This window comes from Pelagibacterium xiamenense, from assembly GCF_021166475.1.
GTDB classification, from domain to species: domain Bacteria; phylum Pseudomonadota; class Alphaproteobacteria; order Rhizobiales; family Devosiaceae; genus Pelagibacterium; species Pelagibacterium xiamenense.
In genome coordinates this window covers 339,678-397,348 of sequence record NZ_JAJOYS010000003.1, presented here as the reverse complement: position 1 = coordinate 397,348, position 57,671 = coordinate 339,678, and the positions used below count along the sequence as shown (strand labels likewise).

The following is a 57,671-nucleotide window of genomic DNA, read 5'->3' as shown; positions in this document are numbered from 1 at the left end:
TTGGCGAGGCTTTTTGAGACGCGGAATCCGTTGAGGGGAATGACGCCGCGCATTTGCGGGGAGACCCAGAAGATATCCGGGTCGTCCGCGCTTTCGGACATGGGAAAGATGCCGGCCTGGTAAGCGCGCAGAATGAGTTCCGGCGTCAGTTCGATGTCGAAGGGATCATCGCTTTTGCGGGTCATTCCTGCATCGCTTCGGTTGGCGCAGGAGGAAATCCCCTACGCCTTGTTGTGCTCGAGATAGTGTTCCAGCCAGTGGATGTCGTAATTCCCGGCCTGGATGTCCGGTTCCTTGATCAGGCGCCGGAAGAGCGGCAGCGTCGTCTTGACACCGTCGACGATGAACTCGTCGAGCGCGCGGTTCAAGCGCTGGAGGCATTCCTGGCGCGTGCGCCCGTGCACGATCAGCTTGCCAATGAGGCTGTCGTAGTAGGGCGGGATCGCATAGCCTTGATAGACCGCCGCATCCACGCGCACGCCGACACCGCCGGCCGGATGATAATACGTAATCTTGCCGGGCGAGGGCGCAAAGGTCTGCGGGTCCTCCGCGTTGATACGCACTTCGATGGCGTGGCCGAAATACTCGACGTCTTCCTGCTTGAGCGACAGCTTTTCACCCGCGGCGACGCGGATCTGCTCGTAAACGATATCGAAATTGGTGATGCGCTCGGTGACCGGGTGCTCGACCTGGAGGCGCGTGTTCATTTCGATGAAATAGAAATTGCCGTCCTCGTAGAGGAATTCGATCGTGCCGGCGCCCGAGTATTTGAGCTTGCGCATGGCGGCGGCGCAGATTTCGCCAATCTCCTGCTGCTGCTCCATGGGAACCGTCGGCGCTGCGGCTTCTTCCCAGACCTTCTGGTGGCGGCGTTGCAGCGAACAGTCGCGGGTGCCCAAATGCACCGCGTTGCCCTGGCCATCGCCGATCACCTGCACTTCGATGTGGCGCGGCTTGCCGAGGTATTTTTCCATATAGACGGCATCGTCGCCGAAAGCAGCCTTGGCTTCCGAGCGGGCCGTCGAATAGGCGACTGAAAGATCTGCTTCGGACTTGGCGACCTTCATGCCACGCCCACCGCCGCCGGAGGCGGCCTTGATGAGGACAGGGTAGCCGATTTCGGCCGCGACCTTCTTGGCGTCGGCTTCGCTCGTGATCGCGCCGGCCGAGCCGGGGACGCACGGGATGCCGAGTTCGAGCGCGGTATTCTTGGCCTCGATCTTGTCGCCCATGATTTCGATGTGGCGCGCCGAGGGGCCGATGAAGCTGATCTTGTGCTCTTCGAGAATGCGGGCGAAGCGAGCGTTTTCCGAGAGGAAACCGTAACCCGGGTGCACAGCCTCGGCGCCTGTGATCTCGCAGGCGGCAAGGATGGAGGGGATGTTGAGATAGCTGTCCTTGGCCGGGTTGGGACCGACGCAGACACTCTCATCGGCGAGCCGGACATGCATGGCATTGGCATCGGCCTGGGAGTGGATGGCGACGGTCTGGATGCCGAGTTCCTTGCACGCGCGCAGGATCCTGAGGGCGATCTCGCCGCGATTGGCTATGAGAACCTTGGAAAACATGGCGCCGCCTTACTCGATGACGACGAGAGGTTCGCCGTATTCGACCGGCGTCGCATCGTCGACGAGGATACGCGTGATGGTGCCGGATTTGTGCGCCGGGATCTGGTTCATGGTCTTCATCGCTTCGACGATCAGGACTGTCTGGCCCTCGGCGACCTTGGTCCCGACCTCGATAAACGGCTTGGCGCCGGGCTCGGGCGCGAGATAGGCCGTGCCGACCATGGGCGAGGTCAATGTGTTGGGGCTCGCGGCAAGATCCTCGGGCGCGGCGGACGCCGCGGGGGTGGGCGCAGCCGCTGCAGCGGGCTGGGGCGCGGCGGGCGCTGCGGGAGCGGGTGCGTATCCCGGCGCGGAGACCTGAACAACTTCCTTGGCCGGCAGCGTGCGGGTCACGCGGATGCGGAAGTCATCCTGCTCGAGTTCAATCTCGGCGAGATTGGCCTCGTTGACCAGCTCTGCGATGGTGCGGATGAGGTCCTGATCGACCTGTGAAATTTTTGCCATTCTATCGTTCTCCACAGGCCCCCAAACGCGGAGGGCGCTTTTCTCAATGGTTCAGTCGTCAGCCAGGGCGTCGATGGCGAGTGTATAGCCTTTGGGCCCGAGCCCGCAAATGACGCCGGTCGCCACCGCCGATACGTAGGAATGATGGCGGAAGGGTTCGCGCTGGTGAATGTTTGAAAGATGTACCTCGATGACCGGTACCTCGAGCGTCCTGAGCGCATCGTGGATGGCAACCGAGGTGTGCGAATAGGCGGCAGGGTTGATGATCAGTGCATCGGCCGTCTTGCGCGCGGACTGGATCCAGTCGACGAGTTCGCCTTCATGGTTGGACTGCCGGAAATCGCACGAAAACCCGTGTGCCGCGCAGGCGGACTTGCAGTCCGCCTCGATGTCCGCCAGCGTCTTGCTGCCATAGACGGATTTCTCCCGGGTCCCCAGGAGATTGAGGTTCGGGCCGTTCAGGATGAGCACGCGTTTTGCCATAGATTATGCTTGTTCCTTACCGCATCGCCTTACGCAAGTTCGCGTTATAGGAAATGCACGAAAAAGGCAAAGGTGATCGGGGGGATTTGTGCTTTAGAGGCTGGCATTGTCGAGCCTTTCGACGACGGCGACTGCCTCGGGCGGCATCGTATGGGCGACACGGCGGTAGATGCGTCCGTCAGGCGTGCGGCGCAAGAGATCGAGGTCGCATAGCTCGCGCCGCAGGAGCACGAAATCCTCGTAGTCGTGCCAGGTGCGCAGCATAGCATTGATTTCGAGCTCATCGTGTTGTCCGGCACCGGGCAGTTGGGACCAAATGACCCAGAGCGCAAGTTCCTGATCGGTCCGGCGCGCCGGCCACCGCTGCAGGCGGCCCGAAGGGCTGAAACACCGAGCTACACGGTCGAGGCGGCGCGCCGAGATTTTGTCTTCCGCTGGTTCAGCCATCGGTATTGCACACGGTTTCGCCGCATGCGCGCATGTTGGCGATCCGGCGGGTGAGTTCAGCCTTGTCGACCGCCCCGGGGATGATTTCATCGCCGATGATGAAGGTCGGCGTGCCTGAGATGCCGAGGCCCTGTGCGATCTGGTAGCTGCGCTGAAGCGCGGCGGTGACGTCGCCGGAATTCATGCCGGTTTCGATGGCGCTGGCATCGAGGCCGATATTCTCGGCTGCCGCGAGCGCGGCATTGGCGTCGACTGTGCCGCGCCCGGAAAAGAGCGCCGCGTGGAAGGCCTTGTAGTCGCCGCCCTGGCGGTTGACCATGATACCGACGCGCGCCGCTGCGACCGACCCTTCGGAAAGGATCGGAAATTCCTTGAGGATGACGCGCAGGTTGGGGTCTTCCTCGACCAACGCCAGCACGTCGGCGACGACGCGGCGGCAGTAGCCGCAATTGTAGTCGAACATTTCGACCAGCGTTACGTCGCCCTGGGGGTTGCCGAGGACGATGTTGGCGGGGTCGTTGTAGATCTGATCCTCGAACCGGGCGAGGGCGACGCGGGCCTCCTGGGCCTGGGCGGCGCGACGTTCGGTTTCGAGCGCTAGGGACATGTCCTCGAGGATACCGGGATTGCCCAGCAGGTAGGATTCGATCTCGGTGCCGAGGCTCGCGGTGTCCATGGTGTCGCCCTGGTGGCGTTCGAGAGCCGCGATGCGGGTTTCGACGGCCTCGGAAACGAGGGCGCGGATGTCGTCCGGGCTCGGGCCGGGGGCGGGGCGCGTGACGAACAGGCCGACGACGGCGGCCGCGAGAACGGCGACCGCGCCGGTGAGGGCCAGATTGAGGCTTTTCTGCATGGCGAAAGTCCCGAATCGTCCGGTTTCGTCGTCAGTTCATGGCGAGAATATCGCCCGCACGCAACCATTCAGGCGAGCCCTGTGGGAGTTGGCCCTGCGCCTGGCGGGCCAGTCCGCGCGCCGTCGAGGCCTCGCCGCGCCACAAGGCCGCCTCGGCGGCCGCAAGCGAGGCGTGTCCGGCCATGCCGAGCCCGCCGTATGCCTGCGAGAGCAGAAGGTGGATGCGGACGTTGCGCGGTTCAGCGACCGCCGAGCGCTTGAGCTGCAGAATGGCCTCGTTGAGGTTGGACGTTCCACCGGCGCCCACCAGCGCCTGACCGTAGAGAATGCGGATGAGCGTCGCATCGGGCGCAAGTTCCACGGCCCGACGCAGCGGGACGAGGGCTTCGGCGGGGCGGCCGAGCTCGTAGAGCATCTGGCCGTAGAGTTCGCGCAGATAGGCGTTGGAGGGGGCGGCGGAAATCAGCGAGGGCATGATCTGCAGGGCGCTGACGCCACCGCCGGCCTTGTAGGCCGCGATCACGCGGGCATAGCGCGCGGCGAGAGAGCCGTTGGAATTGGGGTAGCGGTTGGCGACCGTTGCGGTGCCTTCGAGGAAGCCGGCAAGCTTGGCTTTGGCCATGTCGAGCGCCTGAATGTCGGCGCTCGAATCGCCGCGCGACCAATAGGGGCTCTGCCGGGCCGTCAATTCGACCTGCTGGAGGCGGTCCTGGGCGAGCGGGTGGGTCGAAAGGTAGCCCGAAGCTCCGGCGCGCTGGACCTGGTTCTGCATGAGGATGGTGAGGGTATCGACGAGCCCCCGCGGGGTCTGTCCGGCCGCCTCGAGGATGCGCAGCGCGGCAGCGTCCGCGGCACTTTCCTCGCCCTGGCGATAGGCCATGAGCGAATTGATGGAGGCGGACTGGGAAGCCATTATCATGGCACTCGCCATTTGCGATACGTCGCTGGAGGCGCCGGAGCCCGACGCCGCGGCGATGGCGCCGATACCCATGAACATGGTCACCGCCTGCACGCGGGCGCGCAGTTCCATCTGCTCGCGCAGGCGCGCGACGTGGCCGCCCGCGAGATGCCCGATTTCGTGGGCGAGTACAGCCTTGAGCGCAGCGGGGTTCGGCGATTCCAGGATCGTGCCGTAGTTGACGTAGATATCGCCTTCCTCGGTGACGAAGGCGTTGAAGCGGCGCTCGTTGACGATCACGATCCGGGGTGTGCGCGGCATGCCGGCGGCGCGCAGGAGGGGTTCGGCGAAATCGGCGACCATGGCTTCGATTTCGGCGTCGCGAATGATCGAGAGCTGCGCCTGTGCCGGGGCGGCGCCAAGGAGGACGGCCCATGCCAGAAGCACCGGAGCAAGCCGCGTTGTGAAAAGGCGGAAGATTGGCGGCATGGCAGTGCGTCCCCTGTTGCCGGTGAAGTCAGTTTCTAAAAATTTGGCAGAAAATAGCATAGCATGCTTTGGAAGGCGTATTTTGTAGCATGTGTTTCGATTTTCTTTTATGTTCGTGGAACGTGACCGGTTCCCTTGCGCCTTCGGGCAGTGTAACGTCACAGTGATGTGGCGCAAGTAGGACGATTTGATGACGCTGGAAATGATCCGCCCTTTCTACGCGATGGAGATTCTCGGCCGGGCACAGGCCCGTGAAGCCGAGGGGCACGCGGTCTGCCATCTCGAGATCGGGGAGCCGGGAGGGATGCCCGCGCCCGCGGTGCGCGCGGCGGTCAAAGACTGCATCGAGGGGCCGATGGGCTATACCTCGGCCAAGGGCATGCGGCCCCTTCGGGAGCGGCTCGCGCGGTACTATGACGAGCGGCACGGCGTTGCGGTCGATCCCGAGCGTGTCGTCGTCACCATGGGATCCTCGAGCGGTTTTATCCTTTCGTTCCTCGGCGCCTTCGCGCCCGGCGCACGGATCGCCGTGACCCGGCCTGGATATCCGGCCTATCGCAACATTCTCGCCAGCCTGAATATGCAGGTCGCCGAAATACCGGTGCGGCCGGAGGCAGGATGGAAATTGACGCCAGCCGATATCGAGGCGGCCCACGCCCGCGCCCCGTTCGAGGGGTTGCTGCTCGCGAGCCCGGCCAATCCCACCGGCGCGGTGCTCGATGCGGACGAGTTGGCGGCGATTATCGCGTGCTGCGAGCGGCTCGGCGTGCGGTTCATTTCCGACGAGATCTATCACGGGCTCAACTATACCGGGCGCGATGTGAGCGCGCTCGAGACAAGCGCATCGCCGATCATCGTCAACAGCTTTTCGAAGTACTACTGCATGACCGGCTGGCGAATCGGCTGGCTCGTGCTGCCCGAAGACCTTGTGCGGCAGGTGGAGATGATGGCGCAGAGCCTTTTCATTTCCGCCTCCAGCGTGTCGCAGGTGGCGGCGCTTGCCGCGCTCGAGGAGCGTGCGTACTACGATGGACGCCGCGATGGATATGCCGAAAACCGGCTCCTGCTCGCGAGGGGGCTCGAACGCCTGGGCTTCCTGGGGGCAGGGCCTTCGAATGGCGCGTTCTATGCCTATGTGGACGCTTCGCCCTTTACCAACGATACGATGGATTTCTGCATCCGCATGCTGGAAGAGGCTGGCGTCGCGGCGACGCCTGGTGCTGATTTCGACAGAACCGACGGGCACAACTACGTCCGGTTTTCCTACGCGGGCACCTGCGAAACCATCAACGAAGCGCTCGGGCGGATGGAGCGGTTCCTAGCCTAGGCGACGGAGACGCGGGCGAAAAAGAAACACCCCGCCGGTTGGCGGGGTGTTTGCGTTCGGTTCCGCTTTGACGGCGTCAGCCCAATCCGAGCCGACGCTGCCACCAGCCCACTTTCTTGGGCTTGTCTTCGCCTTCGTCGGCACCCGATGACGACACCACGATCTCGTCGGCGGGCGTCTTGCGCTCGGGTTCGGCCTCGGGCTCGGAGCTGGTCTCCGGCTTGGGGCTGGCCTCTGGCTCGGGTTCGGGCTGCGGCGCAGGTTCGGATGCCTCGGCTGCGGGCGCGTCTTCGGCCGGTGCCGGGGTGCTATCTGCAAGCTCGGAGGAGGGCGTTTCGTCCTTCTTCTTAGCCCGCGAAGTCCGCTTGCGCGGCTTTTTGGCTGGCTTTTCCTCGGCAACCGATTCCGCCTCCGGGGCGGTTTCTGCAACCGTCTCGGCCTCGCCGGTGTCGGCGGCCTGGGTCTTCTTGCGGCTCCGGCGTCCGCGTTTTGGCTTTTCGGCAACGGCTTCGGTCGCCTCTACGGCTTCCTGGGGTGCCGCGTCGAGATCCTGTGCAGCCTGTGCATCGTCAGGCTCGGGCGTGGCGGTCTTGCCGGACACGGCTTCGCGCTCTTCGACGGCTTCCATTGCGTCGGCGTCGCTTACAGCGTCACCCGCGTCCTCGGATTCCGTCTGAAGCTCTTCGCCCTCCTGCCCGCGGCGGTTGCGGCGGCCGCCACGGCGGCCACGGCGGCGGCGCTTGCGCGGCTGGTCGTCGTCATCGGACGTGGCGGCTTCGGGGCGCGCCTCGTCCTCGGTATCGCCATCCTCGGCGTCGGGTGTGGCATTTTCCGTCGGGCTGACGGCAGCCTGTCCGCCGCCGGTACCGCGCCGGCGCCGGCGCCGGCGCTTGGAGCGCGAAGGCTGCTCCTCGGATACCGCGGCTTCCTCTTCTTTTTCTTCGGCGGCTTCGGCCTCGTCATAGTCGTCCATCGAAGCGGCATCGGCCCGGATGTGCTGGACCTGTGCCGCGTTGGGCAGCGGGCCGCGCGACTCGCCGCGCTCGATGGTGAACTGGTTGCCGACCATCGCGTCGGACGCGGAAATGGTGATCGAAAGGCCGTATTTCTCTTCGAGCAGCGAAAGCGTATGGCGCTTGGTATTGAGGATATAGAGCGCGACTTCGGCCGGCATGTTGACGTTGATCGACTGGCCCGGCTTGCGCAGCACGTGGTCCTCGATAGCGCGCATGATCATCAACGCGAGCGAGGAGACCGAGCGCACGAGACCCGTGCCCGCGCAGGTCGGGCAGCTGTGCGTCGAGCTTTCCAGAACGCCGAAGCGGATGCGCTGGCGGCTCATCTCGAGAAGGCCGAAATGGCTGATATGGCCGACCTGGATGCGGGCGCGGTCGTTCTTCAAACAGTCCTTGAGCTTGCGCTCGACGGCCCGGTTGTTGCGCTTTTCCTCCATGTCGATGAAGTCGATGACGATCAGACCGGCAAGGTCGCGCAGGCGAAGCTGCCGGGAAATCTCCTCGGCGGCCTCGAGATTGGTCTGGAGCGCGGTATCCTCGATATTGTGTTCCTTGGTCGCGCGGCCCGAGTTGACGTCGATCGAAACCAGCGCCTCGGTCGGGTTGATCACGATATAGCCGCCCGAGGGCAGGGTGACCTGCGGGTGGAACATGGAATCGAGCTGGGACTCGATGTTGTACTTGGAGAAGATCGGCGCATCGTCCTTGTAGGCCTGCACATTCTTGGAATGGCTCGGCATGATCATGCGCATGAAGTCCTTGGCTTCGCGGTAAGCCGCGTCGCCGGCGACGAGAACTTCTCCGATGTCCTTGTTGTAGAGGTCGCGGATCGTGCGCTTGATGAGGCTGCCTTCCTCGTAGACGAGGCACGGCGCCGAGGATTCGAGCGTGAGCGTGCGTACGTTCTCCCAGAGCCGCATCAGGTATTCGAAGTCGCGCTTGACCTCGGCCTTGGTGCGCGAGGCGCCGGCGGTCCGAAGGATCACGCCCATACCTTGGGGAACGTCGAGATCGGTTGCGATTTCCTTCAAGCGCTTGCGGTCGGCCGCGCTCGTGATCTTGCGCGAAATGCCGCCGCCGCGGGCGGTGTTCGGCATCAGCACCGAGTAGCGGCCGGCGAGCGAAAGATAGGTGGTCAGCGCCGCGCCCTTATTGCCGCGCTCTTCCTTGACGACCTGGACGAGCAGCACCTGGCGGCGCTTGATCACTTCCTGAATCTTGTACTTGCGCAGATTGCGGCGCGGGCGCTCCTGAAGGTCCTCGAGCGCGTCACCTTCGCCGATCTGCTCGACCTTCTTGCGCGAGCCGCCGTTTTCGGCGTCGGGGATCTCCTCGCCGTCTTCAGCATCCTCGTCCTCGACGGGGTCGGAAACGTCCTCCTCGTCGTCCTCGGACGCTTCAGCCTCCTGCGCTTCCTCTTCGGCGCGCATCAGGGCTTCGCGGTCGGCGACGGGGATCTGGTAGTAATCGGGGTGGATTTCGGAAAAGGCGAGGAAGCCGTGGCGGTTGCCGCCGTATTCGACGAAGGCCGCCTGCAGCGAAGGTTCCACCCGCGTCACCTTGGCAAGGTAGATATTGCCTCTAAGCTGCCGCCGTTCGGCAGATTCAAAGTCGAATTCCTCGAGTCTGTTACCGCTGGTAACGACGATCCGTGTTTCTTCCGGGTGGGTGGCATCCACCAGCATTCTTTTTGTAGCCATATAGAAAAACTCCACGCGCTCGCGCGCCGTGCCGCGTGCCCTTCGAGGGCCGCGTGCAGGCGCCATGCGAGGCGAATGTCATGAGGGTTGTGGCGCTAGCCGCGTTTGGGGCTTTGGAAGCGAGGGGCGTCATTGAACCGGGCAGCATGCTGCGGCACACATCTTCTTTTGCGTTGCCGATAGCCAGCGCTCTACCCATACGACCTCGTTCCAGGGGGGACCCGCGATAGGGCCAAGCCGGTTACCGCGGTCCTCCAACTCTTTGTGCGCGGCATCAAGGGATTCTGCCGCTTCCGGCCCCCGACCGATATGTCATAGGGGGCCGAATGTTCCTTCGGGGTGCCAGTGTTCCGTCGCGCGTCCTGTTCCCGGACCGATCCGAGGGAGATCCCTCGACCGGCGGGGGCCCGCCGCAGACAGGCATGCACCGCACTTACAGTCCTTACGAGTGTTCCCAAAAATTGGCAATAGAGAATGTTTTAGGAGCACTTGGACGCATATGGGGCGCCCGATGCGCGCGTACAAGCAAGAACGCGTCCGAATTTTGCCAGAGAATCGCTTATGGTGCGCGCGAAAATGGAGCTGACATGATGGATTCCGCCAGGCGCGCATTGCGTGTTCTGTGTCTTTTGCTGGTTGCCGGGCTCGCAGCCGCCGGCGTATTCGCCCAGGAGGCAGAGGAAGCAACGCCGGCCGCCGGGCAGGGGGCGCCCGCGCTGCTCGATTCGCGGGTGACCACAACGCCCGAACGCGCGCGGCTCGTGCTCGACCTGACACAACCTACCGAATTCGCCGTCTATACCCTGGCTGCACCGAACCGCGTCATCGTCGAGGTGCGCGCACAAAGCGGCCCGGACGAGGGCGAAGCGCCGGCGGTCGGCGGGGACGGGCTCGTGACGGCCTATTCGGTCCAGAGCACGGGCGCTGAACGCGTGCGGGCCAGCCTCACGCTTGCGGCGCCGGCGCAGGTCCAGCAGTCCTATGTGCTCGAGGCGTTCGAGGACCAGCCGGCGCGGCTGGTTATCGACCTCATCCCCGATACGGAGGCCAATTTCCTCGCGAATGTGCGCACCGGCGTCGAGGGCGATGTCGAAACGGCCGAGACGCCGGAACTCGATGGCGAACAGATGGCGCCGGGGGAAACGGCAACGGCCCCGTCGGCGTCGCGGCCGCTCATTGTCATCGATCCCGGTCACGGCGGTGCCGACAGCGGCGCGCGCTCCGATAGCGGCATCCAGGAAAAGAACATCGTCCTCGCCTTTGCGCTCAAGCTGCAGAGCCTTCTGGCCGCGACGGGGCGGTTCGAGGTGGCGCTCACGCGCGACACGGACGTCTTTCTCGGGCTCGGCGAGCGCGTCGGGCTCGCGCGCTCGAACCAGGCCGATCTCTTCATCTCGCTGCATGCGGATTCGTTCGATCAGGAGGACGTGCGCGGCGCGAGCATTTATGTCCGGGGCGAACTCGCAACGAGCGAACTCGACCGGGTGCTCGCCGAGCAGGAAAACCGCGCGCATCTTGTTGCCGGGTACGGGCCGCCCGACGACCCGGCGGTGATCGATATTCTGGTCGATCTTCTCGGACGCGAAACGCGCCGGGAGTCCTATCTCGCCGGGCAGGCGCTCATTGAGCAGCTCGAACCCTCGATCCAGTTGCGGCGGTTTCCGCTCCGGCGCGCCGATTTCTACGTCCTCCAGGCGCCCGACGTGCCCTCGGTGCTTATCGAGCTGGGGTTTCTTTCCAACAGCGACGATACGCAGAACCTGACCACCGATACTTGGCTCGACCGGGTTGCGGCGGCGCTCGCGCGCGGCGTCGCGATTTATTTCGACGGGCGGGAATAGGACGCGCACGCCTTGGCGATCGGCATCCACAAGGGTATCCAATTCTGATAGTTTGCGGATTCGCGGGGCCATGGGACCGGCGCCGCTGCGCCGTATCGAACGGGAACGCATAAATGTTGCGGTTGTTGAGCTGGCTGTTCGGGTTAGGGGCCTTTTTCGGGCTGATCGCGATCGGCGGCGTTGCGTATTTTATCTGGGTGCTGACCCAGGATTTGCCGGACTATACCGTCCTGCGGGACTACCAGCCCCCGGTCACCACGCGGGTTCACGCCGCCGACGGCACGCTTTTGGCAGAATTCGCGCGCGAGCGGCGGCTGTTCCAGCCGATCGAGACCATCCCTCCGCACGTGATCGAAGCGTTCCTTTCGGCTGAAGACAAGGATTTCTACAGCCATTTCGGCATCGATGTCGGCGGCGTCATCCGCGCGGCGCGGGACAATGTCGAGCAAATCGTTGGCGGCGGCGGCGGGCCGTTGGTCGGGGCCTCGACCATTACCCAGCAGGTGGCCAAGAACTTCCTTTTGACCTCGGATCAGACCTGGGAGCGCAAGATCAAGGAAGCGCTGCTTGCGCTGCGGATCGAGAACACGTTCTCCAAGGACAAGATCCTGGAACTCTATCTCAACGAGATTTATCTGGGCTTCAATTCCTATGGCGTCGCCGCCGCGGCGCTCAACTATTTCGACAAGGCGCTTTACGAACTCACCTATGCCGAGGCTGCCTATCTCGCGGCGCTTCCCAAGGGGCCGGCCAACTATCATCCCTTCCGGCGCCCGCAGGCGGCGATCGAGCGGCGGAACTGGGTGCTCGACCGGATGGCCGAGAATGGCTACATCACGCTCGCCGAGGCGGATGAATACAAAGCGCAGAACCTCGATGTCGTTCCGCGGATCGGCGGTTCCCAGCTTTATTCGGCGGAGTACTTCACCGAGGAGGTCCGGCGCGAACTGGCGGCCATCTACGGGGAGGACCAGCTCTATGGGGGTGGGCTTTCTGTGCGCACGACACTCGATCCCCAGATGCAGGAATATGCCCGCCGCGCGCTGATGGACGGGCTCATCGCGTTCGATCAGGCGCGCGGGTTCCACGGCGTCGTTGCGACAATCGAACTGGGCGAGGACTGGGGCCGGGCGCTGGCCGAGGTCGACCCCTTGAGCGACGTTCCGGAATGGAGCCTGGCTGTCGTGCTCGAAATGGAAAACAACCTCGCGCATATCGGTTTGCGGCCGGACATCGACGTCGACGGACGGGTCAGCGACGTGCGGGTGGAGGGGCAGGTTCCCGGCAGCACGGTGAACTGGGTCAGAGAACCTTTAAGTGCCCTACTGAGCGTTGGCGATGTGGTCTATGTCGAGCCGGTTGAGGGCGAGGAGGGCGTTTATACGCTGCGGCAGACACCGGAGGTTCAGGGCGGGATCGTGGCGATGGATCCGCGTACGGGGCGCGTGCTCGCGCTCGTGGGCGGGTTCTCCTTCGATGAATCCGAGTTCAACCGCGCGACGCAGGCGATGCGCCAGCCGGGGTCCTCGTTCAAGCCCTTCGTCTACGCCGCGGCGCTCGACAACGGTTATACGCCGGCTTCCGTGGTGCTCGACGCGCCGCTCGAAGTCGTCAACGAGGACGGTTCGGTCTGGCGGCCGGAAAACTACGCGCAGCAATTCTACGGGCCGCAGACGCTCAGGCGCGGGATCGAGCGGTCGCGCAACGTGATGACCGTGCGGCTTGCCAAGGATCTCGGAATGCCGCTTGTCGTCGAATATGCGCGCATGTTCGGTGTCTCGGACGACCTGCCGCCCTATCTCTCCTCGGCGCTTGGGGCCGGCGAGACGACGGTGTTGCGGATGACAGCGGCCTACGCCACGATCGCCAATGGTGGCCGCAAGATCACACCGACGCTGATCGACCGGGTCCAGGACCGGTATGGCGAGACGATCTATGTGCACGACCAGCGCGTTTGCGGCGGCTGCGAGGCGACCGAATGGGTCGGCCAGAGTGAGCCGCTGGTTGTCGACAATCGCGAGCAGGTGCTCGACCCGATGACCGCCTATCAGATCACCTCGATGCTCGAGGGGGTGGTGCAGCGCGGCACGGGGACGGCGGTGCGCAGCGTGGGCGTGCCGATCGCGGGCAAGACTGGAACGACGAACGACTATAAGGATGCCTGGTTCGTCGGATTTACCCCGGAACTCGCCGTGGGCGTCTATGTGGGCTATGACATCCCGCGCTCGATGGGCAGGTCCTCGACCGGCGGCGAACTCGCAGCGCCGATCTTTGCCGATTTCATGTCCGCCGCGCTCGAAGGACGGCCTGCGACTCCTTTCGCCGTGCCGCCGGGCATGCACCGGGAGTGGATCGATCCCTCTTCGGGCGTCGAGATCGTAGCCGGCGGCGGCGGCATTCAGGAGGCGTTCAAGCCCGGGACAGGTCCGAACCTGGTTACGTCCGTGATCGGGGTGAATTCCGATGCCTTCACGAATATCCAGAGCGGGGACGTCGGGCAGAACCTCGATCTCGGGCGCGGCGGGCTGTTTTAGAGCGGTCGGTTTGGAAGGCGTATGATGGGCCCGATCAGGACCCTTGGCACGAACTTATCACCGCCCCCAGAACTTCGGTTATTGTACCTCCCACGGACCCGCTTTGATGGGCGCGAGCGCAACGAACGTTTGGGCGGGACCGGTCCGGGTCCGATGGGAGTCGTCCCAGCGGAGGTCCAAAGCGGACAGAGGCCGGACGGGGACTGATATCCCCGTCGCACCGGGGAAACCCGGAGGGGCACCGAACCTTTCCCACTCGTAGGAAGGGTTACGACAAACCCCAGCCCGGGACGCCGCCATAAGCCGAAAACCCCGGATGTATGCGGCGAGGCTCGCTTCGCTATTCTAATTTCAGTATGAGGCGCGTCTCGCCGCATACCGTCCACGCTTATTGATATCCGGGGCGTTCGGGCTACCGGTCGGATAGGCATGCCCAGTCTAAACGCGCCGATCTTATCTGCAGCGCCGGCTGCTAATCGGAGCGGGTGGCTTGATCGGCAGGAGCGGCTCGGTTAGACCATCGCTCCGAAAAGAGAGGAAGACCACGGTATGCGTGCTGAAGTTCAAAAGACGGTCGACGAAATCAAGCAGGCCCTAAGCCTGCTGAGGAGGCATCTTTGACTGGGATACAGCCCAAAGACGTCTCGACGAACTGAATGCACGCACCGAATCCGGGGATCTTTGGAACGATCCCGAGGCGGCCCAGGAGGTGATGCGGGAGCGCCAGGCGCTCGAAACCGCGATTGCCGACGTCACGGGCCTCGATACGGCGCTCAATGACAATATCGAACTGATCGAGCTTGGCGAGGCCGAAGGGGACGCCGAGGTCGTGTCCGAAGCCGAAGCCGCGATCAAGGCGCTCGAGGGCACCGCGGCGCGCATGCGCGTGGAATCGCTGCTTTCGGGCGAGGCGGATTCGAACGATTGCTATCTCGAAGTCCATTCGGGTGCCGGGGGGACCGAAAGCCAGGATTGGGCGCAGATGCTCTTCCGGATGTATACGCGCTGGGCCGAGCGGCGGAAGTTCAAGGTCGAAACCATCGAATACCATGCCGGCGAAGAAGCGGGCATCAAGTCCGCAACGATCCAGATCAAGGGGCATAACGCCTATGGCTGGCTCAAGACCGAGTCAGGCGTGCACCGGCTGGTGCGCATTTCGCCCTATGACAGCCAGGCGCGGCGGCACACGAGCTTTTCGAGCGTTTGGGTCTACCCGGTGATCGATGATTCGATCGATATCGAGGTCAACGAGTCGGATGTTCGGATCGACACGTATCGCGCGTCCGGGGCCGGCGGTCAGCACGTCAATACGACCGACTCCGCGGTGCGCATTACGCATATTCCGACCGGTATCGTCGTGCAGTGCCAGAACGAGCGCAGCCAGCACAAGAACCGGGCGCAGGCCTGGGACATGCTGCGGGCGCGGCTTTACGAGCGCGAGCTGCAACTGCGCGAGGAGGCGGCAAACGCCGAGGCGGCGTCGAAGACGGAGATCGGGTGGGGGCACCAGATCCGCTCCTACGTCCTGCAGCCCTACCAGCTCGTCAAGGACCTGCGAACCAGTGTCGAGAGTACGTCGCCGTCCGACGTTCTCGACGGCGATCTCGACGCCTTCATGGAAGCATCGCTTGCCCAGCGGGTGGGCGCTGACAAGGCCGAGGACGAGTAACACGGCTGTGCCTTCTGGCCGGGCGGGGACGGAAACCCTATCTTGGGGTTAGTGCCCGCGCCGGAAAGGAGTTCACCATGACCTGGTTGCCCGACTACGATCCCGTCGAAGGCGATCCAAAGAGCTGCGACGCGCTCGAACTCGTTGTCGTGCCGCGCACGCGCGATCTCGGCGAAGGCTTCGCGGTGCGCCGCGCCTTGCCGCATGGCAAGCGCCAGATGGTCGGGCCCTTCATCTTCTTCGATCATTTTGGGCCGGTTCAGTTCATTCCCGGGCAGGGAATGGATGTGCGCCCGCATCCGCATATCGGTCTTTCAACGGTCACTTATCTCTTCGACGGCAAGGTCATGCACCGCGACAGCGAGGGCAACATTCAGGAAATCGTGCCGGGCGCCATGAACCTGATGACGGCCGGACGCGGCATCACGCATTCGGAGCGCACGCCCGAGGTCGAACGGGCGTCCGGCCAGAGGATGCTCGGCCTCCAGAGCTGGATCGCGCTTCCGGCGGACATGGAAGAGATCGACCCGACATTCCAGCATTTTTCCGGCCGCGACCTGCCGACCGTGCGCGACACTGGGCTTTCCGCCCGCGTGATCGCAGGCAAGGCGTTCGGCAAGCGGTCGAACGTCCAGACCATTACGGACTGGTTCTACGTCGAGGTGAGTCTCGCCGAGGGGCAGACGGCGCCGTTGGATAGGGACTACGAGGAGCGCGCGATCTACCTTGTCGAGGGGGAGATCGCGATTGCTGGGGATACGTTCGAGGGTCCGCGGCTCCTCGTTTTCCGGCCAGGCGACGTGATCACCGTCAAAGCGGTCCGGCCGAGCCGGATGATGTATCTGGGCGGTACGGCGCTCGAAGGGCCGCGCTATATCTGGTGGAACTTCGTTTCATCGAGCCGGGAACGGATCGAGCAAGCCAAGGAGGACTGGGCGCAGGCACGGTTCGGCGCCGTTCCGGATGAGACGGAATTCGTCCCGCTTCCGGATAATTCCTATTGATCTACAGGAATTTGGCGAGGTTTCTTCCAGCCGTGAGAAAGCGGGATGGATCGACGGCCTTACCGTTGCGCCTGACTTCGAAGTGCAGATGCGGTCCGGTGCTGCGGCCCGTTGAACCGGAGCTGCCGACAACCTGACCTGCGCTGACGGTCTGGCCTTCGGAGACGGAGATTGCGTTCATATGGGCGTAGCGCGTCACGACGCCGTTGCCGTGGTCGATTTCCACCATGTTGCCATAACCGCCGTTGCGTCCGGCATGCGAGATCGTTCCCGCGGCCGCTGCGAGGATGGGCGTTCCCGTTCCGGCGCGGAAGTCGATGCCGGCATGGAAGGCGGCGCGGTTGAGAAACGGGTCGTTGCGGCTGCCGAACCCCGAACTGATGCCGACGTTGCCGGCAATCGGCTGGCGAATAGGGGCTGAGATCAGTGCGTTGCGCGCAGCACCAAAACGCGCGAGAGCGGTCGCTACGGCGTTGGCCTCGTCGATGATCGAAAGTTCCGCCGCTCCGTTGGCGGGAATGAAGGGCCCCCCGACGCCGGTCGCGTCGCCCAGGTCGGGTTCGAGACCGATGCTTTGAAGCCCGGATACAATTTCGCGAGTAGACAACGTCGCCGCATCCGACAAGGCGACGAGGGCCATGCGGGTTTCCTGCTGCATGACGTCGAGTGCTTCCACAATGCCGGGGATGTCCGAAGGTATCTGCGAATCAGGGAGGGCGCCGGTGGTCATCACGTCTTCGGGCGCATTGCCGTCCATGGAGATGCCCATTTCGCGGGCCAGGTCGGTGAGGGCGCGGACGTATTCGTGCTGTTCGAAGAGAACTTCCTGCTGCTCGACCAACTCATGCATCTGTAGGTTCATATCGCCCATCTGGGCGTACTGGCGGGAATGAAGCCGGTCGACCTCGAGTCGCAACTCGGTGATGCGCTGCTCATAAGCGTGGATCTGGGCGGAATTGTCCTCGCGGAAGAGCGCGTTGATGTCGGGCGAAAGATAAAGGCCGAGGGCCGTCAGGATGTTGGTAAGCAGCAACAGCGCAAAAACGGCAAAAAAGAACGCGTAAGAGCTGCGTGGTGCCTCCGGCTTGGCCGCACGCCCCAGTTCCATCCTCGCGTCTTTTTTTCGCACCGGGTCTGCCCCCAAAACGCAGCGACCAACTCAATGAGTGCTATCTTGCGGGATTATGGTTAACGAAAACTCAAACCAAGGTCAGGCGAGTGCCTTGAGGACGCGTTCAACGTGGCCCTTGGCGCGGATGTTGGGCCAGATCTGCGCGATCTTGCCGTCCGCGCCAACGAGCACTGTCGTACGGATGAGGCCCATATAGGTTCGGCCATAGTTCTTTTTTTCGCCCCATACGCCATAAGCTTCGATCGCGGTGTGGTCGGGATCGGAGACCAGGATCGGGGAGAGGCCGTATTTTTCGCGGAAGGCGGCGAGCTGTTTCGGTGTGTCCGGCGAGATGCCGACGAGCAAAATGTCTTTTTCGGCGAACGCATCCTTATGCGTGGTGAAAGCGATGTTCTCGTCCGTGCAGGCCGGGGTGTCGGCCTGGGGGTAGAAATAGAGCAGTACGGCCTTGCCGGCGTGGGCGGACAGGCGGAAACGTTCGCCGGTATCGGTGGGGAGGTCGAAATCGGGGGCGGGCATGCCCTGCTGGAGGTCTGGCAAAGACGGTTCTCCTTGACTGTGCGTTCGCGCCAAATGCGCCGATTGTGCAGTTTGCCTTATTGCAGCCGATTTGCTTGGCAAAGAAACTGTTTGGCTAATAGCCGATTCTCCCGGCATTTCTCATCGCGAGCTCAGGACATACGGCCGTCATTGACCGAACTCCCGCGCCTTTCCGGTATCCGCAATCGGCGCGGCCTTCTGCGCAGGGCGCTTGCCGCGCTGCGCTGGGCGCTTTTGGGGCTCGCGGTGATTATCGGGCTTGTTTATGTCCGGTTGTTGTTCGGTCCGATCCCGCTCGATTTCCTGTCCGACCGCGTGCAGTCCGCCGTGGCCGGGGTCGTTGAAGACGACTTTGAGGTCGCCTGGGAGGGCTTCGGGCTTTCGCTCGACGGCCCGTTCAATCCCGTCTTCCGGTTGGCTTCTGTGGAGATGCGGGAGGTCGCAAGCGATGCGGTCATCAGTATGGATGCGCTTGAAGTCGGCGTATCGCCGGTCGGGTTGCTGTTGGGGCGGCCAAATGCGCGGATCACGCTAGACGGTCCGCATTTCCAGATCGTGCAGGATTTGCTGGGACCGCGGCCCGCGCGGTTCGTCGTGCAGGAGGATCCGAATACCGGCGAAGTTACCGTCGCCGTTCACGAGGGCGCAAATGCGACGCCCGTCGTCCGAATCGAGCGTGGTGGCCTCGACTTAGGAGCCGAGGCGGGCGACGACCCGGCAGTTCTGCGCTCGGACAATGCGGTGCTCATGGCCACAGTCGAAGCAATTGATGCCGGGCTGGCGGAGCTGGCCGAAAGGGCGCTCGGCGGACAGATTTCGAGCTTGAGTGTGCGGAACGGGTCGGTGGCCATGCTCGACAGGGTCTACAACCTTTACCGCGAGTTCGAAGGCGTCGATTTCGATTTGCGCGCGGGGCAGAGCGTGAACGGCGTATCGGCGCGATTTTCCGCACGCATTGCCGGGCGCGAGACCACCGGAACGATCACACGCGTCAGCGACGGGTCGGCTGTGACGTTGAATTTCGCGCTACAAGGGCTCGATTTTTCGACGTTGCTGCCCTTTCTCGATGATCCCGTAGGCATTGCGGCGCTGCGGGGTGTGGGCGGGCTATCGGGAACGTTTCAGCTTACGGCGCCCGAGGGGCGGCTGACGAGCGGACGGTTCACGATCGATCTGGCCGGGACCCATTTGCGGCTGGCCAACGACATGTTTGCGGTCGCCGCTGCGCCGTTCACCGTGGATTGGCATCCGGACGAGGCGCGGTTCCAGTTCGCCGATGTCGGCGTCTCGGTAGGTCGGAGCCGCGGCACGATATCGGGCGAGGTGCTGTTGGGATTCGACCAGCAGTTCGGGCCCACCCTGGCGATGAACATCACGGCGCAGGAGGTTTATCTGCATCCCGATGACATGCCGGCACCGCAGAACCCCATCGAATCGATCCGTTTCGAGGGGTGGGGGGCACCACTTTACGGTGCGGTCGGGATCGACCAATTGACGGCTTCCACCGGTGACGCCAGCCTTTCCCTAACCGGGCGGATGGACAGTTTGCGCGCTGGACTTGGGCTCAAGCTGTCGCTTTCCGGCCAAGGTTTTTCTGCTGACACCGTCAAACGGCTTTGGCCTTATATTTTCGCGCCAGAGGGGCGGGCATGGGTCGTCGACTATGTCGGATCGGGCACTGTCGCCAATGCGGATATGGCGTTCGATTTCCCCGTTGGGTCGATCGCGGTCGACGGTTCGCCGCTGCCTATTCCGGATGGCGCGATACGGGTCGAGATGTCGGCCGACGGTGTGGAGCTCCTGCCGTTTGCCGGGATGCCGCGGCTCGACATCGCCGGAGAGACGCGGGTACTCGTGCGCGATGAGCAGGTCACGGTCGGCGTGGACCGGGCGACGGTGGCGGGGACGGATGGGCCGGTCGTTATCGAGAATGCGGCCTTTCTGAACCAGGACACTACCGCGCGGCGACCCATTTTCGAGGTCTCGGGCGATATCTCGGGAACTGTTCCGGATCTGCTCTCACTGGCGGACGACCCGGCGCTGGGCGCGCTGGATGAGGCGGTGCAGGGTGTGGATGTCGCCGAACTCAGGGCCAAGCTCAGCGGCGAAGCGCGAGCAACCGTGATCGCGACGCTCAAAATGGACGACATCGGACTGGTCGATCAGGTCGACTACACGCTCAACGGGACGATTGCCGAGCTCTCGACGCGCGAACCGATAGGCGGATATGCGGTCTCGGATGCGAGCCTTTCGTTTACGGCTTCGCAGGCGGGTTTCAATGCCAACGGCAGCGGGATGCTCGGCTCGATCCCGTTCGATTTCGAGGCAAGCCAGAACGGTGAAGAGGTGCCGGGCGTTCGCGTCGCGTCGACGTTCGATGCCGAGGATGCTGCGGCGTTCGGCGTCGATTTGAGCGAATATGTCGACGGGGAGGTGCGGCTGGTCGCGGAGCCACTGGGCGATGACCGATATCAGGTCTCTGCCGATCTGACAGGTGCAGCCCTGACGCTTGCGGATATCGGGGCTCGCAAGGCACAGGGCATTCCGGGCGGAGCCAATGCCGTTGTCGAGATCGGTGAGGACGGCATTGCCGTACCGGAGGCCGATTTGGGGTTTGGCGAGGTTCGCCTTGCCGGATCGTTGGCGGTATCGTCGGAGGGCGCGCTGGAGGAGGCGATTTTTTCGACGTTCCAGATCAGTCCGGGCGACAACGCCCAGGTGGCGATCCGTCCGGCGGATGGCGGGTATGCGGTTTCCGTTTCGGGCGCGCAACTCGACGTGCGGCCGATGCTGCGGCGGTTCGTCAGTCTCGATTCCGGCGCCCTGGCCGGACCGAGCGAGGATCTGGGCGACGAGCGGTTTTCGGTCACCGTCAATCTGGACCGCGCGATCGGGTATTACGGCGCTGTTGCGCTCGACGTCGATCTCGACCTGCGGCTACGGGGCGACACGCTCGAACATGTCGATCTTTCGGCCGGGCTGGGTGGCGGACGCTCGGTTTCGGCAACGACAAACGGTGGGGAACGCGACAGGGTCATGAGCTTTGCGGCCAATGACGTGGGCGGCATTTTGCGGTTTGTCGGGCTCTACCCGCGCCTGATTGGCGGCGAAGGCAGTCTTGTCATACGGCGCGACATTCCCGGGGACGCCGATTCAGGGGCGTTCGAGATGCGCAATTTCTCGATTGTCGACGAAGCCAACATCGCGCGGCTGCTGCAATCGGATGAGGCGGCGGAGGCTTATGCGGAGCGCGGCAATTCTCTCGATTTCACGCGCGGGCGGGCGCAGTTTATGCGGATCGGGGACCGTATCGAGCTGCGCGAAGCGGCGCTCTATGGCGACAGCGTGGGCGGTACGGCCAGGGGCAATATCCTGCTCGAAGAAGGGCAGTACGACCTTACCGGGACCTATGTTCCGCTTTTCGGGATCAACAATGCGTTCCAGCAGATCCCGCTGATCGGGCCGATTTTCGGCGGACGCGAGGGCGAGGGGCTGATCGGCGTGACGTTTGCCGTGCGCGGACCGCTGGCCGAGCCCGAACTGCTGATCAACCCGGTCTCCATCCTCGCGCCGGGGGTATTCCGGTCGCTGTTCGAATACCGGGCGCAGAATGAAGCTTCAGCGCAGTAAAGGGGGCTGCCGCGAGCGGCCCTTGGTCAGATCGGTTTGAGCAATACGTGGCGTTTCTTGCCGATGGAGAGCTTGATAACGCCCTCGGGAAGCACGTGCCCTTTGCCGAGAGAGAGTTTTTCGTCGTCGATGGCAGCGTCGTTGACCTTGAGCGCGCCCGCCTGGATGTGGCGCCGGGCTTCGCCGTTGGAGCCCGCCAGGCCCGCTGTCACCGCAGCCGCGAGAATGCCAAGTCCGCCTTCGAGCGCTGTCCACCCGATCTGGATCGTCGGTAGCGAGAGATCGAGCTGACCCGCTTCGAAAACAGCGGTCGCCGTTGCCGCCGCCTCCTTGGCGAGTTGCGGGGTATGGACGAGAGAGGTGACTTCGGTTGCGAGAATCTTTTTAGCTTCGTTGATGTCGGTCGCATCGCCATGCACGATGCGCGTGATCTCGTCGAGGGGCAGGGTGGTGAAGAGCTTCAGGAACCGCTCGACGTCGGCATCCTCGGTGTTGCGCCAGTATTGCCAGAAATCGTAGGGCGAGAGCATGTCCGCGTTGAGCCAGACCGCGCCGTTGGCGGTTTTCCCCATCTTCTGGCCCGATGCCGTCGTCAAAAGGGGCGAGGTAAGGGCATAGAACTGGGTATCGAGCATTCGGTGCCCCAGATCGAGCCCGTTGACGATGTTGCCCCACTGATCCGAGCCGCCCATCTGCAGCGTGCAGCCATAGCGCCGGTTGAGTTCGACGAAGTCGTAGGCCTGCAGGATCATGTAGTTGAATTCGAGAAACGAGAGCGACTGCTCGCGGTCGAGCCGGAGCTTGACCGAATCGAAGCTCAGCATGCGGTTGACCGAAAAATGGCGGCCGACATCGCGAAGGAATTCGACATAGCCGAGGCCCAAGAGCCAATCGGCGTTGTTCGCCATAACGGCGTCGCCGGGGCCTTCGCCGAAGGTGAGGAAGTTCTCGAACTTCTTCTTGATCCCTTCGATGTTCGACGCGATGTCCTCGACGGTCAAAAGTCTGCGGGCTTCATCCTTGAAGGAGGGATCGCCGATCATGCCCGTGCCGCCGCCCATGAGCGCGATTGGCCGGTGGCCGGTCTTTTGCATCCAGTGCAGCATCATGATCTGCATCAGATGCCCCACATGCAGGCTCGCGGCGGTCGGATCGTAGCCGATATAGCCGGTTACGGTCTCGCTCGCGAATTTCTTGTCGAGTGCTTCCGGATCCGAGACTTGATGAATGAAACCGCGCTCATCGAGTGTGCGCAGGAATTCGGATTTGAAGTCCGTCATGGCGTAATCGGCCCTGGCTTTTGTTCCTTGGCTAGTCGGGGAGGGGCTAACGCCCGCCACCGGCAGCAATCTCGGCGCGGCGCTTGTCGAGGTATTCGCCGCAATTTTCGATCAGTTCGTCGATCTTGCCTTCATAGAAATGATTGGCGCCTTCGATGATCCGCTGTTCGATCGTAATGCCCTTTTGGGTCTTGAGCTTGTCCACGAGTTTCTGGACGGCTTCTGGCGGGGCCACGCGGTCCTTTTCCCCGTGGATGATGAGACCGGAAGAGGGGCAGGGCGCCAGGAACGAGAAATCATAGAGGTTTTCAGGCGGGGATACGGAAATGAAACCCTCGACTTCGGGGCGGCGCATCAGGAGCTGCATGCCGATCCAGGCGCCGAAGGAGAAACCTGCAATCCAGCAACCGCGACTTTCACGGTTGATCGCCTGGAGCCAGTCGAGCGCTGCCGCTGCGTCCGAGAGTTCGCCGACGCCATGGTCGAACATGCCCTGCGAGCGACCCACACCGCGCGAATTGAAGCGCAGGACGGCAAAGCCACGTTCCACGAACATATAAAAGAGATTGTAGACGATCTGGTTGTTCATCGTCCCCCCGAACTGGGGATGCGGATGCAGGACGATAGCGACAGGCGCGTTGGGCTCCTTGCCCGGCTGATACCGGCCCTCGATCCGGCCTTCAGGGCCGTTGAAAATCACTTCAGGCATAAACGCTACCTTTGTCGATCTCCCCGAAATTCGCATGGGCGCCGGCAAAGCGTGGCGCCCGGCTTGACGAATGCGCCGGGGCTTCATAAAACTGACTGCAAATACCAGTTTAGAATTATTCCAAACGTGGGATTTGGCCGGTTCCCCCGGCCTTTGTGAGCGCTCCTTTTACTTAAGGTGCGACTCGAATTTCAAGGATTGTTTGCTGGAGCCGGTTTGCCGGCCGCAACGCGATGGATCGGATGCGCCATTATCTCGACCATAACGCTTCCGCGCCGCTTCTGCCCGAAGCGCGCGAGGCGGTTGTCGCCGCGCTGGAATTGACGGGAAACCCGTCGTCCGTGCACGGCGCTGGACGGGCGTTGCGCAAGGTTGTCGACGATGCGCGGGACAGGGTCGCCCGGCGCGCCGGTGCGGAAGCCAAGCAGGTGGTTTTCACCGGGTCAGCGACAGAGGCGATTACGCAGGCGATCGTCGGCGGGGTCAAAGCGTTCGATATCGATCGGGTCGTTATTGGCGCCACCGATCACGCGGCGGTGCTCAAGGCAGCGGAGGCGAGCGGGGTTTCGGTGCGCGTACTGGGCGTTGATAAGAATGGACTTATCGACATCGATGCTCTCTCGCGCATGCTGGAGGCTGCCGATGCAGCGGGAGAAACGCTGCTTGTTGCCGTCGGCTGGGTCAACAATGAAACTGGCGTCGTCCAGCCGCGTTCCCGGATCGAGGCGATAGTTGGCCCGACGCGTCACGTGCTTTTGCTCGATGCGGTGCAGGGATTTGGCAAACTGGACCTAGATTTTTCCGCTTGTGCTACCGATATGGTGGCCATATCCGGTCACAAGATCGGCGCGCCGGCGGGTATTGGTGCCCTGCTGGCGAAAAGTCATGCGGACACGGTCCGGCTGGTGCCCGGTGGCGGGCAGGAGCAGGGGCGGCGCGGCGGTACCGAGGCTGCGGCTTTGATTGCGGGCTTCGGGGCGGCGTGCGCTGCCTTTGCCGAGCGGTTCGATCTTGATGCCGTCGGCAAGCTTGTGACGCGGTTTGAGCAGAGGTTGCGTCAACTTGCGCCCGAAGCCGTCATTTTTGGCGCGGATGTGGAGCGGATCGGGACGACAGTCAATTTCGCTGTTCCGGGGGTCAGGAATACGGTCGCGATGATGGGACTGGATCTGGCCGGCGTCGCGGTCTCTTCGGGTTCGGCGTGTTCGTCCGGAAAGGTCGGGCGCAGCCATGTGTTGAGCGCGATGGGGGTCGACCCCGCGCTATCGGAATGCGGCCTTCGGGCCAGTCTCGGATGGAATTCGACGCAGGATGACGTCGATGCCTTTTTCGAGGCGTTTGAGATCGTGCTGACCCGGCATCACGGCCGGGGCGGCGCAGCGGCGTAGAAGCGCTACGCTTTAGAGCTAGGAGACGTTCATGTCGGATTTTGACATCCCCACCCTCAAGGAGAACATCGACCGGGAGACCGTCGAGAGCGTTCTCGCTTTGGATGTCGACAAGTATAAATACGGGTTCGAGACGATCATCGAATCCGACAAGGCACCCAAGGGGCTGAGCGAGGATACGATCCGGTTCATCTCGGCCAAGAAGAACGAGCCTGAATGGATGCTCGAATGGCGACTGGAGGCGTTCCGCCGCTGGCAGACCATGGAAGAGCCGACCTGGGCGCGCGTCTCGTATCCGGAGATCCCTTACCAGGATACCTACTACTATGCGGCGCCCAAAGGCGCGACGGGCCCCAAGAGCCTGGACGAGGTCGATCCGGAGCTTTTGAAGACCTATGAGAAGCTCGGCATTCCGCTGTCCGAGCAGAAGATTCTTGCCGGCGTCGTCGAAGACGGTGAGGGCGCAGAACAGCTTGCTTCGCCCTATAGCGGTAATGTGGCCGTCGATGCCGTGTTCGACTCGGTTTCGGTCGTGACGACGTTCCGCGAGGAACTTGCCAAGCACGGGATCATCTTCTGTTCGATCTCCGAAGCGATCCGGGAGCATCCGGAGCTGATCAAGAAGTATCTGGGGTCGGTGGTGCCGGTTTCGGACAACTTCTTTGCGACCCTCAACTCGGCGGTCTTCACCGACGGCTCGTTCGTCTACATCCCCAAGGGCGTGCGGTGCCCGATGGAGCTCTCGACCTATTTCCGGATCAACGAGAAGAATACCGGTCAATTCGAGCGGACGCTGATCATTGCCGAAGAGGGCTCCTATGTGAGCTATCTCGAAGGCTGCACGGCACCGATGCGCGATGAGCATCAGCTTCATGCGGCGGTCGTCGAGCTGGTTGCGCTCGATGAGGCCGAGATCAAATATTCAACGGTTCAGAACTGGTATCCCGGCGACAAGAATGGCAAGGGCGGGGTTTATAACTTCGTGACCAAACGCGGCGATTGCCGGGGCAAGAATTCCAAGATCTCCTGGACGCAGGTCGAGACCGGTTCGGCGATCACATGGAAATATCCGAGCTGCATTCTCAAGGGCGACGGATCGCGCGGCGAATTCTATTCGATCGCGATTTCGAACGGCCACCAGCAGATCGACAGCGGCACCAAGATGCTGCACCTGGGCAAGAATACGTCCTCACGCATCATCTCCAAGGGCATTGCCGCCGGGTTCTCGGACAATACCTATCGCGGCCGCGTCTTCGCGCATCCCAAGGCGACGAATGCGCGCAACTTCACGCAGTGCGACAGCCTGCTGATCGGCGATACGTGCGGCGCGCATACCGTGCCCTATATCGAGAGCCGGAACGCGACCGCGGTCTTCGAGCATGAGGCAACGACCTCGAAGATTTCGGACGATCAGATGTTCTACTGCCTGCAGCGCGGGCTTTCCGAGGAGGAGGCCGTGGCGCTAATCGTCAACGGGTTCGTCCGCGACGTGCTGCAGCACCTGCCGATGGAATTCATGGTGGAAACCCAGAAGCTCATTGGGATTTCGCTCGAAGGCAGTGTCGGCTGAGCGCTTTGCCGCTTTTTGAAACTTATGTTGGCCCCCTGGGGGCAAAGTGAATGGGACGGCGGAACGCGCCGAAAACGACATGACCACACCGATGCTTGAAATCAAGAACCTGCACGTGCGCGTGGAGGACCAGGACATCCTCAAGGGCGTCGACCTGACGCTCAATCGTGGCGAGATGCACGCGATCATGGGCCGGAACGGCTCGGGTAAGTCCACGCTCTCCTACGTGCTCGCGGGCAAGGAAGACTATGAGGTAACCGAGGGGGAAATCCTTTTTGAGGGTGAGAACCTTCTCGAGATGGAGCCCGACGAGCGGGCAGCTGCCGGCGTGTTCCTGGCGTTCCAGTACCCGATTGAAATTCCGGGTGTCTCGACGATGACCTTCCTCAAGGCCGCGATGAACGCGCAGCGCAAGGCGCGCGGAGAAAGCGAACTGTCGACGCCGGAATTCATGAAGGCAGTCAAGGACGCTTCGGGGCTCCTCGAATTCAAGCAGGACATGCTCAAGCGCGCGCTCAATGTCGGGTTTTCGGGCGGCGAGAAGAAGCGGGCCGAGATCCTGCAGATGGCGCTGCTGGCGCCCAAGCTGTGCATCCTCGACGAGACCGATTCCGGGCTCGATATCGACGCGCTCAAGGTTGTCGCCGAGGGCGTCAACAAGCTGCGCGGCCCGGATCGCACGATGCTCATCATCACGCACTATCAGCGGCTTTTGAACTACATCGTGCCCGATATCGTGCACGTGTTCTCCGATGGGCGCGTGGTCGAGACGGGCGACAAGTCTCTGGCGCTCGAGCTCGAAGCCAAGGGCTATGCCGACTACGAATCCACCGACGCGGCTTGAGGACGAAACCGATGAACGTGCAAACGCCAATCCGCCTGACGGCGGCGGAAGAAAGCCTTGCCGCGCAGCTTGAAAGCGTCGGCGCGGGCGATGCTGCGGTGCGGTTCCGCGAAGCGGGGCTGCCCACGCGTCGGGTCGAGGCTTATCACTACACCGATCTCAAGGTACTGCTGTCGGAGGTTCCTCCACTTGCCGAAGCCGTCGCAGGCACGGGCGCGCCGGTGTTCGACATCCCGGGCGCCTACCGGATCGTAGTTGCCAACGGTGTTATGCAGAACGCGGGAACCGCGCCGGCGGGTGTGATCACAGGTAAGGTTGGCGGTTCGACGCTGACGATGCGTGACGACACCGTGGTGCGGCTCAATTCCGCACTGGTCAAGGAAGCGGTGAATATCGAGTTGGCCGGGTCGGTCGATCCGGTGATCCATATCGACCGCCGTACCGATGGCGATGCGGCTCACGTGGCGACGGGGTCGAAGATCACGGTTGCTCCGGGCGCGCGGGCGACAGTCATCGAAACGGTTGCAACCTCCGATGCGGGGCATATGGGCAACTTGGGGACGTATGTCGCCCTGGGCGAGGGGGCCGAGGTTACGCATATCGTCGTGGACCTATCGGCGACCCAGGCGACCCAGTTTTCGACGCTCGAATACCGGATCGACGCCAACGCCAAGCTCATGTCCATCGTGATTCAGGCCGGCGCGAACCTCGCTCGGGCGCAAATCTTCGCCAACTTCGTAGGCGAGGGCGCGCATGGCGACTTTTTCGGACTCAATCTGATCGACACCGATCAGCATCGCGACATCACGCTCGATGTGACGCATGGGGTGCCCAACACGACGTCAACGGAGCTTTTCAAGCAAATCGGTCGCGGGCACGGCAAGGGCGTATTCCAGGGCAAGATCACTGTGGCCAAGGATGCGCAAAAGACCGATGCGAAGATGATGAGCCAGGGGCTTATGCTGTCGGAGGGCGCGGAAATCCTGACCAAGCCCGAACTGGTGATCTTTGCAGACGACGTCGTTTGCGGGCACGGCGCGACTTGCGGCGATCTCGATGAAACCTGGATGTTCTACCTGATGAGCCGCGGTATTCCCAAGGCCGAGGCCGAGACGATTTTGATCCGGGCGTTTCTTGAGGAAATCGTCGACGCGGTCGAGGACGAGGCGCTTGGCGAAGCGCTGAGCGGGATCGTGGACGGCTGGCTGGCGCAGGGCGCGTAATGAGTTTCGATCTCGAAACGACGCGCGCGGACTTTCCGATTCTCGAGGAGAAAATCCACGGGAAGCGGTTGGTCTATCTCGATAGCGGCGCATCGGCGCAAAAGCCGGTGCAGGTGCTCGACCGGATGGATCATGCATTCCGCTACGAATACGCCAATGTGCACCGAGGGCTGCATACGCTCGCCAACCGGGCGACGGAGGCTTATGAGGGGGCGCGCGAGACTGTGCGGAAGTTCCTCAATGCCGGGCGCGTCGAGGAGATCGTTTTTACGCGTTCGACGACCGAGGCGATCAATCTCGTCGCCAATGCCTTTGCCGACCCGCGGGTCGGCGAGGGCGACGAGATCGTTATCTCGATCATGGAACACCACTCCAACATCGTGCCATGGCACTTCCTTCGTGAGCGCAAGCGTGCCGTGGTCAAATGGGTGGACGTGAGCGAGGATGGCGTGCTCGACCTCGATGCGTTCGCGGCGTCGCTGAGCGAGAAGACAAGGCTGGTTGCGATCACGCACATGTCGAATGTGCTCGGCACAATCACGCCGGCCAAACAGATCGTCGAGATTGCGCACGCGCGGGGTATTCCCGTGCTTATCGACGGTAGTCAGGCGGCGGTGCACGAGAAGGTCGACGTTGGGGATCTCGATGCCGATTTCTACGTCATGACCGGCCATAAGCTTTATGGCCCGACCGGGATCGGGGTTCTTTACGGCAAATACGATCTGCTCGCCGAGATGCGGCCCTATATGGGCGGCGGCGAGATGATCGAGGAGGTGACCAGGGATATGGTCACTTACAATGCGCCGCCGCACAAGTTCGAGGCCGGTACGCCACCGATCGTTCAGGCGATCGGGCTCGGGGCCGCGCTCGATTATATGGAGAACATCGGCCGCGATGCGATCTCGGCGCATGAGCACGACGTGGCCGAATACGCGCGCGAGCGGTTGTCGCGAATCAACGCCTTGCGGGTGATCGGAGATGCGCCGGGCAAGGGTGGTATTTTCTCCTTTACCATGGACACTGCGCACGCGCACGATGTCGCGACGCTGCTGGACCGGTACGGGATCGCGGTCCGCGCCGGCACCCATTGCGCGATGCCGCTCCTTGAAAGATTTGGAGCCACCTCTACATGCCGGGCGTCTTTTGCCCTATATAATGGCAAAGACGATGTCGATGCGCTCGTCGAGGGTATCGAGAAGGCGCAGACTTTTTTCTAGACCAGCGAGTGACTATGAGCGAAAGCGCAGCGCCCGAAAAACATGCGGCCCAGTCCGAAGAGCACCTGATTTCCGCGACAGGTTCCGCGTTGCCGCCCGAAGAGGTCGAGCGGATCACGACGGACCTTATTGGTGCGCTCAAAACCGTCTATGACCCGGAGATCCCGGTCGACATCTATGAGTTGGGATTGATCTACAAGGTCGATCTCGACGATGATCGGCGATTGACGATCGATATGACGCTGACCGCGCCGGGTTGTCCGGTGGCCGGCGAGATGCCAGGCTGGGTCGAGAATGCGGCGCGCAGCGTCGAAGGCATTCAGGATGTCGAAGTCAACATGGTCTTCGATCCCCCTTGGGGACCGGACCGGATGAGCGAAGAAGCGCAGGTTGCGCTCAATTGGTGGTAATATGTCCTTTGCAATCATGAGCCTCACCGATGCGGCTGCCGATCGCATCAAGGAGATCATCGAGGATAGCGACAAGCCCGTCGCGGGTGTGCGAGTCGGCGTCAAGAACGCCGGCTGTGCGGGCATGGCGTATACGCTCGACTATGTCGACGCGCCAGTAGAGGGCGACGATCACGTCAGCGACAAGGGTGTCGATGTTTGGGTCGAGCCCAAGGCGACACTGTTTCTGCTTGGTACGGTGATGGATTTTTCCGAAGACAAGCTGAAGTCCGGATTTACCTTCAACAATCCTAACCAGGACGGCGCTTGCGGGTGCGGGGAGAGCGTTCAGCTCAGGCCAGCCGATCTCGCCGAACTGGCAAAGGCCCGCGCCTCTGCCGACGTTGCGCATTAGGTTTTTCGGAGACATCAAGGAAATCAGGCGCCGCGAGGCGCCTTTTTTATGCGACGTCGATACTGCCGGGGGCGTCAGGGAGTTCGCGCTCGGAGACGACCTGGTTGCGACCGCCGGACTTGGCGGCGTAGAGGCACTTGTCGGCGCGTTCGATCAACTGGGCCGCCTTTTCGCCACGGCGCCATTGGGCGACGCCCACCGAAAGCGTGATGCGGCCGAGCTTTTCATTGGTGGAGCGCTTAAGGAGTTCCTTGGCCTGCACGGCGCTGCGGATCATATTGGCGATGGTGATGGCGCCGTTGAGTTCCGTTTCAGGCAGGATAGCGACGAACTCTTCGCCGCCGAAGCGTGAGGGCATGTCCCGCCCCTTGAGATTGGCCTTGAGTACCTGGGCCACGAGACGCAGCACCTGGTCGCCGGTCAGGTGGCCGTAGGTGTCGTTGAAGGCCTTGAACCTGTCGATATCGAGCAGAAGCAGGCAAAGCTGTTTCTCGTCGCGTGTGGCGGACTCGAGCTCCAGGTCGAGTTGCTCATCGAAGCATTTGCGGTTTGGGATTTTGGTGAGCGGATCGAGCATCGATTCCTTGCGAACCTCGTCGAGGTCGCGCTGGAGGAGCGAGATGTCGTCACGTGAATTTTCGAGTTGGGCTTCGAGGCGACGGTTCATGTCCTGCATGCGCCGCGTCTCCTTCAGGAGGCGGCTGGAGAGCATTTTGAGCGCGTCATCATCGATGCCGCTTTCAAGGTCGCCGGACGCCTGCTGGAGCGAGCCGGAATAGGAATTCGCCGTCGCCATGGCGAATTCGATCGCTTCGTTGACGTCGGAAATTTTGCGGCTCATGGCCCGCGACATGGCCCTGAGCTTTTCGTCCATATTGTTGATTTCGAGGAATTGTTCGCACAGCGCGGACGCCTCATCCGCAGTCAAAGTGCCGCTCTGGGTGAAGATCTGGTTCACCCGGGCATTGAGATCGGGATTGGCACCGGTCGCGTAGGTGTAAAAAAGCTCGTAATAGACCGGGAATGCAGGAAGATGACAGCGTTTGAGAAGCGCCATCGCCGCATTCGCAAAACCCGACGCGCGCTCGAAGTCAAACTCTGTCAGGTGCTTATTAACCACCGGGGGAAATACTTCCTACGATTCTGATCCTGGCTAGTCTTCTGGTCTATCTATCCGCAACATAGGACGATTTAAGGGCGCACGTACCGCTTTCGCGCAGTCTATGTTCGGCGCTGCAATATACACGCGCAGCGTGGCGCGCAAGATGCTCAATTTGTGCCGTGCGTTTCAAGTCAAAATGCGCATTTGTTCGCATTTTTTGCCACTATCCAGGGAAATGGGAAGTTAACCTGGCAGTTCCGCTAAGCGTGACGTCGCACCGGACGAAGCAGGAAGGCCGGGATATGACCCTCGGATTCGAACGTCGCGGGCGAATCATCATTGCTGGCCCTACGCGGTGCGTCGCGGCGCTTCTTCTTGGGCTCGGCGCTTTTCTGCTTAGCGCTGCTCGTATCTTCCTGGGGTGTCTCGCGTCTGGCGGGCTCGTCTGTCCGCTTGTTCGAGCGGCTCCTGCGGGCTGGCTTTGGCTCCTGCACAGAGGTGGAGCTTTCGCTTTCGATCCACTCAATATCGCGCTGGATAAGCTTGGTTATCGCCTCGACATATTTGCCTTCGGCGGGTGTCACGAGCGTAATCGCGGAGCCCGATCGCCCCGCGCGGCCCGTGCGGCCGATGCGGTGCACATAATCCTCGGCGTGGGTGGGAACGTCGAAGTTGAAAACGTGGCTCACCGCCGGAATGTCGAGGCCACGTGCCGCGACATCCGATGCGACAAGAATGGGCAGATCGCCGGCGCGGAAACGATCGAGGGTTTCCATCCGGCTCTTCTGGTCCATATCGCCGTGGAGTGCGCCGGCCGAAAAGCCGTGGCGCTCAAGCGAACGTGCGACGGTCGCGACGTCGCGCTTGCGGTTGCAGAATATGATCGCGTTCTTGAGGTCCTTGGCGGCACGGATCTGATCCCGGAGCGCGGCGCGCTTGTCCTTGGGCGTCGTGCCAACCTTGAGGAGCTTCTGGTCGATGGTCTCGGCGGTCGAGTTCTGCCGCGCGACTTCGACCTTGATGGGGTTGGTGAGGAAGCGCTCGGTGAGCTTCTGGATTTCCGGCGGCATCGTTGCAGAGAAAAAGAGCGTCTGCCGACGGGGCGGCAAGAGACCGCAGATGCGCTCGATGTCGGGGATAAAGCCCATATCCAGCATGCGGTCGGCCTCATCGATAACGAGGATGTCGACACCCGTCAGAAGCAGCCGCCCGCGTTCGAAGTGGTCGAGGAGGCGCCCCGGGGTGGCAATCAGGACGTCGGCGCCGCGATCGAGTTTCTTGTTCTGGTCCTCGAAGGACACGCCGCCGATCAGAAGTGCAACGGTAAGGCGATGGTTCTTGCCGTATTTTTCGAAGTTTTCGTGGACCTGGGCGGCGAGCTCGCGAGTGGGTTCCAGAATCAATGTGCGGGGCATGCGCGCACGGGCGCGGCCTTTTTCGAGCAGCGAGAGCATGGGCAGGACGAAGGATGCCGTCTTGCCCGTACCGGTCTGGGCGATGCCGATCAGGTCTTTCTTTTCCAGGACATGCGGGATCGCTTGCGCCTGGATATCCGTGGGCTTGGTATAGCCTGCGGCGGTGACGGCGTCTGTTACCTTGTCGCCAAGTCCGAGCTCAGAAAATTGCACTGTCAAATCGGGTGTCCATTTGTTTCAGCCGCGGGAGGTTCTTTTTTTCAGGGCCTATGCGTCGGCCGTCCGCCCGGGAAGGATAACTGTACGTGCCGAATGCGAAGCGCATGAGAACGTGCCAGCATGATGCAAACAGTCCAGAGCCTTGTGCCTCGGCTGAATCGAGGCGTTTTGCTCACTAAAGTGATTGTCGCGCGTTCCGGGTTCGCGGACTGCAAATGTCCAACATGCCGAAATACGCTCCACCCGGCTTGATGCCGATGCCGGTGAACGGGAGAGGCCTCTGACGGGCGGGACCATAACGCACAAAGTGGCCAAGTCAACGCAGATATCGCTGGAAACCTTAACGCGATGCCGTTTTTTGCCGGAACCAGGGGCGATCAGACGTCGATTTCGGTGACGAAAGCGGCGCGTTCCTGGATAAATTCAAACCGCGCTTCGGGTTTATTGCCCATCAGGCGGTCGACGGCGCCCTTGGTTTCGTTGCGGTCGTCGATGAGCCTGACCTGCAGGAGCGTTCGGGTCCGCGGGTTCATCGTTGTCTCTTTCAAATGCGCGTGCGGCATTTCGCCGAGGCCTTTGAAGCGGGTTACTTCGATCTTGCCGCGACCGGTGAACTCGGACTGCATAAGCTGGTCCTTGTGCTTGTCATCCATAGCGTAGGCGGTTTTGGGACCCTGAGCGATGCGATAGAGCGGGGGTAGGGCAAGGTAGAGATGTCCCTGGTCGATCAATTGCGGCATTTCCTGAAAGAAGAATGTCATCAGGAGCGATGCGATGTGGGCGCCGTCGACGTCGGCGTCGGTCATGATGATGATCTTGTCGTAGCGCAAATCGTCTTCGCGATAGCGATCGCGGGTGCCGCAGCCAAGCGCAAGGAGCAGGTCCGCGATCTGTTGGCTCGATGCTAGCTTTTCACGGCTCGCGCCGGCCACGTTGAGCACCTTGCCGCGCAGGGGCAGGACGGCCTGGCTGGCGCGATCACGCGCTTGCTTGGCGGAGCCTCCCGCACTGTCGCCTTCCACGATGAAAAGCTCTGCGCCCTGAGCGGCGGACTGGCTGCAGTCGGCGAGTTTTCCGGGCAGGCGCAGTTTGCGGGTCGCAGACTTGCGATCGATTTCTTTTTCCTTGCGCCGGCGCAAGCGCTCTTCGGCGCGGTCGATGGTCCATTCGAGGAGTTTGTTGGCCTGGTTGGGCGCCGCGGTGAGCCAGTGGTCAAACGCGTCACGGATGGCGTTGTCGACGATGCGGGTCGCTTCGTTGGAAGCGAGCTTATCCTTGGTCTGGCCGACGAATTCGGGTTCGCGGATGAAGACCGACAGCATGGCGCCGCAATGGGCGAGGATGTCTTCGGACGTGATGACCGAGGCGCGTTTGTTTCCGGTCATCTCGGCGTAGTTCTTGATCCCACGCAGGAGTGCGGTGCGCAGGCCGGCCTCATGGGTCCCACCGTCCTGGGTGGGCACGGTGTTGCAGTAGGACTGGGTGAAACTGTCGCCCAAATACCAGGTGATGGCCCATTCGACGGCGCCGTGGCCGCCCGGCTTTCCGGCCTTGCCCGAGAAGACGTCGTCGACGATGCGCGTTTCACCCTCGATGCGGCGCTCGACGAAGTCGCGCAGGCCGCCGGGGAAATGGAAGGTGGCCTTGGCCGGAACCGCGTCCGTTGCCAGCGCCTCATCGCAAGACCAGCGGATTTCGACGCCGCCGAAAAGATACGCTTTGGCACGCGTCATGCGGAACACACGGTCCTGGCTGAACCGGGCGTGTGGACCGAAGATCTGAGGATCGGGGTGGAACCTGATCGTGGTACCACGGCGGTTGTTGATCCGGCCGACCTGCTCGAGCCGGCTTGTCGGCTGGCCGCGTGAATAGGTTTGCCGATGCAGCATCTGGTCGATGGCAACCTCTACGATGAGGTCGTCGGACAGGGCATTGACGACGGAAACGCCGACGCCGTGCAGCCCGCCGGAGGTTTCGTAGGCCTTGGAGTCGAACTTGCCGCCTGCATGCAGTGTGGTCATGATGACTTCGAGCGCCGAGAGGTGTGGCCGTTTCGGATGGGAGTCGACAGGTATACCGCGGCCGTTGTCGGTGACGGTCAGATAGCCTTCGGCATCGAGGTGCACCTCGATGCGGGTCGCGTGGCCGCCAATTGCCTCATCCATCGCGTTATCGATCACTTCGGCGAAGAGGTGGTGCAGGGCGTTGGTGTCGGTACCCCCGATATACATGCCCGGGCGCCGGCGCACGGGCTCGAGACCTTCGAGGACCTCGATGTCAGCGGCGGAATAGCTCCCGCTCGCGACATTGCTTCCCGCCTGCTTTTCGGGCTTGGGCGCCGGAGGGGCAGGGGTAGGGTCGGTTGCGAACAGGTCGTTGTCGTCGGTCATGGATGTCTTTGGCTTGTTACGGTGCGCCGAGATGCGAATCACGCCTTTCCATTGGCTTAACATATGGTGGGTGTCTGCGCCGCAAACACCATAGTTTTCGGGACTCTTCAACAGTTATGGCCGTGCCTCCGGGCAGTTGTTCCTATCGCAACGCGAGCGCGGCCGGTTCCCAAACTGGGACAGTCGGTGCGGTAAAACCGTACGCCGGATTTACCTTCGGTTTGCACCTCATCAGCACTTTCTTAAATCGATCGGCGTATAAATTTCTTCATACGGTTCATGTGTTTGGAGTTGCCGTATGCGGACGAACCCTGAGGCTGCGTTGCGTATCCTGGCCGCTGGCGGTCCGTCTTTCGAGTCCCGGGTGGGAGCAGGCCGGAGGACTGGTATTGCGTACCGGCTTGCCCACCTTTCGCTGCCACGTCCGGTGGTTCTGGGGCTCTTGTTCATGAGCTTTTTCTTTTTATAGCATCATCTGCTGGTTGCGCCCATCAAGGCGGGCGGGTAGAGCTTTGCGCATCTTTCCAGCGTTTTCCGGGAGATGCGTGTGTCCGACCCGCAAGCCAAAACAGTGCGTCCGCTATACTTCATTGCGTCCTACCCCCGGTCGGGCAGCAATTGGGTGCGCTCTGTCGTGTTTCTGCTTGCAGCAATGCGGTCGGCACCCAAGGGCGGTACTATCGATCTGCGCAATGTCGACAATATTATTCCCTGGGATGTGCATGGGGCGCTCTACGAAAAGGCGACGGGGCAGAATCCTGGTCAAATGAGCGAGGCTCAAGTCGCGGCCGCACGTGCTGACGTGCATCGGCTGCTCGCGACGGATTTCAAGGGGCTTCCCGTCGTCAGGACACATGCCATTCGCGGTACGTTTCACGGTCACCCCACGATCAACCCGCAAGTCACGCGCGGGGCAGCCTATATCGTGCGCAACCCGCTCGATGTTGCTTCGGCTCTGATCGAGGAAACCGGAACGCCGCCGCTGAAGATCATCGAGATGATGATGAAGGTCGACCGCCGCGTCCGGCCTCACAAGATCGCTGTTACCGAGCCGCAGGGGTCGTGGAGCCAGAACGTTGCGAGTTGGACGGGCCGCCAGGAGAAGGCCATCCTGGTGCTCAAATTCGAGGACATCGCCAAAAATCCCACGCATCAGTTCCGTAAACTCGCAGACCATATGCGGCTGCCGATAACCGAAGATACCCTTGGCCAATCGGTCAAGCTTATCGAGGCGCAGCGCAAGAAAGCGGGACGGCTGGGATTGGCCCGGGACTACCGCAAAACGCTTCAACCCATTCACGCGCGTGCCATCGTCGAGGGCCATGCCGTCGAAATGAACCGCCTCGGCTACCTTACGCCGGCGATCCTCGACTATGTCGGCCTGACAAAGGAACATGCGCTGGAAATCGGCGCACGACACGCACCCCGGGCGGCGCAGTAGCTGTCACGATTGCATTGGGGCGATCGCGGCACTATAAAAAGCCCAGAATGTCTCCAACGCCGAAGGAGGGCTGCGTGATCACGTTCTTTCGTCACCATCGTCAGCGCGGCCCTGTTCGCGCCCTGCAGCAGACGTTGCAGGGCTGACCGGCGCGAGACACCTTTTCAGTCAGTTTCGTCTCAGACAAGCGGTCCGCCTTGTTCATGGCGCGGGGTTTGAACCCTGTGCTCCTTGATGAACGCGCATAAGCATGGCGCATTGTCGGCGAGACGACGATATGACGACACTGATTTTGAAAGACGCGACCTACGTCGCCAACATTCCCCTTTTTCGCGATATAAATCTGACGCTTGGGCGGGGCGATAGAATTGGCCTTGTTGCCGGCAACGGCGCCGGCAAAACCACGCTACTCAAATGCCTTGCGGGTGAGGCGGAACTCACGTCCGGCAATATTACGCGCTCGCGGGGCGCGAGGGTCGGATACGTCGAGCAGCACGTGAATGCCAGCCTGACTGGGAGGAGCTTTTACGGCGCGGTGCAGGATGCACTCCCCGAAGCGGCGCGCGAGAGTGAAAGCTGGCGTGTGGATGTCGTCCTCGACACGCTCGGTGCCCCCGAGGACATCCGGCACCTTCTTGTTTCCGAACTGAGCGGGGGCTGGCAACGGCTTATGCTCCTGGCGCGGGTGTGGGTGACCGATCCGGACGTTCTTCTGCTCGACGAACCAACCAATCATCTGGATCTCGAAAAAATATTGCTTCTCGAGGACTGGGTGAGGACCGCCACCGCCGAGGTTCCCGTGGTCATTGCGAGCCATGATCGAGGTTTTCTGGACGGGGTGACCAATCGGACGCTGTTTTTGCGCGCCCAAGCGTCGCGTTATTTCGCCTTGCCTTACAGCCTAGCCCGGGTGGCGCTAGAACAGGAGGACGCGGCGGATGCGGTGCAGCGGGAACGCGAACTCAAGGAAGCGCAGCAGCTTCGGCGGCAATCGGCCAAGCTTAAGAATATCGGCATCAATTCAGGCAGCGATCTTCTTCAGAAAAAGCAAAGGCAGCTGCGGCAGCGCGCCGAGAAAATCGAGGACGGCGTCAAGACGCTGCACAAGGAGCGGCGGGGCGATATGCGGCTCGCGAACCGGGGCACACATGCCAAGGTGCTGGTGGAGATAGAGGGCCTTATCGTCCGCAGGCCGGATGGGGCCAGGCTCTTTGAAATCCCCTGGCTCCATGTCTTCCAGGGTGACAGGATCGTGCTTCTGGGGCGCAATGGCGCAGGGAAATCCACGCTGATCGGTATGCTGCGGCGCGTGCTGGAGGACGGCGCAGATGTCACGGGTATCCGGGCGACGCCAAGCCTCGTGACGGGGTATATGGACCAGGCATTGTCCAACGTGCCTGACAATGTGTCTCCTTTCGATTTCATTGCGGCGTTCGGGCCTGGCGACCAGCGCACGAGAGCGTTGCTGGCGGCGGCTGGTATCGCGGCGGAAAAGCAGGGCCGGCCGATCGGTGGGCTCTCGTTCGGGCAAAGGGCCCGGCTCGGGATTCTGGCCTTGCGGCTGAAAGAACCGAACTTCTACTTGCTCGATGAGCCTACCAACCACATCGATATTGCGGGGCAGGAGACGCTGGCGGCCGAGATTGCCGAGCATCGGGCCAACTGCGTGCTCGTCTCGCACGACAGGGCTTTCGTCCGCGACGTTGGTACGCGTTTTCTCGTCATCGACCGGGGCAGACTCGAAGATGTGGACGATCCGGAAAGTTTCTTCGCGTCCATGAAATGAAGAAGGGCCCCCGAGGGGCCCTTCTCTTGGTGAGCGATGATACCGCTTAGGCGGAGTAGTACATCTCGTACTCGACCGGGTGCGGGGTGTGCTCGAACTTGATGACTTCTTCCATCTTCAGCTCAATGTAAGCGTCGATGAAGTCGTCGTCCATCACGCCGCCAGCCTTGAGGAAGTCGCGGTCGGCGTCGAGCGCATCGAGGGCTTCGCGCAGCGAGCTCGATACGGTCGGGATGCCCTGCAGTTCTTCTTTCGGAAGCTCGTAGAGATCCTTGTCCATCGGGTCGCCCGGGTGGATCTTGTTCTTGATGCCGTCCAGACCGGCCATCAGGAGCGCGGCAAAGGCGAGATAGGGGTTCGCCATCGGATCGGGGAAGCGAACTTCCACACGCTTGGACTTGGGGCTCTGGCCGAACGGAATACGGCAGGAAGCCGAACGGTTGCGGGCCGAGTATGCCAGGAGCACAGGAGCTTCAAAGCCCGGGATCAGGCGCTTGTAGGAATTGGTCGAAGGGTTGGTGAAGGCGTTGATGGCCTTGGCGTGCTTGATCACGCCGCCGATGTAGTAGAGGCACTCCATCGAGAGACCGGCATATTCGTCGCCCGCGAACAACGGCTTGCCGTCCTTCCAGATCGACTGGTGGCAATGCATGCCCGAGCCGTTGTCGCCATAGACGGGCTTGGGCATGAACGTCGCGGTCTTGCCATAGGCCTGTGCCACCTGATGTGCTGCGTACTTGTACAAAAGCACATGATCTGCGGCAGCGATGATCGGCGCGAATTTGATGCCGAGTTCGTGCTGGGCCGATGCCACTTCGTGGTGATGCTTTTCGACCACGACGCCCATCGCGGCCATCGCTTCGAGCATTTCGCCACGGATATCCTGAGCGCTGTCGAGCGGGGGAACCGGGAAGTAGCCCTTCTTCAGGCCCACGTGGTGGCCGGAATTGCCACCTTCGTATTCCGCATCAGAATTGACCGAGAGTTCGCCGGAATCGACTTGGAAGCCGACTTTGTAGGTGGTGTTGGAATACTTCACGTCGTCGAACAGGAAGAATTCCGGCTCAGGGCCGAAGACCACAGAGTCACCGATGCCGGAGGTGCCGACATACGCCTCTGCCTTCTTGGCGATGGAGCGCGGGTCGCGGTTGTAAGGCTGGTAGGTGGCGGGCTCGAGAATGTCGCAATTGACGACAAGCGTCGGGGCCGAAAAGAACGGATCGACGTAGCTGGTCGCGGTATCGGGCATCAGCACCATGTCGGATTCGTTGATGGCCTTCCAGCCGGCGATCGAGGAGCCGTCGAACATCACGCCTTCTTCGAACATGTCGGCGTCGACGACGCTGGCGTCCATAGTGACGTGCTGCAGCTTGCCGCGAATGTCGGTGAAGCGCAGGTCGACGTATTTAATGCCCTCGTCCTTGATCTTCTGGATAAGGTCGTTTGCTGAGCTCATAGTGTGATCCCCAGTATGTGTTTGACTTTTTTGGATTGTTTGCCCGCCGGTCCGGGAGGTGGTGCCGGCGCGTCCGGAAGTAAGCGAAACGTGCGGTTCTAAAGCGCGTCGTCGCCGCTTTCGCCGGTGCGGATTCGAATGGCCTGCTCGACCGTGGAGACGAAGATTTTGCCATCGCCGATCCGTCCGGTCTGGGCGGCATTGCGTATGGCTTCGATTGCCTTGTCCGCGAGGTGATCGGGTACGACGACCTCCACTTTGACCTTGGGCAGGAAATCAACGACATATTCTGCGCCGCGGTAAAGTTCGGTATGACCCTTCTGCCGGCCGAACCCCTTGGCTTCCGTTACCGTGATGCCCTGGAGGCCAACGTCCTGCAAAGCTTCCTTGACCTCGTCGAGCTTGAACGGTTTGACGATAGCCTCGATCTTTTTCATGTCCACGTCTCCTCTTGTTCGGGACCGGTTGCCCTCGCAAATGCACGCGCTATGCCAACCGCCTTGCGATTTGTGTTTATATACTAATTTCAACACGTTCGATTGACGTCTTCAACGCGTTGATACGTTTTGAAATGTATTGTCAGGCTAGATATTGTGCAGCATGCATATATTTTGTGCAATTTCGGCTGCAGGTTCTCGTGTCCCGCTCAGGCCAGCTATGAAGCCAGCCTTTTCATGCCCACGTGCGTGCACAATGAGGCTTTGACTGGCCAGCGAACTTGGGATAGACCGCGTGCCAACTCGCGCCGCACGGCAAGAGAGGCGGGTGTGGCGGAACTGGCAGACGCACTGGATTTAGGTTCCAGCGCCGCAAGGCGTGGAGGTTCGACTCCTCTCACCCGCACCATTTCTCTTCGCGGCACACTATAGAGACAAAGCAGAACGTAAAGACGGGATCGACCAAATGAACGTGACTGAAACTCTGAACGAAGGGCTGCGCCGCAAGCTCGATGTGACTGTCCCTGCGACGGTCCTCTCGTCGCGGCTCGATGAAAAGCTCGACGAGGTTCGGGGCAAGGTGCAGCTCAAGGGCTTTAGGCCCGGCAAGGTGCCGATGGCGCACCTCAAGAAGGTATATGGCCGCTCGGTGATGAGTGAGGTCATGCAGGATACGATCAATGAGACTGTTTCCAAAACGCTCGAAGAGCGCTCGGAAAAGGCCGCTGCCCAGCCCGAGATCGATCTTTCGGACGACCAGGCGGTGATCAACCGCGTCCTCGATGGAGAAGCGGATCTCGCCTTTACTGTCAGCTATGAGGTCCTGCCGCCGGTGGAGCTTATGGATTTTTCGAAGATCAAGCTCGAAAAACCGGTGGTCGAGGTGACCGATGAAGAGGTCGATCAGGAAGTCGAGAAATTCTTCAAGTCCAACCGCCAGTACGAAGACAAGGGCGATGGCGCGGTCGTTGAGGATGGCGATAAGGTCGGGCTTTCCTTTGTCGGCAAAATCGATGGCGAACCGTTTGAAGGCGGTAGCGCGGACCATACCCATCTCGTGATCGGCTCGGGTCAGTTCATTCCGGGTTTCGAAGAGCAACTCGTTGGAGTCAAGAAGGGCGAGGAAAAGACCATCGAGGTTACCTTCCCTGAAGATTATCAAAACGACGAACTCGCCGGGAAGAAGGCGACGTTCGATGTCAATGTGCTTCACGTTGACGGTCCCAAGAAGGACGTCGAGCTCAACGACGAGTTCGCCAAGACCCTTGGCCTTGAGGATTTGGCCGCGCTCAAGAAGGCTATCCGCGATCAGATCGAAAGCCAGAACGAGTCATTGTCCAAGCAGCGCGTCAAGCGCCTGGTGCTCGATGCGCTTGATGAAGGCCACAAGTTCGATGTGCCCGAAAAGCTCGTCACGGCCGAGTTCGATGCGATCTGGAACCGGGTCAAGCACGAAGTCGAGCATCACGGCAAGACCTTCGAGAGCGAAGGTACGACCGAAGAGCAGGCGCGCGAAGACTATCAAAAGATCGCCGAGCGCCGCGTGCGGCTCGGGCTCGTCGTTGCTGAAATCGGCAACAAGAACGACATCCAGGTCACCGATGAAGAGCATCAGCAGGCGCTGATCAGCGAGGTACGCCGGTTCCCGGGTCAGGAACAGCAGGTCTACGACTACTACCGCAAGAACCAGCAGGCTCTGGCAAGCCTGCGTGCCCCGATCTTCGAAAACAAGGTCATCGATTTCGTCACCGAGCTCGCCTCTGTCACGGAAAAGAAGGTGAGCCGGGAAGACCTCGTCAAGCTGGTGCGGGAAGGCGAAGACAGCTTCGACATCGACAACGATCACGCGCACTAAGCGTTATCGCGGGTACGGGCGTACCTGTGGACCGACGGGATATCGGTCAAACGTTCATCACAGTCTGATCGCGCATTGCGTTGAACCCGACCTGAAAATGGTCGGGTTCAGTCGTTTTATGGGGTTACCGAGAGCTATCGGATCCAATTGTCCGCATTGTCGCCTGGTTTTTTGGGCTTGGCGTATTGCGCAGAAGCGGGCGGGTCCCCACTTCCCCAAAAACGTCAAAAATGTGCTCTCAGCGAGGTTGTTGCGTGCAAGAGCTCCTCACCCCTTACCAAATGGCGCAAGCCGACCGGCTTGCTGTCGACGCCGGCGTTCCGTCACTTACGTTGATGGAAAACGCAGGCCAGGCGATCGCCTATGAGGTCGCCCAGCATTTTTCCGTGCAGCCCGTGCTGGTTCTTTGCGGTCCTGGTAACAATGGAGGCGACGGTTTCGTGGTGGCCCGGCTGTTGGCCGAGCGGGGCTGGCCTGTACGCGTAGGGCTCTTCGGGGATAAGGCGGACCTCAGAGGTGATGCGGCGATTATGGCGCGCAAATGGAACGGCGGTCATATCGAACCGGCGTTGGCCTGTTTGGACGATGATTTCGGCGTCATCATCGATGCGTTGATCGGATCGGGCCTCTCGCGGGATATCGACGGGGAACTTGCGGAGGTTATCGAGAAGGTCAACCAGTGCAGTGCGGATGTCGTTGCCGTCGACATGCCGAGCGGCGTCGACGGTGCGACGGGCGCGGAGCGTGGCGTTGCCATCAGGGCCAATTTCACAGTGACGTTTTTCCGATGTAAGCCAGGCCATTTGCTTTATCCGGGTGGGGCGCTATGCGGTGAGGTGTTGCTCGCAGACATCGGTATTCCCGACCATGTGCTTGCCGATATCGTGCCAACAGCGTTCGAAAACGACCCGCATTTGTGGCACCTGCCGAAGCGCAGCCCGGCCGGACACAAATACGATGCCGGGCATTGCCTTGTCGTATCCGGCGCCGCGTTTCAAACGGGCGCGGCGCGTCTTGCGGCGAACGGTGCAGCCCGTGTGGGGGCGGGCCTTGTGACGATTGCAGGCGACCGGGCGGCGCTTTCCGTGCACGCAAACCATGTGACATCCATCATGCTTGTCGAGGCGGAGGACCATGAGGCACTTGCCGAAACGCTGCGCGACAGGCGAAAGAACTCGGTGGTCATAGGACCGGGTCTGGGCACGGGCGGGCAGTCCCGCGACAAGGTGCTCACGGCGCTACGGAGCGAAGCGCGCGTGGTTCTTGACGCGGACGCAATCACGAGCTTCCACGAAGACCCTGAGACGCTATTTGCCGCGATTGACGACCGGGGGCGGGGCGAGGTTGTGCTGACGCCCCATCATGGCGAATTCGAACGCCTGTTCGGTACGCTAGAGGGGTCCAAGATCGACCGTGCGCGCCGCGCGGCAGAGCTTGCCGGGGCGGTCGTGCTTTACAAGGGCCCTGACACCGTGATCGCGCGACCCGAGGGTCGTGTCGTCATAAACGGGGCCGCATCGCCTCTGCTTGCGACGGCCGGCGCAGGGGACGTCCTGGCCGGTGCCATCGCGGGGCTGATGGCCCAGGGCATGTCGGATTTCGACGCGGCGTGCGCGGCGGTCTTCCTTCACGGGCTCGGCACCAAGCTTTTTGGCAAGCCGGGGCTCATGGCCGACGATCTTCCCGATATCGTTCGCGAAATGCTTGTGCGCGTCCTGGAATAGGCGCGTCACCACCCGACCATCAGCCGGTCGAGGCCATGGAAGTGATAGACGTCCTTGTATTCAGGTTCCGCCGTCAAGCGCAGGTCAGGCAGGCGCTCGAAGAGGACCTTGAGCGCCACCTGCATTTCGAGCCGGGCGAGCGGTGCTCCGATGCAGAAATGAATACCGGCACCGAAACTGACGTTGGCGCCGTCGGTACGGAATGGATCGAAGGCGTTCGGGTTGGCGAAGCGGACCGGATCGCGGTTGGCGGCACCGAGCATCAGGCCGATCGTCTCGCCTTTTTTGAACGGGATACCAGCGTAGTTCAGGTCTTCAAGCGCGTAGCGCGTGAACATGTGCAGCGGCGCGTCGAAACGCAACGCCTCCTCAACGGTGGCCGCGGTCTGCTCATCGGATGAAAACAGCGTTCGGGGATCATAGCCGCTTTCGAGGATGGATTTGACGGCGTTACCGGTCTGGTGGACTGTTGCCTCATGTCCGGCGTTGAGAAGTAGGATTGCCGTTGATGCAAGCTCGGCATCGGAGAGCTTTTGGCCTTTGACCTCCGCGGTGAGCATGTGTGAGATGAGGTCGTCGCGCAAATCGGCACGGCGTTTGTTTGCAAGGGACAGGATATAAGCCGTGAAGTCGCGGGCTGCTGCGTCGGCATCGCGCTCGATTTCCTCGGTTCGCCCAAACATGTACATCCGGACCATGCGATGGGACCAGTCAAGCAATTGGCCGGCCATATCCCGCGGTACGCCGAGCATTTCGGCGATGACGACGACCGGGATGGGGGCAGCGAAGGCGTCGATGAGGTCGATCTCACGCTGGCCGGCGAAGCCGTCGATGAGCTCGTTGGCCAGCGATTCGATTCGCGGGCGGAGGCGTTCTACCTGCCGCGATACGAAGGCGCGGTTGACCAGCGTGCGCAGCCGTGTGTGCTCGGGCGGCTCGATCGAAAGGAGCGAAAATCGCTCGGCGGCGTCGAAATGCCTGGTATGCGAAAGGGGGGCGGGCAGGCCGATCTCCTCACGCGTGGCGACATGAAGGATCTGCCGACCGAAGCGCTTGTCGCGGAGCAGGGCACTTACATCGGCAAAGCTCGCGAAACACCAGTGCCCATAGTCAGTCCATTGAAATGATGGCGTGTTTTGGTGGATCTGGGTATAGAACACATAGGGGTCGCCGAAAAAGCGAGCGTTGCGCGGATCACATCGCGCGCGGCGGTCGTCTCGGTCGATAGCAAATGGCGAAACGGGTGAATCGAGCATGGCTTTTGTCCGAATGGTCAAAGTCAGTCTAGTGTGAAAGCCGGTCGCGTCAAACCGGTGAGCGGGGCATTTTACGCATTAAGCATGTGCCTTATTTGGGCCACGCTCGGGCTTGCTATTGAACGCAAACACCGCCAAGCCTATGTGACGGTTTAGACGTCGCTATGCCGATATCGCCGGCAAGGCGAGAGGTCCTTCTGATTCCTTTCCCCGGGGGAGAAAAAAATAAATGAAAGATCCCGTCGATCTTTACATGAACACGCTTGTACCGATGGTGGTCGAGCAGTCGAACCGCGGCGAACGCGCGTTCGATATCTATTCGCGGCTGCTGCGCGAGCGCATCATTTTCGTAACCGGTGTCGTCGAGGACAATATGGCCTCGGTGATCGTAGCGCAGCTCTTGTTCCTTGAATCGGAAAACCCGAAAAAGGAAATCGCGATGTACATCAACTCGCCTGGCGGAGTTGTGACCGCGGGGCTGTCGATCTACGACACCATGCAGTTCATCCGGCCCAAGGTCCAGACGTTGTGCATCGGGCAGGCCGCCTCGATGGGGTCGCTGCTCTTGACCGCAGGCGAAAAGGATATGCGCGGGTGTCTGCCCAATGCGCGCGTCATGGTCCACCAGCCTTCCGGTGGCTATCAGGGCCAGGTTACGGACATCATGATCCATGCCCGCGAAGCTGAAAGCCTCAAGCGCCGGCTCAATGAAATCTACGTCAAGCATTCGGGTCGGTCATACCAGGAGATCGAAGATCTGCTGGAACGCGACCGCTTCCTTAGCCCTGAAGAGGCCCAGGAACTGGGGTTGATCGACCACGTTCACCAGAAACGGGATTTGCCTGAGGCGGGAGCCTAAGTCTCGCCTTTTTCACAAGTGATTGACAGAGGCGGCGAGAGGCCTCTGTCATGATTGCACCGCAAGCCAGTGACCTTTAAGGTCGAGGTGAATTACATTTTTTTCATTCGTCGTCGGCTAGCGTTGTAAACGGCGGGGTAGAACCAAGCGCAAATTGGCGCTTTTGGAGTTGCTATATGTCGAAGGAAAATTCGAGCGGAGAGTCCTCCAAGAACACGCTTTACTGCTCGTTCTGCGGGAAGTCCCAACACGAAGTCCGCAAGCTGATTGCCGGACCGACGGTGTTCATCTGCGATGAATGCGTCGAATTGTGCATGGACATCATCCGCGAGGAATCGAAGACCTCGATGGTGAAGTCCTCCGATGGCGTCCCGAGCCCTGCGGAAATCTGCAAGGTTCTGGATGATTATGTGATCGGTCAGGGACGGGCCAAGCGCGTGCTCTCTGTGGCGGTCCACAACCACTACAAGCGGTTGCATCACGCGGCCAAGAACCAGGATGTCGAGCTTTCCAAGTCCAACATCCTGCTGATCGGGCCGACCGGTTGCGGCAAGACTCTGCTTGCCCAGACGCTGGCACGTATTCTCGATGTGCCCTTCACGATGGCTGACGCCACGACGCTCACCGAAGCGGGCTATGTCGGCGAGGACGTCGAGAACATCATACTCAAGTTGCTGCAGGCTGCGGACTATAACGTCGACAAGGCCCAGCGCGGCATCGTCTATATCGACGAGGTGGACAAGATTTCCCGCAAGGCGGACAATCCCTCCATAACCCGGGACGTTTCGGGTGAGGGCGTTCAGCAGGCGCTTCTGAAGATCATGGAAGGTACCGTTGCCTCGGTGCCGCCGCAGGGCGGGCGCAAGCATCCGCAGCAGGAATTCCTGCAGGTCGATACGACGAACATCCTCTTCATCTGTGGTGGGGCGTTTGCGGGGCTTGAAAAGGTTATCGCAGCGCGCGGCGAAAACACCTCGATCGGGTTCACCGCACAGGTCAAGGATCCCGAAGACCGGCGCGTGGGCGATGTGCTCGCGGAAGTCGAGCCCGAGGATATGGTGCGGTTCGGGTTGATCCCCGAATTCATTGGCCGTCTGCCTGTGATTGCGACGCTTGAGGATCTCGACGAGGACGCCCTGGTGCAGATCCTGACCGAACCCAAGAATGCTTTGGTCCGCCAGTACCAGCGGCTGTTCGAGATGGAGACTGTGGAACTGACCTTCCACGAGGATGCGCTCAAGGCGATCGCCCGGCAGGCGATTGCGCGCAAGACCGGCGCGCGTGGCCTGCGTTCCATCATGGAGGCGATCCTGCTCGATACGATGTACGATCTGCCCTCCCTCGAAGGTGTCGAGGAAGTGGTGATCAGCCAGGAAGTCATCGAGAGCAAAGATGTCCGGCCGCTCTACATTTACGCCGAGCGTGCTAAGGAAGATGTCAAGCCCAGCGCATAATCAATATTGCTGGACTCGCGTTGAGAAAGCCCGGCTTGGCCGGGCTTTTTTTTGTCTGAGGTCGGGGAGGGCACGTCGCTCCTGCGTTAGCCATCGAAGCGTTTAATCCTGTCAAGTCCGGCAGCGAGTTGTTAGAGTCTGGTGGCGACAGACCAAGCAGGGACGGAAGATCATGCTTTTACGACATTCACTCGCCGGAGTTCTTCTGGCGACAGGACTGGCGATGTCTACCGCCACCGTTGCCCAGCCCACGACCAAGCTCGTGGACGGATTGGAGGGAGCCGACATCGACCTCATGTGGTGCAGCGCCGTCCTGTTCGAGGAGTCGTTCTGGTATGACGAGGACGCGCCCTGGGGCATCTACTACGATGAATTGAGCTACGAACTCGAGATGACAGCGCGCGAAGCCATGAACGTTGCGGGCTTTTCACAGGAACGCCAGGATGCGGTGTGGGAAACCTACGATGCCGCGGCATTCGAGCTTGCGGAAGCCGAAGATGGTACGTTCCTTGGTCTGGTTGACGAATGCGAATCCGCCTATGGCCATCTTGCAACGCCTCCCAAAAAGTAACGCGTGTTTGAGCACGCATATCAGGCCTGCGGTCCCGCCCACAGAAATTGACCGAACGCAACTTGTGGATGGGGTTTTATGCCCTATCTTAGGGGACGAAGAGTCGTGGCCGCCTGACTGAGTCCCCCACGGGCCCCGGCGGCCCGACGCCACGCCGATTGCCACTGGCACTCCTCCCTTTTGCCAGCGGCACTGAAAGGATAGTTTATGTCCGACGATAAAACGCCCGAAACCGAGTTCGACAGGGACAAGGTGTACCCGGTCCTGCCGCTGCGCGACATTGTCGTATTTCCCTCCATGATCGTTCCGCTGTTTGTCGGCCGGGAAAAGTCCGTACGGGCGCTTGAAGAAGTCATGCGGGAAGACAAGCATATTCTCGTCGTGACGCAAAAGAACGCCCAGGAAGACGATCCGGCTCCCGACGCCATTTATGAGATCGGAACCATTGCGTCCGTTCTTCAGCTTCTGAAGTTGCCCGACGGGACGGTGAAGGTTCTCGTAGAGGGTCTGCACCGCGCGCGGATCGCGGACTATGTGCAGACTGAAGACTATTTCGAGGCCCAGGCCGAGAAGCTCGACGTTGTCGATCACGACGCAGTCGAGGCCGAAGCGCTTGCTCGTTCGGCGGTCAGCGAGTTCGAAAACTATGTAAAGCTCAACAAGAAGATCTCATCCGAGGTGGTCGCCGCGGTCACTCAGATCGAGGATCATTCCAAGCTGGCCGATACGATCGCAAGCCATCTTGCCGTCAAGATACAGGACAAGCAGGACATCCTCGGAACGCCTTCAGTTACCGAGCGGCTCGAGCGCGTTCTGGGACTGATGGAAGGCGAGATCGGCGTGCTACAGGTCGAAAAGCGGATCCGCAGCCGCGTCAAGCGCCAGATGGAGAAGACCCAGCGCGAGTATTATCTCAACGAGCAGATGAAGGCGATCCAGCGCGAGCTGGGCGACAATGAGGACGGCACCAACGAGTTGCAGGAACTCGAGGACCGCATCGCCAAGACCAAGCTCTCCAAGGAAGCCCGGCAAAAGGCCGAGCAGGAGATGAAGAAGCTCAAGCAGATGAGCCCGATGTCGGCGGAAGCGACCGTCGTGCGGAATTATCTCGACTGGATGCTCAATCTGCCCTGGGGCAAGAAATCCAGGATCAAGAAGGATCTCAAATTCGCAGAGACCGTGCTCGATAACGACCACTACGGCCTCGAGAAGGTCAAGGAGCGTATCGTCGAGTATCTCGCGGTCCAAAGCCGGACGGGCAAGCTCAAGGGCCCGATCCTGTGCCTCGTCGGCCCTCCGGGCGTTGGTAAAACGTCACTGGCGCGCTCGATTGCCAAGGCAACGGGACGCGAATATGTCCGCATGTCGCTGGGGGGCGTCCGCGACGAAGCGGAAATCCGCGGCCACAGGCGCACTTACATCGGCTCGATGCCCGGCAAGGTGATCCAGTCGCTTAAAAAGGCCGGCAAGGCTAACCCGCTGTTCCTTCTCGACGAGATCGACAAGATGGGCCAGGATTTCCGGGGCGACCCGTCCTCGGCGCTTCTTGAAGTGCTTGATCCGGAGCAGAACAATACGTTCAACGACCATTATCTCGAGGTGGATTTCGATCTATCGGATGTGATGTTCGTCACTACGGCCAACACCCTCAATATTCCCGAGCCGCTGATGGACCGCATGGAGATTATCCGGCTCTCGGGCTACACGGACGAGGAAAAGTGGGAGATTTCCCGCCGGCACCTCATTCCGGAAAACCTCAAGGAACACGGGCTGAAAGATGACGAGTTCATCCTTCCCGATACAAGCCTTCAGCTTCTGACCCGGCGCTATACCCGTGAAGCGGGCGTGCGTAACCTCAAGCGCGAAATTGCGAATTTGATGCGCAAGGCGGTCAAGGACATCCTGATTTCGGGCAAAAAGAAGATCGAGGTCACCCCTGAACTGGTTGAAGAGTACCTCGGACCGCCGCGGTTTCGCTATGGCGAGATCGATCTGGAGCCCCAGGTCGGTGTCGTAACGGGACTGGCCTGGACTTCGGTGGGCGGCGAATTGCTGACGATCGAAGGCATCATGAGCCCTGGTAAGGGCAAGATGACTGTCACAGGCAACCTCAAGGACGTGATGAAGGAGTCGATCTCCGCTGCAGCGACCTATGTGAAGGCACGGGCCGTTGAATACGGAATCGAACCTCCTCTCTTCGACAAGCGGGATATTCACGTCCACGTGCCCGAGGGCGCCACGCCCAAGGATGGTCCGTCGGCGGGTATCGCGATGGCGACGGCAATTGTCTCCGTGATGACCGGCATTCCGGTGCGTCATGAAGTGGCAATGACGGGCGAGATTACCCTTCGCGGTCGTGTCTTGCCCATCGGTGGACTGAAGGAGAAGCTCCTTGCGGCGCTACGGGGCGGGATCAAGAAGGTCCTCATCCCTGAGGAGAACGTGCGCGACCTCAAGGAAATTCCCGAGAACGTCAAGCAAGGCCTCGAGATCGTTCCGGTTTCCCGCATGGGCGAGGTGCTGGAGCATGCTCTGGTTGAAAAGCTGGAGCCGATCGAGTGGAACTATGACGAGGCTGCCAGCGGCGTCGCCGACAAGGGTGATGGCGACGATGCCGGTGCCGTGCTGCCCCACTGAGGTCAGCCGTTTGCGATGAATTGATGACGGCGCTCTTTCAAGAGCGCCGTTTTTCTTTGCCGGGTACGGCAGAAGTGGGAGGCGGCATACCCCTTTGATGCACTTCAAGAGATCAGGTATTCACCGCCCGTAGCCGACTGCTGTGAACCATGCGGTCGCCGATGGTACCGGACGCTGAGTCGCCCGGAATGCCGGGATATTCGACGCATTTTGGTTTGCCCCTGTTTATAAGTGCGCCACATTTGGCCCGAGGGGTGGAAAACTCGCGTTTTTTGGCTCCGAAAGCCCGTGAAACCCGCAGTTTTCCTTGCTTTTACCCCGGAATCGTAAAAGGGTGATGCCGCTTCCGCTCATCGGATCACGTGATGAGCAATTCATTGTGAGGAAACGCTATGAACAAAAACGATCTGAGCGCGGCAGTTGCCGAGAAGGCCGATCTCACCAAGGCTCAGGCCGGTGCAGCTGTGGACGCTGTCTTTGACGCGATCACTGCAGCCCTCAAGGGCGGCGACGAAGTACGTCTCGTTGGTTTCGGTACTTTTGCCGCCGCGCAGCGCAAGGCCACCAAGGGCCGCAACCCGGCGACCGGCGCGGAAATCGACATTCCGGCTTCGGTTCAGCCCAAGTTCAAGGCCGGTAAGGGCCTCAAGGACGCGCTGAACTAGGCCTAAGCTTTGTAGCGCACCTGTTTGGTTTGGCCTCGGAATCCCCCGGGGCCTTTCCTTTTTGCGGCGTTGAATGTTGCAGCCGACGAGCCTTCTATTGACGGGGCAGGGCATTGCGCATAATCAAAGGCCGCACCGCACGGGTTCGTCCCTTCATGCGGTTTCAGCACGATCCACGTGCCGGGCGATTAGCTCAGTTGGTAGAGCGCCTCGTTTACACCGAGGATGTCGGCAGTTCGAGTCTGTCATCGCCCACCAATCCCCTTGATGAGTATTTGCATCTGTGGTGACGCCGCGTCGCGGCGTCAAAAGCCTGCCTGACGTCATATTGGGCTTGGCGAACCAGAATGGCGCCGGGCGGCAATTCTTCCGCCCAGCGCGCTGTGCTTAGTCGTACGAGAATGGCTCGAATTCGCCGGTGCCGTAACTGGTGAAGAGCTCGCGCGTTTCGGCGAAGTCATCGCTGAACGCAAGGGCCAGCTGAAGCAGAATCCGCGCTTTCAATGGCTGTAGGTCGGCGGCGTTGATGACATCGCCTTCGCCCGAATCGTAGTTGCCCTCGCCTCCGGTACGCGAGGCGCTGACGATGGCGACGCCCGCCTCGAGCGCGGCGTCTCGCGCATCACGCTGGAAGTTGGAAATACCGCCCGGGCCGTGGCCCGCAATGATGATGCCTTCGGCGCCGCCGGCGACTGCACCCTCGATTATCGCGGGGGAGGCCTCGATGTGGCTCATGATGACGTCGACGATGGGTAGGTCCTCAACGGTGATTGTGGACAGCTCGAACGGTGTTGCCCACGCGTCGGTCCCGCAATCCTGTACGCGCGCCGGAGCGCGCATGATGCGGATATTGTCCTGGTTGACGACGCCGAACGGGCCATAAAGACGGGCGTCGAACGTGCTCATCTTGTAGCCGTCCGTCTTGGTGACTTCACGGGCCGGGTAGAAGTTGTCATTGAGCAGAACGACGGTGCCGAAACAGGTCGTGCCGCCATCGGCTGCCAGGCGAATGGAGCTGAACAGGTTGGTGATACCGTCATAGGTAAAAGTGCCGTACTGGTGCATGGAGCCGGTCAGCACCACCGGTTTGGGCGACTGGACGGTCAGATCGAAGAAATAGGCGTCTTCCTCGAGCACATTGGTGCCAGCGGTGAGCACGAGACCATCTACGTCGGGATCGGCCAGATAAGCATCGATGGTCTGTGAGATGGTGAAGAGCTTCTCGTTGGTAAGACTACCCGAACTGCCGATCGAGTAATCATTGCTGGCCAGGTCCACCAAGGTAATGTTTGCGATACCGTCGATTTCAGGCTGCATGTCTTCAAGGATAGTCAGCACCCCATCGGCCGGGCCATTGTCGCCGCCGTAGTTGAGGTAGCTGATGCGGTCCACTGCGCTGGCGGTTATGGTGCCACCCGTGTCGAGCACAATGATATTCTTAAGGTCGGGGCTATGCTGCCCCAGCACAGTTTCCGGGAATTCGGGAATGCCCGAAGACGGGGCTTCTTGAGAAAATGCCGTGCCTGTCGCAAACGCCATAGTGAGAGCAGCCGTGAGGGCTGCGGGTTTGCCGAAGCAGATCGCAGGGATACAATTCATAATACAGTCCTTCTTATTTCCGCTGGGAGGAGGCCGAGCGGCACGGTTTGGTATGCAACCGGTGTGCCACGTCCCCCAGAATTCCTCGAAGTGGCTGTGGCCGGGCGTTTGCGCTTTGGTCGTCGCTCAGGCGTTCGCGAGATTTGGCCAATGGCTCGCCTAAAATGTTAGCAGTATGAATACTTAGTGTGCACAATTGGGATTTGCTTAATATGCAGGCGAAATGCAATGCGCCGGGGCGGCTCCGATCGTGTGAGGCTTGGCAGGCGAGCTTGTGTTCTCGCCTTTAGAGTCGATAAACTTCATGCACTTGGGACATTTGGGGGCGGGGATGCCTATTTGGGTGCAAGCCGGGTTGTGGGCACTGCTTGGCGCGTCGTCGCTCGTTGTCGGAGCGGCAGTCGTTTATCTGGCGGATTTACCGCGGCGGCTGACGGCTGGGATTATGGCGTTCGGCTGCGGAGTGCTGCTTTCTGCCGTAGCGTACGATCTTATCATGGACGGGTTCGAGCGCGGCGGGCTCTGGCCGATCGTGGCCGGCGCGATCGCCGGGGCTCTTGCCTATACCGTTGCAGATCACATCGTTTCCGCTTCGGGCGGCAGGCATCGCAAGCGATCAAACGATCGGCAAAGCGCAGGTGCGGCAGGAGGCGCGGCCATCGCAATTGGATCGCTTCTCGATGGCATCCCCGAATCGATGGTTCTGGGTGTCGGATTGCTCGATGATGGCGGCGTAAGCGTTCCAATGCTGGCCGCGATCCTTTTGTCCAATTTTCCTGAAGGGCTGTCGAGCGCTGCCGGCATGAAAAAGGCGGGCAGGGGGCCCGCGCAGGTGCTGGGGATGTGGGTAGCTATTGCCGTACTTCTGGGCGTGTCGGCCATGGTCGGTGTCGCGCTCTTACGATACGCCGATCCCTGGCTGCTTGCGATGGTCAATGCGGTCGCGGCGGGTGCGCTTCTCTCAATGATCGTCGATACAATGATTCCAGACGCCGTCGAGGACGAGCACAGTGGCACGGGCGCAATCGTCGTCGCCGGCCTTCTGTTAGCGTTCGCCATTTCTCATGGAACCACGGTGACTTGAATGGCAGACACGCGCTGGATGGGAGAACTGCTCGGCTATTTTTCCAATCGCACAGCGGTGCCGTACGCAAGGATTTCCGCCGCACCTTGTGTGACCATCGAGGTCGTAAAACGCATGCCGACGACGGCGTCTGCGCCCATCTGGCGCGCGTCGGCGACCATGCGGTCATAGGCCTGCTCGCGGGCCTCGGCCATGAGCTTGGTGTATTCTCCGACTTCGCCGCCCACGAGGTTGCGCAAGCCAGCGATGATGTCAGTGCCGACATGCCGCGTGCGGATGGTGTTGCCCCGGGCGATGCCGAGCGAATCGGAGATGGTGTGGCCGGCGACGGTATCGGCAGTCGTGACGATCATGGCAGGAGCTCCACTAAGGGTTATTTGTCGACGTTCTTGTCGTAGTAATCGTCTTCGGCGTTGGTGATGCGCTGATAAATGACAACCGCGAGAAGACCCAGAAGGCCGAATGGCATCGCCGCGATCAATACGGTCAGCGTGACAATCAGCCAAAGCGCGCCGAAGGCGACGACGATGGCCAGAGCGAGCGTGTCGAGTCGCATTTTCCCGCGCCCTTTTCGATTTGCTGCGGCATATTAACAAGGATTCTCGATAGTCCCTATGCCTTTGTGTTTGGGAAAACAGGTTCGTTTCCAGTGCGTTACGTAGAAATTTTAATCGCAGCGGCGGCGTCCCTGCCACAGTATCCGGGGGCTTGCGGCGTTATTTTAAATTTCTTTCACAAACCGCGCGCGATGGCGCTTGACTTGGGACAAGGCGACCGATAAACGATGCCCACCTTGCCGGGGACGGAGCGTCCCTGAGGTGCAGGGGGTGTAGCTCAGTTGGTTAGAGCGCTGGCCTGTCACGCCAGAGGTCGCGGGTTCGAGTCCCGTCACTCCCGCCAGCCTAAACGGCTGGCCGCCCCCTTCCTCCCTGCCAATTGTCGTTGCCTTTGTGTCGCTGAAACAGCGGGGCATTTGTCCGGTGCTGCGGCTGCCCTCAGCTTGGCTTGTTAAACAAAAAGGACACCTTGCGGTGCCCTTTCTGCTGCCGGATGTCCGTAAAACGAGCGGACGGCCTCTATCCGTTGCGCTTAGAGGATATCTTGCGCAGGGCCCAGCGCACCGACCGCTTGAGATCCGAAAAGCCGTCAGCCAGATCGCCACGCAGATCCTGGTAGATGCCCGAAAGCATGTCGCCTATGTCGCGCATAGCGTCGCGCCATTGGGAGGCCGCCAGATCCGCCGACTGCGGGTGCTTTTCCCGGCGGCGGGAAAAGAGCTGAATCTGATTGCTGGGCATTCACCCTCCTTGTCGAAGTGAAGCAAGCGTTGCCAATATAATCATGGCATCTTTTAGAACAATGCTGAAATTAAACGAGAAGTTCCGTTCGCTCTTCCCCAGCCATTGCCGCCGAGCCCGTGCCGCATTCGCCGTGGCTTGCCCTTAAGGTTGCATCGCAAAGCGGCGATTGTTCGGTTAGGGTGTCGCTGGAATCGGAACACTCGAAGATGGAGGCGTGCGTGCCGATAAGAAACCTGGCCGGAGCGATGGTCGCAGTATGCGTAATGGGGCTCGCGGTTGTAGCGCCGGCTCAGGCGCAACGCGCGGATATTACGGTGGGGCTGGTACTCGAGCCTCCCCATCTCGATCCCACCGCCGGCGCCGCCGCTGCCATCGACGAGGTGGTTTATGCCAATGTTTTTGAAGGGTTGACCCGATTTGCCCCTGACGGGGACATTATATCCGGGCTTGCCGATAGTTGGGAAATCTCTGACGACGGGTTGACCTACACCTTTCACCTGCATGACGGAGTCAACTTTCACGACGGCACCGCGTTGACAGCAGAGGATGTGGTTTTTTCGATCGACCGGGCCCAAGCAGAGGATTCGGTCAACGCGCAAAAGGCGCTTTTTGCAGACATCGCCGAGGTTTCCGCGCTCGACGATCTCACAGTCGAGATGACGCTGTCGAGACCCAATGGCAACCTGCTGTTCAATCTTGCCTGGGGGGATGCGGTGATCGTTGGGCCGGAAAGCGCGGATACAAACGCGACCGATCCGGTGGGAACAGGCCCTTTCCGATTCGTCGACTGGGTGCAGGGTGATCGCGTGATTCTGGAACGGAATGACGCTTATTGGGGCGAACCCGCGCAACTGGAGGCGGCGACCTTCCGATTTATTTCGGATCCGACGGCTGCCTTTGCGGCGATGATGGCGGAGGACGTCGACGTCTTCCCCAATTTTCCGGCGCCCGAAACGCTCTCGGTGCTCGATGCCGATCCGCGCTTCGAGGCCGTCGTCGGCACGACCGAGGGCGAAACGATCCTTGCAATGAACAACAAGCGTTCGCCGCTAGACGATGTACGCGTTCGGGAAGCAATCGCGCACGCGATCGACCGGCAAGCTATTATCGATGGCGCGATGTTCGGGTATGGCACGCCGATCGGGACGCATTTCGCACCGCATCATCCGGCTTATGTCGATCTCCTCGATCTTTCGCAGTACAATCCGGAGCGGTCTCGGGCACTGCTGGCAGAGGCGGGTGTTACCGGGCTGAGGCTTTCACTGGCCCTGCCACCTCCGACCTATGCCCGGCGAGGCGGAGAGATCGTGGCTGCACAGTTGCGCGCTGTCGGTATCGAGGCCGAAATCACCAACATGGAATGGGCACAATGGCTTGAGCAGGTGTTCGGCGCAGGTGATTTCGATCTCACGATCGTTTCGCATACCGAACCTCTGGATATCGGCATCTACGGACGCGAGGACTATTATTTCGGCTACGGCGATCCTGAATTTCAGGCCATTATGAGCGAACTCGACGCGACAACGGCTCCGGATGCGCGCATTGCGCTGTTGGGGGACGCGCAGCGCAAGATCGCGGAGGACTATGTCAACGTTTACTTGTTCCAGCTCGCCCAGACAGGGATCAAGAATGCCGGTATCGAGGGTATGTGGGTCAATGCGCCGACCCAGGCTACAGACCTGACGGCGGTATATTGGGCCCGGTGATCTAGGGCGTGATCAATCAGGCCCGCGTAGAGGTTCCGGCATGA

Annotated in this window: 47 protein-coding genes and 3 tRNA genes (2 of these 50 cut by a window edge); 28 read left to right on the top strand and 22 right to left on the bottom strand. The window is 61.1% G+C overall.

What is annotated here, in order from left to right:
* The 7 genes from aat to LSG43_RS14540 form a co-directional block, all read right to left on the bottom strand.
* Positions 1-185, bottom strand: the start of a protein-coding gene (aat, locus tag LSG43_RS14570; RefSeq protein ID WP_231805465.1) for a leucyl/phenylalanyl-tRNA--protein transferase. Its footprint begins 475 nt before the window's first position; only the first 185 of its 660 coding nucleotides appear in the window; it begins with the start codon at positions 183-185; its stop codon lies off the left edge, out of view.
* Positions 186-221: 36 nt separating this feature from the next.
* The gene (gene accC / locus LSG43_RS14565) at positions 222-1,568 is read right to left on the bottom strand and encodes an acetyl-CoA carboxylase biotin carboxylase subunit (RefSeq protein WP_231805463.1); all 1,347 of its coding nucleotides are present in this window, start codon (positions 1,566-1,568) and stop codon (positions 222-224) included.
* A 9-nt stretch (positions 1,569-1,577) separates the two neighbouring features.
* Positions 1,578-2,072, bottom strand: coding sequence for an acetyl-CoA carboxylase biotin carboxyl carrier protein (accB, locus tag LSG43_RS14560; protein ID WP_231805461.1), 495 nt, complete (start codon positions 2,070-2,072; stop codon positions 1,578-1,580).
* 51 nt (positions 2,073-2,123) lie between these two features.
* On the bottom strand, positions 2,124-2,555 hold the full coding sequence (gene aroQ, locus LSG43_RS14555) for a type II 3-dehydroquinate dehydratase (protein ID WP_231805459.1): 432 nt from the start codon (positions 2,553-2,555) through the stop codon (positions 2,124-2,126).
* A gap of 93 nt (positions 2,556-2,648) precedes the next feature.
* A complete protein-coding gene (locus tag LSG43_RS14550; RefSeq protein WP_231805457.1) occupies positions 2,649-3,002 on the bottom strand; it encodes a DUF2087 domain-containing protein in 354 nt (117 codons plus the stop codon).
* Positions 2,995-3,855 (bottom strand): DsbA family protein, encoded by an 861-nt coding sequence (locus LSG43_RS14545; RefSeq protein WP_231805455.1) that lies wholly within the window; start codon positions 3,853-3,855, stop codon positions 2,995-2,997. Before LSG43_RS14545 ends, LSG43_RS14550 begins: the two co-directional genes overlap by 8 nt.
* Positions 3,856-3,886: 31 nt before the next feature.
* Positions 3,887-5,242 carry a M48 family metalloprotease gene (locus LSG43_RS14540; RefSeq protein WP_231805453.1) on the bottom strand — a complete coding sequence of 452 codons (1,356 nt, stop codon included), beginning with the start codon at positions 5,240-5,242 and terminating at the stop codon, positions 3,887-3,889.
* Positions 5,243-5,432: 190 nt separating this feature from the next.
* Here LSG43_RS14540 and LSG43_RS14535 point away from each other — a divergent pair, with 190 nt between their 5' ends.
* Entirely contained in the window at positions 5,433-6,569 is a 1,137-nt protein-coding gene (locus LSG43_RS14535; protein WP_231805451.1) for a pyridoxal phosphate-dependent aminotransferase, read from the top strand.
* A gap of 76 nt (positions 6,570-6,645) precedes the next feature.
* Here the strand turns inward: LSG43_RS14535 and LSG43_RS14530 are convergent, their stop codons facing one another.
* Complete coding sequence (locus LSG43_RS14530) at positions 6,646-9,285, bottom strand: Rne/Rng family ribonuclease (protein WP_231805449.1); 2,640 nt, start codon at positions 9,283-9,285, stop codon at positions 6,646-6,648.
* Between the two features lie 587 nt (positions 9,286-9,872).
* Between LSG43_RS14530 and LSG43_RS14525 the strand changes: the two genes are divergently transcribed.
* From LSG43_RS14525 to LSG43_RS14510, 4 genes are all read left to right on the top strand, one after another.
* Positions 9,873-11,126, top strand: coding sequence for an N-acetylmuramoyl-L-alanine amidase (locus tag LSG43_RS14525; RefSeq protein ID WP_231805447.1), 1,254 nt, complete (start codon positions 9,873-9,875; stop codon positions 11,124-11,126).
* A gap of 113 nt (positions 11,127-11,239) precedes the next feature.
* Positions 11,240-13,660, top strand: a complete 2,421-nt coding sequence (locus tag LSG43_RS14520; protein WP_231805445.1) for a penicillin-binding protein 1A — start codon at positions 11,240-11,242, stop codon at positions 13,658-13,660.
* Between the two features lie 549 nt (positions 13,661-14,209).
* Positions 14,210-15,329 (top strand): peptide chain release factor 2 gene (gene prfB / locus LSG43_RS14515; RefSeq protein ID WP_231805443.1). Its coding sequence is split into 2 segments (ribosomal slippage): positions 14,210-14,278 and positions 14,280-15,329, totalling 1,119 coding nucleotides; the frame shifts between segments, so codons are not numbered across the junction.
* Between the two features lie 77 nt (positions 15,330-15,406).
* The gene (locus LSG43_RS14510) at positions 15,407-16,333 is read left to right on the top strand and encodes a pirin family protein (RefSeq protein WP_231805441.1); all 927 of its coding nucleotides are present in this window, start codon (positions 15,407-15,409) and stop codon (positions 16,331-16,333) included.
* A gap of 1 nt (position 16,334) precedes the next feature.
* Here LSG43_RS14510 and LSG43_RS14505 read toward each other — a convergent pair whose 3' ends face one another.
* On the bottom strand, positions 16,335-17,441 hold the full coding sequence (locus LSG43_RS14505) for a M23 family metallopeptidase (RefSeq protein WP_231805439.1): 1,107 nt from the start codon (positions 17,439-17,441) through the stop codon (positions 16,335-16,337).
* Between the two features lie 102 nt (positions 17,442-17,543).
* Complete coding sequence (locus tag LSG43_RS14500) at positions 17,544-18,005, bottom strand: peroxiredoxin (protein ID WP_231805438.1); 462 nt, start codon at positions 18,003-18,005, stop codon at positions 17,544-17,546.
* 150 nt (positions 18,006-18,155) lie between these two features.
* Between LSG43_RS14500 and LSG43_RS14495 the strand changes: the two genes are divergently transcribed.
* Entirely contained in the window at positions 18,156-21,635 is a 3,480-nt protein-coding gene (locus tag LSG43_RS14495) for an AsmA-like C-terminal region-containing protein (RefSeq protein WP_231805436.1), read from the top strand.
* Positions 21,636-21,661: 26 nt separating this feature from the next.
* Here LSG43_RS14495 and tyrS read toward each other — a convergent pair whose 3' ends face one another.
* Both tyrS and LSG43_RS14485 read right to left on the bottom strand, forming a co-directional pair.
* Positions 21,662-22,915 (bottom strand): tyrosine--tRNA ligase, encoded by a 1,254-nt coding sequence (gene tyrS, locus LSG43_RS14490; protein ID WP_231805435.1) that lies wholly within the window; start codon positions 22,913-22,915, stop codon positions 21,662-21,664.
* Positions 22,916-22,961: 46 nt separating this feature from the next.
* Entirely contained in the window at positions 22,962-23,624 is a 663-nt protein-coding gene (locus tag LSG43_RS14485; protein ID WP_231805434.1) for an alpha/beta hydrolase, read from the bottom strand.
* Positions 23,625-23,857: 233 nt separating this feature from the next.
* Between LSG43_RS14485 and LSG43_RS14480 the strand changes: the two genes are divergently transcribed.
* From LSG43_RS14480 to LSG43_RS14450, 7 genes are all read left to right on the top strand, one after another.
* Complete coding sequence (locus tag LSG43_RS14480) at positions 23,858-25,012, top strand: cysteine desulfurase family protein (protein WP_231805432.1); 1,155 nt, start codon at positions 23,858-23,860, stop codon at positions 25,010-25,012.
* 31 nt (positions 25,013-25,043) lie between these two features.
* On the top strand, positions 25,044-26,582 hold the full coding sequence (gene sufB, locus LSG43_RS14475; protein ID WP_255714445.1) for a Fe-S cluster assembly protein SufB: 1,539 nt from the start codon (positions 25,044-25,046) through the stop codon (positions 26,580-26,582).
* 91 nt (positions 26,583-26,673) lie between these two features.
* A complete protein-coding gene (gene sufC, locus LSG43_RS14470; RefSeq protein ID WP_231805696.1) occupies positions 26,674-27,426 on the top strand; it encodes a Fe-S cluster assembly ATPase SufC in 753 nt (250 codons plus the stop codon).
* Positions 27,427-27,437: 11 nt separating this feature from the next.
* Entirely contained in the window at positions 27,438-28,649 is a 1,212-nt protein-coding gene (gene sufD / locus LSG43_RS14465; protein WP_231805431.1) for a Fe-S cluster assembly protein SufD, read from the top strand.
* Positions 28,649-29,866: a cysteine desulfurase gene (locus tag LSG43_RS14460; protein ID WP_231805429.1), complete on the top strand. Its 1,218-nt coding sequence runs from the start codon at positions 28,649-28,651 to the stop codon at positions 29,864-29,866. The genes sufD and LSG43_RS14460 overlap by 1 nt, the downstream gene beginning before the upstream one ends.
* Positions 29,867-29,880: 14 nt before the next feature.
* The gene (locus tag LSG43_RS14455; RefSeq protein WP_231805427.1) at positions 29,881-30,276 is read left to right on the top strand and encodes an SUF system Fe-S cluster assembly protein; all 396 of its coding nucleotides are present in this window, start codon (positions 29,881-29,883) and stop codon (positions 30,274-30,276) included.
* 1 nt (position 30,277) lies between these two features.
* Positions 30,278-30,670 carry a HesB/IscA family protein gene (locus LSG43_RS14450; protein WP_231805425.1) on the top strand — a complete coding sequence of 131 codons (393 nt, stop codon included), beginning with the start codon at positions 30,278-30,280 and terminating at the stop codon, positions 30,668-30,670.
* 46 nt (positions 30,671-30,716) lie between these two features.
* Here LSG43_RS14450 and LSG43_RS16660 read toward each other — a convergent pair whose 3' ends face one another.
* The 3 genes from LSG43_RS16660 to parE form a co-directional block, all read right to left on the bottom strand.
* Positions 30,717-31,790: a GGDEF domain-containing protein gene (locus LSG43_RS16660; protein WP_231805423.1), complete on the bottom strand. Its 1,074-nt coding sequence runs from the start codon at positions 31,788-31,790 to the stop codon at positions 30,717-30,719.
* A gap of 242 nt (positions 31,791-32,032) precedes the next feature.
* Positions 32,033-33,400 carry a DEAD/DEAH box helicase gene (locus tag LSG43_RS14440; RefSeq protein ID WP_231805694.1) on the bottom strand — a complete coding sequence of 456 codons (1,368 nt, stop codon included), beginning with the start codon at positions 33,398-33,400 and terminating at the stop codon, positions 32,033-32,035.
* A 383-nt stretch (positions 33,401-33,783) separates the two neighbouring features.
* A complete protein-coding gene (gene parE / locus LSG43_RS14435; protein ID WP_231805421.1) occupies positions 33,784-35,796 on the bottom strand; it encodes a DNA topoisomerase IV subunit B in 2,013 nt (670 codons plus the stop codon).
* 547 nt (positions 35,797-36,343) lie between these two features.
* Between parE and LSG43_RS14430 the strand changes: the two genes are divergently transcribed.
* Positions 36,344-37,237 (top strand): sulfotransferase domain-containing protein, encoded by an 894-nt coding sequence (locus LSG43_RS14430; protein WP_231805419.1) that lies wholly within the window; start codon positions 36,344-36,346, stop codon positions 37,235-37,237.
* A 277-nt stretch (positions 37,238-37,514) separates the two neighbouring features.
* Positions 37,515-39,023 (top strand): ABC-F family ATP-binding cassette domain-containing protein, encoded by a 1,509-nt coding sequence (locus LSG43_RS14425; protein WP_231805417.1) that lies wholly within the window; start codon positions 37,515-37,517, stop codon positions 39,021-39,023.
* Between the two features lie 46 nt (positions 39,024-39,069).
* Here the strand turns inward: LSG43_RS14425 and glnA are convergent, their stop codons facing one another.
* Both glnA and LSG43_RS14415 read right to left on the bottom strand, forming a co-directional pair.
* Positions 39,070-40,479: a type I glutamate--ammonia ligase gene (glnA, locus tag LSG43_RS14420; RefSeq protein WP_231805415.1), complete on the bottom strand. Its 1,410-nt coding sequence runs from the start codon at positions 40,477-40,479 to the stop codon at positions 39,070-39,072.
* Positions 40,480-40,577: 98 nt separating this feature from the next.
* The gene (locus LSG43_RS14415; protein ID WP_231805413.1) at positions 40,578-40,916 is read right to left on the bottom strand and encodes a P-II family nitrogen regulator; all 339 of its coding nucleotides are present in this window, start codon (positions 40,914-40,916) and stop codon (positions 40,578-40,580) included.
* A gap of 324 nt (positions 40,917-41,240) precedes the next feature.
* On the opposite strand from LSG43_RS14415, the gene LSG43_RS14410 reads away from it, so the two are divergent.
* From LSG43_RS14410 to LSG43_RS14400, 3 genes are all read left to right on the top strand, one after another.
* Positions 41,241-41,325 (top strand) — tRNA-Leu (locus LSG43_RS14410).
* Positions 41,326-41,382: 57 nt separating this feature from the next.
* A complete protein-coding gene (tig, locus tag LSG43_RS14405; RefSeq protein ID WP_231805411.1) occupies positions 41,383-42,771 on the top strand; it encodes a trigger factor in 1,389 nt (462 codons plus the stop codon).
* A 254-nt stretch (positions 42,772-43,025) separates the two neighbouring features.
* Positions 43,026-44,495 (top strand): NAD(P)H-hydrate dehydratase, encoded by a 1,470-nt coding sequence (locus LSG43_RS14400; protein ID WP_231805409.1) that lies wholly within the window; start codon positions 43,026-43,028, stop codon positions 44,493-44,495.
* Positions 44,496-44,500: 5 nt separating this feature from the next.
* Here the strand turns inward: LSG43_RS14400 and LSG43_RS14395 are convergent, their stop codons facing one another.
* Complete coding sequence (locus tag LSG43_RS14395; RefSeq protein WP_231805407.1) at positions 44,501-45,751, bottom strand: cytochrome P450; 1,251 nt, start codon at positions 45,749-45,751, stop codon at positions 44,501-44,503.
* A 229-nt stretch (positions 45,752-45,980) separates the two neighbouring features.
* Here LSG43_RS14395 and LSG43_RS14390 point away from each other — a divergent pair, with 229 nt between their 5' ends.
* The 6 genes from LSG43_RS14390 to LSG43_RS14365 all read left to right on the top strand — a co-directional run bounded on the left by LSG43_RS14390 (position 45,981) and on the right by LSG43_RS14365 (position 52,195).
* Positions 45,981-46,610 carry an ATP-dependent Clp protease proteolytic subunit gene (locus LSG43_RS14390; protein WP_231805405.1) on the top strand — a complete coding sequence of 210 codons (630 nt, stop codon included), beginning with the start codon at positions 45,981-45,983 and terminating at the stop codon, positions 46,608-46,610.
* A gap of 176 nt (positions 46,611-46,786) precedes the next feature.
* Positions 46,787-48,064, top strand: coding sequence for an ATP-dependent Clp protease ATP-binding subunit ClpX (gene clpX, locus LSG43_RS14385; RefSeq protein WP_231805403.1), 1,278 nt, complete (start codon positions 46,787-46,789; stop codon positions 48,062-48,064).
* 223 nt (positions 48,065-48,287) lie between these two features.
* Positions 48,288-48,635 carry a hypothetical protein gene (locus tag LSG43_RS14380; protein WP_231805401.1) on the top strand — a complete coding sequence of 116 codons (348 nt, stop codon included), beginning with the start codon at positions 48,288-48,290 and terminating at the stop codon, positions 48,633-48,635.
* 207 nt (positions 48,636-48,842) lie between these two features.
* Positions 48,843-51,272 (top strand): endopeptidase La, encoded by a 2,430-nt coding sequence (gene lon / locus LSG43_RS14375; protein ID WP_231805399.1) that lies wholly within the window; start codon positions 48,843-48,845, stop codon positions 51,270-51,272.
* Positions 51,273-51,664: 392 nt separating this feature from the next.
* Positions 51,665-51,937: an HU family DNA-binding protein gene (locus LSG43_RS14370; protein WP_231805397.1), complete on the top strand. Its 273-nt coding sequence runs from the start codon at positions 51,665-51,667 to the stop codon at positions 51,935-51,937.
* A gap of 182 nt (positions 51,938-52,119) precedes the next feature.
* Positions 52,120-52,195: transfer RNA gene (locus tag LSG43_RS14365), tRNA-Val, on the top strand.
* A gap of 129 nt (positions 52,196-52,324) precedes the next feature.
* On the opposite strand, the gene LSG43_RS14360 is transcribed toward LSG43_RS14365, so the two are convergent.
* The gene (locus LSG43_RS14360) at positions 52,325-53,536 is read right to left on the bottom strand and encodes an asparaginase (RefSeq protein WP_231805395.1); all 1,212 of its coding nucleotides are present in this window, start codon (positions 53,534-53,536) and stop codon (positions 52,325-52,327) included.
* A gap of 331 nt (positions 53,537-53,867) precedes the next feature.
* Between LSG43_RS14360 and LSG43_RS14355 the strand changes: the two genes are divergently transcribed.
* On the top strand, positions 53,868-54,620 hold the full coding sequence (locus LSG43_RS14355; RefSeq protein WP_231805393.1) for a ZIP family metal transporter: 753 nt from the start codon (positions 53,868-53,870) through the stop codon (positions 54,618-54,620).
* Between the two features lie 35 nt (positions 54,621-54,655).
* On the opposite strand, the gene LSG43_RS14350 is transcribed toward LSG43_RS14355, so the two are convergent.
* Both LSG43_RS14350 and LSG43_RS14345 read right to left on the bottom strand, forming a co-directional pair.
* Entirely contained in the window at positions 54,656-54,973 is a 318-nt protein-coding gene (locus LSG43_RS14350) for a YbjQ family protein (protein WP_231805391.1), read from the bottom strand.
* A 20-nt stretch (positions 54,974-54,993) separates the two neighbouring features.
* On the bottom strand, positions 54,994-55,176 hold the full coding sequence (locus LSG43_RS14345; protein ID WP_231805389.1) for a hypothetical protein: 183 nt from the start codon (positions 55,174-55,176) through the stop codon (positions 54,994-54,996).
* Positions 55,177-55,443: 267 nt separating this feature from the next.
* Here LSG43_RS14345 and LSG43_RS14340 point away from each other — a divergent pair.
* A tRNA-Asp gene (locus tag LSG43_RS14340) sits at positions 55,444-55,520 on the top strand.
* A 176-nt stretch (positions 55,521-55,696) separates the two neighbouring features.
* Here the strand turns inward: LSG43_RS14340 and LSG43_RS14335 are convergent.
* Entirely contained in the window at positions 55,697-55,918 is a 222-nt protein-coding gene (locus LSG43_RS14335) for a hypothetical protein (RefSeq protein ID WP_231805387.1), read from the bottom strand.
* Between the two features lie 248 nt (positions 55,919-56,166).
* On the opposite strand from LSG43_RS14335, the gene LSG43_RS14330 reads away from it, so the two are divergent.
* Positions 56,167-57,627 carry an ABC transporter substrate-binding protein gene (locus LSG43_RS14330; RefSeq protein WP_439652047.1) on the top strand — a complete coding sequence of 487 codons (1,461 nt, stop codon included), beginning with the start codon at positions 56,167-56,169 and terminating at the stop codon, positions 57,625-57,627.
* A gap of 40 nt (positions 57,628-57,667) precedes the next feature.
* Positions 57,668-57,671, top strand: partial view of an ABC transporter permease gene (locus tag LSG43_RS14325; RefSeq protein ID WP_231805385.1) — the start only. Its footprint extends 944 nt past the window's final position; the window shows 4 of its 948 coding nt (coding positions 1-4); the start codon lies at positions 57,668-57,670; its stop codon lies off the right edge, out of view.

Bases quoted from the DNA above. Each gene is read 5' to 3' on its own strand.
- accC (WP_231805463.1), bottom strand. From the start codon at position 1,568: ATGTTTTCCAAGGTTCTCATAGCCAATCGCGGCGAGATCGCCCTCAGG.
- LSG43_RS14450 (WP_231805425.1), top strand. From the start codon at position 30,278: ATGTCCTTTGCAATCATGAGCCTCACCGATGCGGCTGCCGATCGCATC.
- LSG43_RS14530 (WP_231805449.1), bottom strand. From the start codon at position 9,285: ATGGCTACAAAAAGAATGCTGGTGGATGCCACCCACCCGGAAGAAACA.
- LSG43_RS14395 (WP_231805407.1), bottom strand. From the start codon at position 45,751: ATGCTCGATTCACCCGTTTCGCCATTTGCTATCGACCGAGACGACCGC.
- sufB (WP_255714445.1), top strand. From the start codon at position 25,044: ATGTCGGATTTTGACATCCCCACCCTCAAGGAGAACATCGACCGGGAG.
- LSG43_RS14535 (WP_231805451.1), top strand. From the start codon at position 5,433: ATGACGCTGGAAATGATCCGCCCTTTCTACGCGATGGAGATTCTCGGC.
- LSG43_RS14355 (WP_231805393.1), top strand. From the start codon at position 53,868: ATGCCTATTTGGGTGCAAGCCGGGTTGTGGGCACTGCTTGGCGCGTCG.
- aroQ (WP_231805459.1), bottom strand. From the start codon at position 2,555: ATGGCAAAACGCGTGCTCATCCTGAACGGCCCGAACCTCAATCTCCTG.
- LSG43_RS14360 (WP_231805395.1), bottom strand. From the start codon at position 53,536: ATGAATTGTATCCCTGCGATCTGCTTCGGCAAACCCGCAGCCCTCACG.
- LSG43_RS14505 (WP_231805439.1), bottom strand. From the start codon at position 17,441: ATGGAACTGGGGCGTGCGGCCAAGCCGGAGGCACCACGCAGCTCTTAC.
- parE (WP_231805421.1), bottom strand. From the start codon at position 35,796: ATGACCGACGACAACGACCTGTTCGCAACCGACCCTACCCCTGCCCCT.
- LSG43_RS14335 (WP_231805387.1), bottom strand. From the start codon at position 55,918: ATGCCCAGCAATCAGATTCAGCTCTTTTCCCGCCGCCGGGAAAAGCAC.
- LSG43_RS14455 (WP_231805427.1), top strand. From the start codon at position 29,881: ATGAGCGAAAGCGCAGCGCCCGAAAAACATGCGGCCCAGTCCGAAGAG.
- accB (WP_231805461.1), bottom strand. From the start codon at position 2,072: ATGGCAAAAATTTCACAGGTCGATCAGGACCTCATCCGCACCATCGCA.
- LSG43_RS14345 (WP_231805389.1), bottom strand. From the start codon at position 55,176: ATGCGACTCGACACGCTCGCTCTGGCCATCGTCGTCGCCTTCGGCGCG.
- LSG43_RS14330 (WP_439652047.1), top strand. From the start codon at position 56,167: ATGGTCGCAGTATGCGTAATGGGGCTCGCGGTTGTAGCGCCGGCTCAG.
- LSG43_RS14390 (WP_231805405.1), top strand. From the start codon at position 45,981: ATGAAAGATCCCGTCGATCTTTACATGAACACGCTTGTACCGATGGTG.
- LSG43_RS14370 (WP_231805397.1), top strand. From the start codon at position 51,665: ATGAACAAAAACGATCTGAGCGCGGCAGTTGCCGAGAAGGCCGATCTC.
- sufD (WP_231805431.1), top strand. From the start codon at position 27,438: ATGAACGTGCAAACGCCAATCCGCCTGACGGCGGCGGAAGAAAGCCTT.
- tig (WP_231805411.1), top strand. From the start codon at position 41,383: ATGAACGTGACTGAAACTCTGAACGAAGGGCTGCGCCGCAAGCTCGAT.
- sufC (WP_231805696.1), top strand. From the start codon at position 26,674: ATGCTTGAAATCAAGAACCTGCACGTGCGCGTGGAGGACCAGGACATC.
- LSG43_RS14480 (WP_231805432.1), top strand. From the start codon at position 23,858: ATGGATCGGATGCGCCATTATCTCGACCATAACGCTTCCGCGCCGCTT.
- LSG43_RS14350 (WP_231805391.1), bottom strand. From the start codon at position 54,973: ATGATCGTCACGACTGCCGATACCGTCGCCGGCCACACCATCTCCGAT.
- LSG43_RS14510 (WP_231805441.1), top strand. From the start codon at position 15,407: ATGACCTGGTTGCCCGACTACGATCCCGTCGAAGGCGATCCAAAGAGC.
- LSG43_RS14550 (WP_231805457.1), bottom strand. From the start codon at position 3,002: ATGGCTGAACCAGCGGAAGACAAAATCTCGGCGCGCCGCCTCGACCGT.
- LSG43_RS14485 (WP_231805434.1), bottom strand. From the start codon at position 23,624: ATGCCTGAAGTGATTTTCAACGGCCCTGAAGGCCGGATCGAGGGCCGG.
- LSG43_RS14545 (WP_231805455.1), bottom strand. From the start codon at position 3,855: ATGCAGAAAAGCCTCAATCTGGCCCTCACCGGCGCGGTCGCCGTTCTC.
- clpX (WP_231805403.1), top strand. From the start codon at position 46,787: ATGTCGAAGGAAAATTCGAGCGGAGAGTCCTCCAAGAACACGCTTTAC.
- LSG43_RS14380 (WP_231805401.1), top strand. From the start codon at position 48,288: ATGTCTACCGCCACCGTTGCCCAGCCCACGACCAAGCTCGTGGACGGA.
- LSG43_RS14540 (WP_231805453.1), bottom strand. From the start codon at position 5,242: ATGCCGCCAATCTTCCGCCTTTTCACAACGCGGCTTGCTCCGGTGCTT.
- LSG43_RS14525 (WP_231805447.1), top strand. From the start codon at position 9,873: ATGATGGATTCCGCCAGGCGCGCATTGCGTGTTCTGTGTCTTTTGCTG.
- LSG43_RS14460 (WP_231805429.1), top strand. From the start codon at position 28,649: ATGAGTTTCGATCTCGAAACGACGCGCGCGGACTTTCCGATTCTCGAG.
- LSG43_RS14520 (WP_231805445.1), top strand. From the start codon at position 11,240: ATGTTGCGGTTGTTGAGCTGGCTGTTCGGGTTAGGGGCCTTTTTCGGG.
- lon (WP_231805399.1), top strand. From the start codon at position 48,843: ATGTCCGACGATAAAACGCCCGAAACCGAGTTCGACAGGGACAAGGTG.
- LSG43_RS14425 (WP_231805417.1), top strand. From the start codon at position 37,515: ATGACGACACTGATTTTGAAAGACGCGACCTACGTCGCCAACATTCCC.
- glnA (WP_231805415.1), bottom strand. From the start codon at position 40,479: ATGAGCTCAGCAAACGACCTTATCCAGAAGATCAAGGACGAGGGCATT.
- LSG43_RS14415 (WP_231805413.1), bottom strand. From the start codon at position 40,916: ATGAAAAAGATCGAGGCTATCGTCAAACCGTTCAAGCTCGACGAGGTC.
- tyrS (WP_231805435.1), bottom strand. From the start codon at position 22,915: ATGACGGACTTCAAATCCGAATTCCTGCGCACACTCGATGAGCGCGGT.